Source organism: Bradyrhizobium australafricanum (genome assembly GCF_020329495.1).
Taxonomy (GTDB): domain Bacteria; phylum Pseudomonadota; class Alphaproteobacteria; order Rhizobiales; family Xanthobacteraceae; genus Bradyrhizobium; species Bradyrhizobium australafricanum.
Window position 1 is genome coordinate 1 of record NZ_JAGKJL010000059.1, and the last position, 54,740, is coordinate 54,740.

Here is a 54,740-nt window from a genome sequence, read left to right on the forward strand (position 1 = left end):
CCGCAACAGTGGCGAAGAATTGCCGGCTGAATTTGTCTTCACCGCAGAAGAGATCGAGACGCTCAGGGCCATCAACAAAACCATGAAAGGTCGCACCGAGCTTCAGAAAAACCACCATCGCCCCAACACTCTTGCTTGGGCGGCATGGATCATCGCAAAACTCGGCGGATGGACCGGCTACGCCTCCCACCGTCCACCTGGACCAATCACCTTCCACACCGGAATGGCCCGCTTCCAAATCCTCGCAAATGGCCCGACAAACGTGTAGATGCACTAGTGCGAACGCAGGGACCCATAACCACAGGGTTGGGTTGTTGAGAGCAGGCTGTGGCCCCAGCGTCGGGCAGCAATTTGCATTCGTGATAATGGGTCCCGGCCTTCGCCGGGACGACGCCGAGTGTGTGTCGCTTGTGAGTCAAGCATCCGCATTCTCGCGACATGAATTGCCCGAGCTTTGCTGTTCGTTTCACCCTCTGAAAGCAGAGGGCGCAGGGAAAGCCGGGTGCCGATCGCACCCATGGGCCCCGTGCAATAGGTAGAAAGCACGGGGGTAGGACCACAGGTGTAACCGGAAACAACCCGGCTTTCCCTGCGCGATGGGTTACGGCTTACTTCGTGCTCTCCCCGGCGAGACTGGGCTTGCTTGTCACCGTCTTCGCAACGCGCACCGCGCAATCGGAAAAGACACCTGCCGCTAGGGCGTCAGGACCACACGACTTCACCGTCCGCCTCATGCGCGTTCGTCAACTGCGCAATCGGCGTCCACCGCATCTCGACCCGCGTTCGTGACGACCGCGAAACGCCCCTCGATCGGGTGAGACGGAGGGATTAAACATCTGAGTTGGGGTCCACGTCAAGATAAAATTCTGAAAATACGAATATTTCCACCGCCCCCGCTACCTGGCGAAATCCGGCTGCCAGTGGCGCAGTTCGCGCGCGGCGTAGGTGACTGCGCCGATCGTCGTGAAGGATGCTGCCTCCAGCATCATGTTGCGGGCGAGCTTGAGGGCCCGCGCCTCGCAGATCGCGCGCTGCTTCTCGTCCGTGATCCACTCGAAATCGATGTTGTGCGCGAGGCCGAGAATACGGCGGATGGTCTTGGCTGCGGCGAAGCCGACGGTGTCCTGGAACAGCCGCGCCATGTAGGCCTGCCGTTCGGCCTCCAGCCGCGCGGCGCCGGCTTCGCCCGTGAACAGCGACACCGGATAGCCGTCGCCATCAGCCTCGCTGCGCCACAGCGCGAGAAATTTTCGCGAGAACCCGGCCCAGACGCCCTCGATGGTCTCGAGCAGCCACGCCTCGAAAGAGGCACGGTCGCCCGGCGCGCGCTCGTGGCCGGCGGAGGCGAGATAGGACATCAGCAGATTGCCGATGACCGCGCCGATGTCGAAGCCCATCGGGCCGAAGAAGGCGAATTCGGGATCGATCACCTTGGTTTCACTCTCGGTGACCATGATCGAGCCGGTGTGCAGGTCGCCATGCAGCAGCGCTTCCGGGCTCGCCATGAATTTCAGCTTCAGCCGGCTGATCGCGACATGCAGGTCAAGGTCTTCGCGGAACGCCGCGGCCGTGGCGTCGAGATACGGCGCGGTCCAGCGGTTCTGCTCGGCTGCGCGGTAGGGATCGGTGAAGATCAGGTCCTCGGTGATCTTGCAGAGCGCATGGTTGCCGGCGAAATCGGCGATCCCTTGCTTCTTCTCCGCGGCCGACAACGCAAGGTCGGACGTGAAGAACAGCGTTTGCGCCAGGAAGGTCGAAATATCCTCGACAAAGCGCGGATACCGCGTGGCCTCGATCAGGCCCTTGCGCATGATGATGTGCGGCTCGAGCAGCTCCATCGCGGTGAGCGCGAGCGGCGCATCATGATGCAGCACCGCCGGCACGAGCTTTGGTGCCAGCCGTGCCTGATGCACCAGCGCCATGTGCTCGTAATGCGCCCGTGACAGCGGCAGCGGCCAGCTCTCGCCGACGAGGCGCACATAGGGCAGCGCCTGCTTGACCGCGAGGCCGCCGCTTCCGCCCTTGACGATGAAGACGAGGTTGAGATTGCCGTCGCCGACCTCGCTGATCGACCAGTCCGCCGTCGCGCCGCCGAGTTGCGCGCCGATGGCGGGCAGCCCCGCGAGATAATCCCGCAGATCACCTTCCCGCAGGATTCGATATGCGCTCTGCCCGGAGCCCGGCTGGGACTGCAGGTTCATCGTGGTCGCCTCCTCCACATTGCCAGGGCGAGGTTGATCCCCGCTCCATTGGCATCAGTTTCTAAAACAGCATCCCCATCGGTACGTAGCCCGGGTGAGCCAACGGGTCGCGCGAACGCGCGCCCGATGACAGGCTCCGCGATACCCGGGAAAGTGATCCCGCATGTCGCTTCGATCATGCGGGCTACTTCTGATCCAACGAAAACTGCGTATCAGAACGGCATCCCCATCAGTTTCGACAGCCGCTCGATCGAGAGATAGCCGGAATGATAGGCCCACATCGCGATCGCGAAGATCACGGCCGAGATCAGCGTGGTCCACAACAGCTTGCGGCCCATCCGCGCCAGGATCGGCGCGCCGGGATCGGTGCCGGGCGCGCCGACGCCGTCCTCATGCTGGCTGCGTATGCCGAACGGCAGCGTCAGGAACAGCACGAGCCACCAAAGCACGAAGTAGATCGCTAGCCCTGTGGAGATCTGGTACGCCATATGGCCTCAGGCCTGTTCGATCTCGACCAACGCGCCGGAAAAGTCCTTCGGGTGGAAGAACAGCACCGGCTTGCCATGCGCGCCGATCTTCGGCTGGCCGTCGCCCAGCACCCGCGCACCCTCGGCGATCATGCGGTCACGGGCCGCGATGATGTCGGGCACGTCGTAACAGACATGGTGGATGCCGCCGTCGGCATTGCGCTCGACGAATTTCGCGATCGGCGAGGCCTCGCCGAGCGGCTCGATGAACTCGATCTTGGTGTTCGGCAGCGTCACGAACACGGTGATGACGCCGTGCTCCGGCAGCGGAACCGCATCGGAAATCTCGGCATTGAAGGCGGTGCCGTAGATCTTCGCGGCCTGCTTGGCGTCCTTGACCGCGATCGCGACGTGATTGAGCCGGCCCAGCATCTCATTCTCCCTTTAGTTGAGCATGATCCTTTCGGAAAACCGCTTCGCACTTTTCCGGATCATGCTTAGGCTCAAACCGTCAGAACGTGCACGACGCAGATCGGCTTCTTGCCCCATTGCTCGTTCAGCGCCGCCCGCACCGCGCGCCGCACCGATTCCCCCAGCGCGTCCGGATCGCGCCGTCGCGGCTTCGGCAGGCCCTCGATCGTCGATACCACCACATCGAACACGATGTCGTCGAGCAGTTCGCCTGCCGCATTGTTCTCCGGCATGCCGACCAGATCAACCTCGGGGTCGTCGACGAGCTCGCCCTGCGCGGTCATGGCGATGGCAACGAAGGCGCAGCCGGCAAAGCCCATCCGCCGCCGCTCCACCACGGCGCGCGACTTGGCGTCCTCCAGAATGGTTCCGTCCTTGTAGAGCCGGCCCGCCGGCACCTCGCCGATGATGCCGGGCTCGCCGGGCCCGAGCTTGACGAGGTCGCCGTTGCGGCAGGTCAGGACCTTGGGCACGCCGGCGGCGCGCGCCAGCTTGGCGTGCTCGGCGAGATGCAGCGCCTCGCCATGGACGGGGATCAAGAGCTGCGGCCGCACCCAGGAGATCATGTCGCGCAGCTCGTCGCGGCGCGGATGGCCGGAGACGTGCACCAGGTGCTCGCGGTCGGTGATGATCTCGACGCCCTGCATGACGAGGTTGTTGATGATCGAGCCGACCGCCTTCTCGTTGCCGGGAATGGTGCGGGAGGAGAAGATCACGGTGTCGCCCTTGTTCAGGGTGACCTGCGGATGGTCGTCATTGGCGATCCGCGCCAGCGCCGCGCGCGGCTCGCCCTGGCTGCCGGTGCACAGCGCCAGCACCTTGTCGGCCGGGAAATGGCCGTAATAGTCGGCGCTGCGGAATTTATGCGAGCCGTCGAGATAGCCGCATTCGCGCGCCACCTGCACCACGCGCTCCATGGCGCGGCCGACCACGACCACCTCGCGGTCGGCGGCGTTGGCGGCGTCCGCCACCGCCCGCACCCGGGCGACATTGGAGGCGAAGGTGGTGACCGCGACCCGGCCCTTGGCGGCCTTGACCAGCTTCTTGATCGTGGCGGCAACCTCGGTCTCCGACGGCGAACGCCCGTCACGCACCGCATTGGTGGAATCGCCGACCAGCGCCAGCACGCCTTCATCGCCGAGCTCGCGCAGCCGCCGCTCGTCGGTCGGCTGGCCGATGATCGGGGTCGGATCGATCTTCCAGTCGCCGGTGTGCAGCACGGTGCCGACATCGGTCTTGATCGCCAGCGCGTGCGATTCCGGAATCGAATGCGCGACCGGGATGAACTCGACATTGAACGGACCGATATCGACCCGCCCGCCCGACGGGATCACCGTGACCGGGATTTTTGGCGGGTTGCGCTCGGCGGCGCATTTGGCCTCGAACAGCGCGGCGCTGAATTGCGTCGCGTAGATCTTGCAGCCGAGCTTCGGCCAGAGATCGATGATCGCGCCGAAATGATCCTCATGGGCGTGCGTCAGCACGAGGCCCACCAGATTGTCGCGCTCCTTCTCGAGGAAGCGGACGTCGGGCATGATCAGGTCGATGCCCGGCAGATGCTCCTCGTCGCCGAAGGAGACGCCGAGATCGACCGCGAGGAAGGACCGCTGGTGGCGGTTGCCGAGGCCGTAGATCGACAGGTTCATGCCGATCTCGCCGACGCCGCCGAGCGGCGCAAAGGTGAGCTCGTCCGGACGCGCCATCAGATCGCCCTCACCGAGGCTGCGGTGCCGAAATAGACCTCGCCCGCCGTCACGGGCAGGCGCTCGCCATCAGCGGTGCGGACGATCAGGCAGCCGGTATCATCGATGGTGTCGAACGTGCCCTCAAGGGTCGCCGAGCCGGTCTGGACCGCGACCTTCTCGCCGAGCCCGGCCGCGCGCTCGAGCCACAGCCTGCGGATCTCGGGGAAGCCGCGGCCGTCGTCCCAGATGCCGCGAAACTCGACCCAGGCGTCCGACAGCGCGGCAAACAGCTCCTCCGCCCCGATCTGGATGCCGAGCGCCGCGAGCGATACGGCCGGCGTCGGCGTCCCCTCGGGTGCTGCGACGACATTGGTGCCGATGCCCACCACGACCGCCAGCCGGCTCGCGATCGCCTCGGCCTCCAGCAGGATGCCCGAGAGCTTCCTGCCGTTGGCCAGCACGTCGTTCGGCCATTTCAGGGTGAACTTCGGGCTGTCCGGCCCGAGCCGCAGCGCCGCCTCGATGCGGACCTTCCGCAGCGCGGCTTCGAGCGACAGCCCGGCGGCAAAGCCGAGGGTGGCGGCGACTGCCGGCTGAACGTCCGTCACCTCGAGGATCGTGCTGGCGAGATTGCCGCGCGGCGCGACCCAGACCCGCTGCCGCCTCCCGCGGCCCGCGGTCTGTTCGGGCGTCACGAACCACATCGGCCCCTGCTCGCCGCCGCGGGCGCGCAGCATCGCCTCGGCATTGGTCGAGCCGATCTGATCGAAGGCGGCGAGCCGGTAGCCCGCCGCTATGGCCCGGGGCCCGAGCGTGAAGGTCATGTCAGCGTTATGCGCATGATTGGTTCCGAAAGCCAGCATCCCGATTTCGGAACCGCACGCGTCAAAATAGCGATTTGGCCGCCGCCGTCGCCACGCTCACCAGCGGGCCCGGATAGGCGAAGTAGAAGATGTTGAAGATGCCGGCGACCGCCAGCACGGTGCGCAGCTCGACGCGAACCGGGTCGAGCTTGCCGAGCGGCTGGTCGAAATACATCACCTTGACGATCGACAGATAGTAGAACGCACCCACCACGCTGGTCAGCACGCCGATCACGGCGAGCGTGAACAGATTGGCCTTGATCGCGGCGACGAACACGTACCACTTGCCGAAGAACCCGGCGAGCGGCGGCACGCCGGCCAGCGAGAACAGCAGCATCGCGAAGATAAAGGCGAGCAGCGGGTTGGTGCGGGATAGCCCGGCGAAATCGCTGATCTGCTCCAGCGCCTGGCCGTTGCGCTTCATCGCCAGGATGATGCTGAAGGAACCGAGCGTCATCGCGACGTAGATCGTGATGTAGATCAGGACGCCCTGGGCGCCCTCGACCGTGCCGGAGGCGAGGCCGACCAGCGCAAAGCCCATATGGCCGATCGAGGAATAGGCCATCAGCCGCTTGATGTTGGTCTGGCCGATCGCCGCGAACGAGCCCAGCGCCATCGAGGCGATCGCCACGAACACCAGGATCTGCTGCCACTGGGTGACGATGCCCGGGAACGCGGTCAGCGTCGCGCGGGTGAACACCGCGAGCGCCGCGACCTTCGGGGCGGACGCGAAGAACGCCGTCACCGGCGTCGGCGCGCCCTCATAGACATCCGGCGTCCACATGTGGAACGGCACTGCCGAGACCTTGAAGCAGAGGCCGGCGAGCAGGAACACCAGGCCGAACACAATGCCGATGCTGCCGGTGGTTGCCGCGGCCGCGATGCCGGCGAAGCTGACCGTGCCGGTGAAGCCGTAGATCAGCGAGGCGCCGTAGAGCAGCATGCCCGACGACAGCGCGCCGAGCACGAAATACTTCAGGCCCGCCTCGCTCGACTTGGCATTGTCGCGCTGGCTGGCGGCAACGACGTAGAGCGCAAGGCTCATCAGCTCGAGGCCGAGATAGAGCGAGATCAAATCTCCGGCCGAGATCAGCACCATCATGCCGAGCGTCGACAGCAGCACCAGGATCGAGAACTCGAAGTTGCGGCTCGACGGCTGTGACAGGTACTCCGTCGACAGGATCAAGGTTGCCGCCGAGGCGATCAGCGCGAGGACCTTCAGGAAGCGGGCGAAATCATCGACGATGAAGCTGCCGCCGAAGGTCACGAGCTTGCCGGCCGGCAACCAGAGCTCCAGCACGCCGGTCAGCACCAGGAGACAGATCGCGAGCGCCGTCACGAGCCGCGTCGTCCCCTGCCCGCGATAGGCTCCGATCATCAACAGCACCATGGCGCCGACCGCGAGCACCAGCTCCGGCAGCACCGGCTGCAACTGATAACCTGCACTGGAAAAGCTCATGACGAGGGCCTTATTGCGTAACCAGCGCGGCTGCCTTCACGGCAGTCACGGCGGTCTGGTAATTATTGACGAGCTGCTGCACCGAGGCCGCCGACATGTCGAGCACCGGCTTCGGATAAACGCCGAACAGGATGGTCAGTGCGATCAGCGGGAACAGCGTCACGCATTCGCGGAAGGTGAGATCCTTGATCGACATCAGCGACGGTTTGACCAGCGCGCCGAACACCACCTTGCGGTAGAGCCAGAGCGCGTAGCAGGCCGACAGGATCACGCCGGTGGTGGCGAAGAACGCGGTCGGCAGCGAGATCTTGAAGGTGCCGAGCAGCGTCATGAACTCGCCGACGAATCCGCTCGTGCCCGGCAGACCGACATTGGCCATGGTGAAGACCATGAAGGTCAGCGCATAGAGCGGCATCCGGTTGACGAGGCCGCCATAGGCCGCGATCTCGCGGGTGTGCATGCGGTCGTAGACGACGCCGACGCAAAGGAACAGCGCGCCGGAGACGATGCCGTGCGAGACCATCTGGAACATGCCGCCGGCGACGCCCTGCGTGGTCACCGCGAAGATGCCCATGGTGACGAAGCCCATATGCGCGACGGAAGAATACGCGATCAGCTTCTTCATGTCCTCCTGCATCATCGCCACCAGCGAGGTGTAGATGATGGCAATGACGGACAGAACGAACACGAACGGCGCGAAGTCGTGCGAGGCCAGCGGGAACATCGGCAGCGAGAAGCGCAGGAAGCCGTAGCCGCCCATCTTCAGGAGGATCGCGGCCAGGATCACCGAGCCCGCCGTCGGCGCCTCGACGTGCGCGTCGGGCAGCCAGGTGTGCACCGGCCACATCGGCATCTTCACCGCGAACGAGGCGAAGAAGGCCAGCCATGCCCAGGTCTGCATCGACCGCGGCACCGCGGTGTGCATCAGGGTCGGGATGTCGGTCGTGCCGGCGTTCCAGTACAGCGCCATGATGGCGAGCAGCATCAGGACCGAGCCGAGGAAAGTGTAGAGGAAGAACTTGAACGACGCATAGACCCGGCGCGGGCCGCCCCAGACGCCGATGATCAGGAACATCGGGATCAGGCCGCCCTCAAAGAACAAATAGAACAGCACGAGGTCGAGCGCCGAGAAGGTGCCGACCATCAGCGTTTCCAGGATCAGGAACGCCATCATGTATTCGCCGACCCGCTGCGTCACCGACTTCCAGCTCGCGATGATGCAGAGCGGCATGATCGCGGTGGTCAGGATGATCAGCGGCAGCGAGATGCCGTCGACGCCCATGTGATAGGTGATGCCGGTGGCGAGCCAGGACGCCTTCTCGACGAACTGGAAGTCGGTCGAGGCCGGATCGAAGCGCGCCACCAGGATCAGCGAGATCGCGAAGGTGATCAGCGTGGTCCACAGCGCGATCCAGCGCGCCGTGCGGCTCGCGGTCTCGTCACCGCCCCGCGCCAGCAGATAGACCAGGATCGCACCGACCGCCGGCAGGAAGGTCGTGACCGAAAGGATGGGCCAGGTTGTCATTTACTGGCCTCCCAAGCCGAACATGAACCAGGTGATCAATCCGGCGGCCCCGATCAGCATCGCGAATGCGTAGTGATAGAGGTAGCCGGTCTGCAATTTCACGACGTTGCGGGTGACGTCGAGCACGCGGGCGGAGACGCCATCGGGGCCGAAGCCGTCGATGATGAAGCCGTCGCCCTTCTTCCACAGCGTGTAGCCGAGCCACTTCGCCGGGCGCACGAAGATCCAGTCGTACAGCTCGTCGAAGTACCATTTGTTGAGCAGGAACTGGTACAGCATCGGCTGCTGCTGCGCGAGCTCGACCGGCAGATACGGCCTGCGGATGTAGAACAGATACGAGATGAACAGGCCGAGCGCCATCATCACGGTGGGCAGCGGCGCGAGCCAGCCCGGCATGTGCTCCATGTCCTCGAGGATGTGCGGGTTCATCTTCACGGACTCGCGGAAGAACTCCTCGACGCCGTGCGGGTTGACGAACAGCTCCTTGAACGGCAGGCCGGCGAGGATCGAGCCGGCGGCGAGCACGCCGATCGGCACCAGCATCCACACCGGGCTCTCATGCGCCGCCTCGTAGTGCTTCTGGTCGTGCGGCTCGCCGAAGAACGTCTTGAAGATCAGACGCCAGGAGTAGAACGAGGTCAGGCCGGCGGCCACGATCGTCAGCAGATAGGCATAGGAAGCGAACGGATTATGGGCCGCATAGGCCGCCTCGATGATCGCGTCCTTGGAGAAGTAGCCGGCGAATAGCGGAAAGCCGGTCAGCGCCAGGGTACCGATGCACATCACCGCGAAAGTGTACGGAATCTTGCGCCACAGCCCGCCCATGTTGCGGATGTCCTGCTCGTGATGCATCGCGTAGATCACCGAGCCGGAGCCCAAGAACAGCAGCGCCTTGAAGAAGGCATGCGTGAACAGGTGGAACATGCCGACCGAATAGGCCCCCGCTCCCATCGCCACGAACATGTAGCCGAGCTGCGAACAGGTCGAATACGCGACGATGCGCTTGATGTCGTTCTGCACGAGGCCGATCGTGGCGGCGAAGAACGCCGTGGTCGCGCCGAAGAACATCACCACCGCCTGCGCGGTCGGCGACAGCTCGAACAGCGGCGATAGCCGCGCCACCATGAACACGCCGGCGGTGACCATGGTCGCGGCATGGATCAGCGCCGACACAGGGGTCGGACCTTCCATCGCGTCCGGCAACCAGGTGTGCAGCAGGAACTGGGCCGACTTGCCCATCGCGCCCATGAACAGCAACAGGCAGGTCAAGGTCAGCGCGTCGGCCTGCCAGCCGAAGAAGTTGATGGTCTTGCCGGTCAGACCGGGCGCGGCATGGAAGATGGTCTCGAAATCGGTCGAGCCGACCAGTGCGAAGATCGCGAAGATGCCGAGCGCGAAGCCGAAGTCGCCGACGCGGTTGACCACGAAGGCCTTGATCGCCGCGGCATTGGCCGACGGTTTCTGGTACCAGAACCCGATCAGCAGGTAGCTCGCGAGGCCGACGCCCTCCCAGCCGAAGAACAGCTGCACGAGGTTGTCTGACGTCACCAGCATCAGCATCGCGAAGGTGAACAGCGAGAGATAGCCGAAGAAGCGCGGCCGGTTCGGATCCTCGTCCATGTAGCCGATGGAGTAGAGGTGGACGAGCGCCGACACCGTGTTGACCACGACCAGCATCACCGCGGTCAACGTGTCGACCCGCAACGTCCAGGCCACCTGCAGGTCGCCCGAGTTGATCCAGGGCAGCAGCACGACACGCGCGTCATGGTGCATGAAGCCGACATCGACCAGGGTGAACCAGGACAGCGCCGCCGAGACGAACAGCAGGCCGGTGGTGATCAGCTCGGCAAGGCGCGAGCCGGCGGCCGCCGGCTCGGAGACATGGTGATCGTCATGGCCATGGTCGTCATGACCGTGATCGTCATGGGCGGCGGCGGCATGGGCGTCGCCATGCGCATCGTCGTGATGGTCGACGGTATCGCCGCTCGGGCAGCGCGCGTGGGCACCGACCAGCGAGATAATGCCTGCGAGGATGGCGCCCAGCAGAGGCAGGAATACGATTGCCTGAACCATAACTGCGCCTAGCCCTTCATCAGATTGACGTCTTCAACCGCGATCGAACCGCGGTTGCGGAAATACACCACCAGCACGGCGAGACCGATCGCAGCCTCGGCGGCGGCCACCGTCAGCACCAAGAGCGCGAACACCTGGCCGACGATGTCGCCGAGGAAGGTCGAGAACGCCACCAGATTGATGTTGACCGACAGCAGGATCAGCTCGATCGACATCAGGATGACGATGATGTTCTTGCGGTTGAGGAAGATGCCGAGGATCCCGAGCGTGAACAGGATCGCGGCGACCGCGAGATAGTGTCCGAGCCCGATCGTCATTTCACCCACTCCGCCGCGTCGGCATCCTGCAGGCCCTGCCCCGACGCCACCTTGCGCATCGCCATCGCCATCTCGGGCGTGCGCGCGTTCTGCACGTTGATGTTCTGCCGCTTGACCTTGGCCTTGTGGCGCAGCGTCAGCACGATGGCGCCGATCATCGCAACCAGCAGCACCATGCCGGCGAGCTGGAAGTAATGGATGTACTTCGTATAGAGCACGAGGCCGAGCGCTTCGGTGTTGCTGACATTGGTCGGGATCGCCGCGGTGATCGTCTTGGTCACGGCCGGGTTGATCACCCAGGCGCCGACCACGAGCAGCAGCTCGCACATGAAGATGCCGCCGATCACGATGCCAATCGGCAGATACTGGATGAAGCCCTCGCGCAGCTCGACGAAGTCGACGTCGAGCATCATGATCACGAACAGGAACAGCACCGCGACGGCGCCGACATAGACCACGATCAGCATCATCCCGAGGAACTCGGCGCCCATCAGGATGAACAGCCCGGCCGCGTTGACGAAGGCCAGGATCAGGAACAGCACGGAGTGCACGGGATTGCGCGAGACAATCACCATGACCGCCGAGGCCACGCAGGCCGCAGCAAACAGGTAGAAGAACAGCGCCGGAAGGATCATGCCCTCACCTCACCGGTACGGCGCGTCGAGCGCGATCGACTTCGCGATCTCGCGCTCCCAGCGGTCGCCATTGGCGAGCAGCTTGGCCTTGTCATAGTACAGTTCCTCGCGGGTCTCGGTCGCGAATTCGAAATTCGGTCCCTCGACGATGGCGTCCACCGGGCATGCCTCCTGGCACAGGCCGCAATAGATGCACTTCACCATGTCGATGTCGTAACGCACCGTGCGGCGGGTGCCGTCGTTGCGGCGCGGGCCGGCCTCGATCGTGATCGCCTGCGCCGGGCAGATCGCCTCGCACAGCTTGCAGGCGATGCAGCGTTCCTCGCCGTTCGGATAGCGGCGCAGCGCGTGCTCGCCGCGGAAGCGCGGCGAGATCGGGCCCTTCTCGAAGGGATAGTTCAGGGTCGGCTTCGGCTGGAAGAAATAGCGCATCGCCAGGAAGAACGCCGAGACGAATTCCGACAGCAGAAGCGAGCGGGCTGTTGCGTTGACATTGACACTCATGACGGCCTCACTTCGGCGCGATGCCGGCGAACTGCAGCACGCCGGCCACGATCACCACCATCGCCAGCGACAGCGGCAGGAACACCTTCCAGCCGAGCCGCATCAGTTGATCGTAGCGGTAGCGCGGCACGATCGCCTTCGCCATCGCGAACATGAAGAACATGAAGAACACCTTCAGGGCGAACCAGACGATGCCCGGAATCCAGGTGAACGGCGGCAGGTTGACCGGCGGCAGCCAGCCGCCCAGGAACAGGATCGACGCCAGCGCGCACATCGTGGTGATCGCGACATACTCGCCGAGCATGAACAGGAGATACGGGGTCGAGCCGTATTCGGTCATGAAGCCGGCGACCAGTTCGGATTCGGCTTCGACCAGGTCGAACGGCGGACGATTGGTTTCCGCCAGCGCCGAGACGTAGAACACCACGAACATCGGGAACAGCGGCCACACATACCAGTTCAGGATGGTGAGCTGCGGCAGGCCGATCAGGTGCGCGAGCCCGCGGGTGTTCTGCGCCTCGACCACCGCCGACAGGTTCAGCGAGCCGACGCAGAGCAGCACGGTGATGATGACGAAGCCGATCGAGACCTCGTAGGACACCATCTGCGCCGCCGAGCGCAGGGCGGCCAGGAACGGATACTTCGAGTTCGACGACCAGCCGGCCATGATGATGCCGTAGATCGACAGCGACGAGATAGCGAAGATGTAGAGAACGCCGACATTGATGTCGGAGATCACCCAGCCGAGATCGAACGGGATCACCGCCCAGGCGGCCAGCGCCAGGATGCACGACACCAGCGGCGCCAGCAGGAACACGCCCTTGTTGGAGCCGGACGGAATCACCGGCTCCTTCAGCACGAATTTCAGGAGGTCGGCGAAGGATTGCAGCAATCCGAACGGCCCGACCACGTTGGGGCCGCGGCGGATCTGCACCGCCGCCCAGATCTTGCGGTCGGCGAGCAGGATGTAGGCGATCGCGATCAGGAGCACGACCAGCAGCAACAGGCTCTCCGCGACCATGATGATCAGCGGCCAGAGGAAGCCGGTCCAGAACGAGCTTGCGAAGAATTCAGCCATCAGGTCACGCTCACTCCGCTGCCGTCAGCATTCGGCCCGACGCCAGCCGCGAGCACTCCGCCATCACGGCAGAGGCCCGCGCGATCGGGTTGGTCAGATAGAAGTCCTCGACGGTCGGCTTGAATGCCGCCTTGTCGACGCTGCCGCCCTTGCCTGCCAGCGCCTTGACGTCGTCGGGCTTGCCGGCCTCGATCTGGTCGAGCCGCATCAGATGCGGGTAGGCCTTGAACATAGCCTGACGCAGCGCCTGCAGCGAGTCGAACGGCAGCTTCTTGCCGAGCACGTCGGACAGCGCGCGGATGATCGCCCAGTCCTCGCGGGCCTCGCCCGGCGGGAACGCGGCGCGGTTGGCGATCTGCGGCCGGCCTTCGGTGTTGACGTAGATGCCGGACTTCTCGGTATAGGCCGCGCCCGGCAGGATGACGTCGGCGCGATGCGCGCCCTGGTCGCCATGGGTGCCGATATAGACCACGAAGGTGCCGTCCGGCGCCTTGATCTCGTCGGCGCCGAGCAGGAACAGCACGTCGAGCGTGCCGAAGGTCGTCATCTGCGCCGAGGTCAGCCCGCCCGCCGCCGGCGAGAAGCCGATATCGAGTGCACCGGCGCGCGAGGCGGTATCCTGCAGTACGGCAAAGCCGTTCCAGCCGTCCTTCAGCACACCGACGTCGACCGCGAGCTTGGCGGCCTGCGCCAGCACGGCCGCGCCGTCATGCCTGGTATAGGCGCCGGCGCCGACCAGGATGATCGGGTGCTGGGCCTTCTTCAAGACGTCGGCAAAGGAGTGCTTGCCCGCCACGAGATCGGCCAGCGTATCGGTGCCCGCGCCGAGATAGTCGTGGTCATAGGTGAAATCGGCCTTGGCGCCGATCATGCCGACCTTGAGCCCGCCGGTGCGCCAGCGCTTGCGGATCCGCGCGTTCAGCACGGCGGCTTCCTTGCGCGGATGCGAGCCGATGATCAGGATCGCGTCGGCCTGGTCGATGCCGGCAATGGTCGGATTGAAGATGTACGAGCCGCGGCCGGCCTTGGCGTCGAACGCATCGCCGCCCTGCACGGCGAGATTGACCGAGCCGAACTTCGCGAGCAGTTCCTTCAGCGCATACATTTCGTCGACCGCGGCGAGATCGCCGGCGATCGCGCCGATCCGCTTGCCGTCGCTGCGGCCGGCCCTGGCGGCGATCGCGGCGAAGGCTTCCTGCCAGGTCGCCGGCCGGAGCTGGCCGTTCTCGCGCACATAGGGCCGGTCGAGGCGCTGCGTGCGCAGGCCGTCGACGACGTGGCGGGTCTTGTCGGAGATCCACTCCTCGTTCACCGCCTCGTTGATGCGCGGCAGGATGCGCATCACCTCGCGGCCGCGGGTGTCGACGCGGATCGCAGATCCCACGCCGTCCATGACGTCGACCGACTGGGTCTTGCCGAGTTCCCAGGGCCGCGCCGCGAAGGCGTAAGGCTTTGAGGTCAGCGCGCCGACCGGGCAGATGTCGACCAGGTTGCCCTGCAGCTCCGAGCTCAGCGCCTGCTCGAGATAGGTGGTGATCTCCATGTCCTCGCCGCGGCCGGTCGCGCCCATTTCCGGCGCGCCGCAGACTTCGGCGGAGAAGCGGACGCAACGCGTGCACTGGATGCAGCGGTTCATCGAGGTCTTGACCAGCGCGCCGAGATACTTGTCCTCGACCGCGCGCTTGTTCTCGGCGAAACGGCTGGTGTCGACGCCGTAGCCCATCGCCTGGTCCTGCAGATCGCACTCGCCGCCCTGGTCACAGATCGGGCAGTCGAGCGGATGGTTGATCAGCAGGAACTCCATCACGCCTTCGCGCGCCTTCTTCACCATCGGCGAACGGGTCGATATCTCCGGCGGCTCGCCCTTCGGGCCCGGACGGCAGTCGCGCACGGCCCAGGCGCAGCTGGCGACCGGCTTCGGGCCGCCTTTCACCTCGACCAGGCACATCCGGCAATTGCCGGCGATCGACAGTCGCTCGTGATAGCAGAAGCGCGGAATCTCTGCGCCGGCCGCCTCGCACGCCTGCAGCAGCGTGTACTCCGGCGGCACATCGATCTCTTTGCCATCGACGATGATCTTGCTCATGTCTGTCTCAAGTCTTTCCGAGCTTGCAGTCGGGCGGTGCGACGCTCGCGGTTTTCAATGAGGTCTTCACCCATTGCTGGGTGTCGGCGCCGTAGGTCGCGAGATAGGCAGGCTGCGCCTGATTCTTCTCGCAGAGGAACGGCAGATGCGGTTTCAGGTCGTAGTCACACGATGCCTGCCATTCGCGCTTGTCCGCGAATGCGGCAAAGGTCTCCTCGCAGGCATAGAGGAAGTACGAGACAAAACTCTCATATTGGGACCGCTCTTCGCGGCCGGCGGCCTTGATGGCCTCGTAATCGGGCTGAGCGAATTTCGGATTCTGGAATGCGAGATCGGTGTAGCCGAGAAACGCCGATCGCGCGCTGGAAGCGCGGTTCGAGGTGCGGATTTCGTTGATCTGCAGCAGGATTGCAACAAAGCCGAGCAGCGCCACGGTCGCCTGCGCCATCTGCGCAAGCGTCCCGTATTTCTGCCACCATGCGGCCTGTTGCGTCATCGCCAGCATTACTCCGCGGCTACCATGTGCATGGGATCGCGCACGCCCTGATCGTCGAGATCGGCCTTGTGCGAATACTGGTCGATGCGCTCTTCGATCTCGTGACGGAAATGTGCGATCAGGCCCTGGATCGGCCAGGCCGCGGCGTCGCCGAGCGCGCAGATGGTGTGGCCCTCGACCTGCTTGGTGACCTCGAGCAGCATGTCGATCTCACGCTTGTGGGCGCGGCCCTCGGCCATGCGGGTCAAGACGCGCCACATCCAGCCGGTTCCCTCGCGACACGGCGTGCACTGGCCGCAGCTCTCATGCTTGTAGAAATAGGAGATGCGCGCGATCGCGCGGATCAGGTCGGTCGACTTGTCCATCACGATCACGGCCGCGGTGCCGAGGCCGGAGCGCAGCTTGCTCAGGCTGTCGAAATCCATCGGCGTGTCGATGATCTGCTCGGCCGGCACCATGCGCACCGACGAACCGCCGGGGATCACGGCCTTCAGATTGCCCCAGCCGCCGCGGATGCCGCCGCAATGCTTCTCGATCAGCTCGCGGAACGGAATCCCCATCGCCTCTTCGACGTTGCAGGGCCGCTCGACGTGGCCGGAGATGCAGAACAGCTTGGTGCCGACATTGTTCGGCCGGCCGATGCCGGCGAACCAGGCGGCGCCGCGGCGCAGGATGTCCGGTGCGACCGCGATCGACTCGACGTTGTTGACGGTGGTCGGGCAGCCATAGAGGCCGACATTGGCCGGGAACGGCGGCTTCAGCCGCGGCTGCCCCTTCTTGCCCTCAAGGCTCTCGAGCAGCGCGGTCTCCTCGCCGCAGATATAGGCGCCGGCGCCGTGCGCGACATAGATGTCGAACGGCCAGCCGTTGATATTGTCCTTGCCGACCAGCTTGGCCTCATAGGCCTGGTCGATCGCCGCCTGCAGCCGCTCGCGCTCGCGGATGAACTCGCCACGGATATAGACGTAGCAGGCATGCGCGCCCATCGCGAAGCTCGCGAGCAGGCAGCCCTCGACCAAAAGATGCGGATCGTGCCGCATGATCTCGCGGTCCTTGCAGGTGCCGGGCTCCGACTCGTCGGCGTTGACGACGAGGTAGCTCGGACGGCCGTCCTTGGATTCCTTCGGCATGAAGGACCACTTCATGCCGGTCGGGAAGCCGGCGCCGCCGCGGCCACGCAGGCCCGACGCCTTCATCTCGTTGATGATCCAGTCGCGACCCTTGTCGATGATCCCCTTGGTGCCATCCCAGGCGCCTCTGCGGCGCGCGCCCTCGAGGCCCCAATCATGCAGGCCGTAGAGGTTCTTGAAGATGCGGTCCTTGTCGTCGAGCATGCTCAAAACTTTCCGAACATCACCGATTGGCTTGCGAATAAGCGAGCCCGGCGGCGCAGCCGCCGAACACGATGGCCCACAACAGGCTGGATTCCAGCGTGGCGCTCAGGCCGTAGCGTTGCAGCAGGAACATGAAGCCGGCCGCGACAGCGGTATGCAGCGCGATCGTGCGCCAGGCCTTCATCGCAGCGCCCCTTCCTGCCTTGTTTTCCTGCCCGTTTGCCAGCACCTGAAAGCTCCGCATCAGGTGGTTTCCTTCAGCGTCGTCGGCCCGCCCGCGGGTGCCGAGAACTGACGGTCGATCTGCGGGCCCGGCTTCGGCGGATTGCCGGCGGCAAAGCCGTCGAGCACCTTGCCGAAGCTTTCCTTGGTCAGATCCTCATAGGTGTCCTTCCAGATCAGTACCATCGGCGCGTTCACGCAGGCCCCTAGGCACTCGACTTCTTCCCAGGAGAAGTTGCCGTCCTTCGACAGCTGGAAGGGATCGTGATGGATGCGATGCTGGCAGACCTCGATCAGGTCGGCGGCGCCGCGCAGCCGGCACGGCGTGGTGCCGCACACCTGCACATGCGCCTTCTTGCCGACCGGCGAGAGCTGGAACATGGTGTAGAAGGTCGCGATCTCCAGCATGCGGATATGCGGCATCTCGAGCAGGTCGGCGACGGCGCGGATCGCGGCTTCCGAAACCCAGCCGTCATGCTGCTCCTGCACGCGCCAAAGGATCGCGATCGCGGCCGAGGCCTGACGGCCCGGCGGATATTTCTCGATCTGCTTCTTGGCCCAGGCAAGATTCTCGTCCGTGAACGTGAAGCTCGCGGGCTGCAATTCCTTCGGGGCAAGGCGGCGGACGGACATCGATCAAACTCTCATTGCGCGCGGTTCGGATGCGGACATCGTCACCGGTCGACTTCGCCGAACACGATGTCCAGCGAGCCCAGGATGGCGGAAACGTCGGCCAGCAGATGGCCCCTGCAGATGTGATCCATCGCCTGCAGATGGGCGAAGCCCGGCGCGCGGATCTTGCACTTGTAGGGCTTGTTGGTGCCGTCGGCGACGAGGTAGACGCCGAACTCGCCCTTCGGCGCCTCGACCGCGGCATAGATTTCGCCGGCCGGCACATGCACGCCTTCGGTGTAGAGCTTGAAGTGATGGATCAGCGCTTCCATCGAGCGCTTCATCTCACCGCGGCGCGGCGGCGCGATCTTGTTGTCCTCGACCACGACCGGGCCCTGCCCGTCGGATGCCTTGAGCTTCTGGATGCACTGCTTCATGATGCGCACCGACTGGCGCATCTCTTCCATGCGGATCAGATAGCGGTCGTAGCAGTCGCCGTTCTTGCCGATCGGAATGTCGAAATCCATCTCGGCGTAGCACTCGTAGGGCTGCGACTTGCGCAGGTCCCAGGCCGCGCCCGAGCCACGCACCATCACGCCGGAGAAGCCCCACTCCCAGGCTTCCTTGAGCGGCACCACGCCGATATCGACGTTGCGCTGCTTGAAGATGCGGTTGCCGGTGAGCAGCCGATCGAGGTCGTCGACCACCTTGAGGAACGGATCGCACCACGCCTCGATGTCGTCGATCAGCTTCGGCGGCAGGTCCTGATGCACGCCGCCGACGCGGAAGAACGCCGCGTGCATGCGCGAGCCCGAGGCGCGCTCGTAGAACACCATCAGCTTCTCGCGCTCTTCGAAGCCCCACAGCGGCGGGGTCAGCGCGCCGACGTCCATCGCCTGCGTGGTGACGTTGAGCAGATGCGACAGGATGCGGCCGATCTCGCAATACAGCACGCGGATCAACTGGCCGCGGCGCGGCACCGTGATGCCGAGCAGCTTTTCGGCCGCGAGGCAGAACGCATGCTCCTGGTTCATCGGCGCGACATAGTCGAGCCGGTCGAAATAGGGAATCGCCTGCAGATAGGTCTTGTGCTCGATCAGCTTCTCGGTGCCGCGGTGAAGCAGGCCGATATGCGGATCGACGCGTTCGACGACTTCGCCGTCGAGCTCCAGCACAAGACGCAGCACGCCGTGCGCCGCCGGATGCTGCGGCCCAAAGTTGATGGTGAAGTTACGAAGGTTTTGCGGCTGTTCATTCATGGCTTCGGCTCCGCCTTGGCCTTCTCATCGCCGGGCAGCGGATAGTCCGCGCCTTCCCAGGGCGAAAGGAAATCGAACTTGCGGAATTCCTGGTTGAGCCTGACCGGCTCATACAGCACCCGCTTCTCCTGGTCGTCGTAGCGGACCTCGACGAAGCCGGTGAGCGGGAAATCCTTGCGCAGCGGATGGCCGTCGAAGCCGTAGTCCGTCAGCAGGCGGCGCATGTCGGGATGGCCGGTGAAGATCACGCCATAGAGGTCGTAGGTCTCGCGCTCGAACCAGTCGGCGCCCGGGAAGACGCCGATGATCGACGGCACCTGCGTGGTCTCGTCGGCCTGCCCGCGCAAACGGACGCGCGCGTTCAGCGTCGGCGACAGCAGATGGTAGACGACGTCGAAGCGCTTCTCGCGGCTCGGATAGTCGACCGCGGTCACGTCGGTGACGTTGACGAAACGGCAGCCGGGATCGTCACGCAGAAACCTGGCGACCTCCACGATTCTGCCAATCTCGACGTCGATAGTGAGCTGATTGAACGCGACCGAGTGCGCCGTGGCCGCGCCCGGAAGCGCGCTCACGATCGTCTGCCCAAGGGCGTCGAGCTTGCCGTCGTCCATACCTGAAACCTTAGCGTTCAATAGTGCCGATACGGCGGATCTTCTTCTGCAGCAGCAGCACGCCGTAGAGCAGTGCCTCCGCCGTAGGCGGGCAGCCCGGCACGTAGATGTCGATCGGCACGATGCGATCGCAGCCACGCACCACCGAATAGGAGTAGTGGTAGTAGCCGCCGCCATTGGCGCAGGAGCCCATCGAGATGACGTAGCGCGGCTCCGGCATCTGGTCGTAGACCTTGCGCAGCGCCGGCGCCATCTTGTTGGTCAGGGTGCCCGCGACGATCATCACGTCAGACTGCCGCGGCGAGGCACGCGGCGCGAAGCCGAAGCGCTCGACGTCGTAGCGTGGCATCGAGACCTGCATCATCTCGACCGCGCAGCAGGCCAGACCGAAGGTCATCCACATCAGGGAGCCGGTGCGCGCCCAGGTGATGAGGTCATCGGCCGCGGCGACGAAGAAGCCCTTGTCGGACAGCTCGTGATTGACCTCGAGGAAAAACGGATCGTTGGCGCCGACCGGCTTGCCGGTCGACGGATCAAGAATACCCTTCGGAGCCATGGCGATCTCAGATTTGGCAATCGCCGGCTGGGAGGTTGCGGCGGTGGGGCTCAATCCCATTCGAGCGCGCCTTTCTTCCATTCATACGCAAACCCGACCGTCAGCACGGCCAGGAACACCATCATCGACCAGAACCCGGTGGCGCCGAGCTTTCCGAACGCCACGGCCCAGGGGAACAGGAACGCCACTTCGAGGTCGAAGATGATGAAGAGGATCGCCACCAGATAGAACCGGACGTCGAACTTCATGCGGGCGTCGTCAAAAGCGTTGAATCCGCATTCATAGGCGGACAGCTTTTCCGGGTCCGGCGATTGGAACGCGACCAGGAACGGTGCGATCAGAAGCGCCAGACCGATCAGGCTCGCAACTCCGATAAAGACCACAAGTGGGAGATAATTCTGCAGGATGCCGGTCATCGGCGAGGCCTTCTTGCTGCGGTTTCGGACGTGCCGCAGATTCGTTGATTGGAATTGTTCTTGAGGCTTTAGCGCAGCGCAACAGAGGGCGCAAGACAAGCTATTTTGACGCTTTTACCGTCCTTCCCGCGGGCTCTTGGCCTCATCAGGCGGATGCGCTTGCCTCCATGGGCAACGCCGCGGCGGCCATCCGGTGCCCTGCGCTCTCCCCATATCAGCCCAGCCCCCGTTCGGCAGCGAGCATCTCGGCGGCGGTCAGGGTGAGCCGATCGATGTGTCCAAGCAGCAGCTCGAGATCCCCCGGCGCAAGCTGTTCCAGCAGGCGCCGGTTTCGTTCCTGGGCGCCGGCCACGATGGCATCATGGGCGGCCAGGCCGGCCTTGGTAAGAGAGACCAAAGTCTCCCGGTTGTCGCGCGGGTTGGCCGCCTTCGCCACGAGCTTGCGCGCCACGAGCTCGGCGAGCGCCCGGCTGATCTGCCCCTTGTCCATGCCGACGGCCTCGGCGAGCCGCACCACACTCATCGGCGGCCGCCGGCCGAGCGAGGCGACCAGACCGAACTCGACCGAGGACAGGCCGGTCAGGCGCTTGTAGCGCAGCATCGCGCCGCGCCTGAGCAGGTTCGCCAGCACCATCAGCCGCGACGACATCATCGCGGTGATCGGCGCCAGTTCGGAATCGACAACGGCCTCCGGCGGCAAGGCCCTCTCAGTCCTGAGCTTCTCGGTCATCACCAACCTCTGCCAACAAAGCCGCGCGCTGCCAAGCTCAACGATATCGTTGACATTGTCATCGATCTATCGTTGACTTGGTCAACGATAGATCAGCCGCCGGCGTCCGACCAGCGGCGGGGAGGACAACATGACGATCACCCAGCGCGACCGCGATCTCGGCACGGCCTATGCGATGAAGCCGTCCAGCACCCGGACCGAGCTCACCTCGGTCGGCCACGGCACGCCGATGGGCGAGCTGCTGCGCCGGTATTGGCACCCGGTCGGCCTCACCGGTGACGCCACCGATATCCCCAGAAAAGTCCGCGCGCTTGGCGAAGACCTGATCCTGTTCCGCGACCGGCATGGCCGGGCCGGCCTGCTACATGCGCGCTGCTGCCACCGCGGCACCACGCTCTATTACGGCAAGGTCGAGGAAGACGGCATCCGCTGCTGCTATCACGGCTGGAAATTCGACACCGAGGGCCGCTGCCTCGAACAACCCTGCGAGCCCGACGGCGGCCTGTTCAAGGACAAGGTGCGCCAGCCCTGGTATCCGGTGCAGGAACGCTACGGCCTGATCTTCGCCTATATGGGGCCGGCCGAGAAAAGGCCGGTGCTGCCGCGCTACGAGTGCCTGGAAAACATGGACGACGGCGAGTTCGTCGAGGCCGACGACTCCTCGATCGGCGGCGGCGGCCCTGCCGTGATCCCCTGCAACTGGCTGCAGCATTTCGAGAACGTCGCCGACCCCTACCATGTGCCGGTGCTGCACGGCTCATTCAGCGGCCCGCAGTTCACCAACATGATGGCCTCGATGCCCGAAGTGAAGTTCGAGATGTCGCCGCGCGGCGTCGCGGTGCGTTCGATCCGCAGGCAGGACGACGGCAAGGTGTTCTATCGCGTCACCGAGGCCGCCCTCCCCACACTGCGCGTCGTGCCCAATCCGCGCGTCGCGCAGTTCGCGCGCGTCGAATCGATCGGCTGGACCTTGCCGATCGACGACACCTCGTTTCGCATCTACGTCGCCGGCCGGGTCAAGAACGCGGGCGATATCGGGCGGATGCGCTCGAAGTTCAACGGCAAGTTCTGGTGGGACATGACCGAGGCCGAGCACCAGCAATTTCCCGGCGACTACGAAGCCCAGGTCGGCCAGGGAGCGGTGACGATCCATTCCGAAGAGCATTTTGGCCAGAGCGACCGCGGCATCCTGATGATCCGCCGGATGCTCGCTGACCAGCTCGAGGCCATGGCCACCGGCCGCGACCCGATCGGGGTGTCGTTCGACGCCGACACGAGGCTGGTCGAATTCGAGGCAGGGAATTACGTCCGCGAGGCGTAAGGCCCGCGCGCAAGCAACAACAACAAAGAAGATCGGGGGAGGAAGTCATGGTCGATGTCGCACCGCAGGCGGCCGCGCCAACCCAAGCTGCGGCCGCGCCCTCGGCGCACCGCTACTACGTCCTCGCCTTGCTCACGATCATCTACGCCCTCAACTTCCTCGACCGCACCATCTTCAACGTGCTGATCGAACCGATCAAGAAGGAGTTCACGCTCAGCGACACCACGATGGGCCTGCTCGCCGGGTTCGGCTTCGTGCTGTTCTATTCGCTGCTCGGCATTCCCATCGCGCGGATGGCCGATCGCCTCAACCGCCGCAACATCGTCGCGGTCGCCTTCGCGTTCTGGAGCGCGATGACCTATCTCTGCGGCCTCGCCTCCAGCGTCACGACGCTGGCATTGGCCCGGGTCGGCGTCGGCATCGGGGAGTCGGCGGGCACGCCGGCCTCGCAATCGATGATCGCCGATCTCTTCGACAAGAACGAACGACCGCGCGCGCTCGGCATCTACGCGATCGGCACCTATCTCGGCGTCTTCCTCGGCTATTTCATCGGCGGCTATGTCAACCAGCACTATGGCTGGCGAATGGCCTTCTTCACCGCGGGCCTGCCCGGCATCGCGCTCGCCGCCGTGCTGTGGCTGACGATCACTGAGCCGAAGCGCGGCGCAATGGCCGAGAGCTTCAAGGCCGAGCCGATCGGGCCGACATTGCGTTTCCTAGTATCGCAGCCGAGCTTCGTCATCGTGCTGGTCGGCTTTTGTCTGACGACCTACACCAACTACGCCACCGCGGTGTGGATCCCGCCGTTCCTTGCGCGCATCCATCACCTCACCAGCGCCGAGATCGGCACCTATGCCGGCACCTTCAAGGGTCTCGCCGGCATGGCGGGCACGCTGATAGGTGGCCTCGTGGTGGCGCAGATCGGCCGTCGCGACGACCGCTGGAAGCTGTGGGCGCCCGCGATCATGTCCGGCCTCGCCGGCCCGGTGTTCGCGCTGTCCATGCTGACGCAAAGCTTCACGCTGATGGTCGCGACCCTGGCGCTGACCTCGTTCATGGTCGGCTTCCATCTCGGCCCGATCTTCGCGATCGCTCAGACCGTGGCAAAACCCAGCATGCGCGCACTGGCTTCGGCGATCGTACTGCTGACCGCCACCTGCTTCGGCCAGGGCGTCGGCCCCCTCGCCGTCGGCATGATCAACGACGCGCTGAAAGGCACCTACGGCGTCGATGCGGTTCGCTACTCGCTGCTGTCGGCCGCGCTCACGACGACCCTCGGTGCCCTGCTGTTCGTGTTGGCGGCACGCGCGATCCGCGCCGACATCGCGCGCGCGAGCTAGCACCCGTCTCAGCCGAGCCGGCGCGTGATGTCAGGCTGCGCTCACGTCAGCTTGCCGGTGTATTTCTCCAGCGCCGCCCAGGCGTCCGCGCCGTAGGTCTTCTGCCACTGCGTGTAGAAGCCGGCCTTCACCAACGCGGCCCTGAACTGCACGGGATCGGGCTTGTTGAATGTCATGCCCTTCTCGGTCAGCTCGGCCTGCAGCGAGCGATCCATCTCGACCAGATCGGCGCGCTCCTTCACCGCCGCGGCGTCGAACGCGGCATTGATAAGCTCGAGCAGATCGGGCGGCAGGGCCGCCATCGCGCGGCGGTTGCCGAGAATCCAGTAACCGCTCCAGCAATGGTTCGAGAGCGCGCAGAATTTCTGCACCTCGTAGAGTTTTCCGGTCGAGACCTGCGCCAGCGGATTCTCCTGCCCCTCGACGATGTGGGTCTGCAGCGCCGAATAGAGCTCGCTGTAGGAGATGCTCGACGGCAATGCGCCGAGCCCTGAGAACAGCGACGTCAGCAATGCCGTCACCGGCACGCGGATCTTGAAACCCTTGAGATCGTCGACGCTGTTGAGCTGCCGGCTCGACGACGAGGTGATCTGACGGAAGCCGTTGTCCCAGACCTTCTTCAGCGGCACGACGCCGGTCTTCGTGATCGCCTCGCGCACGAGGTCGCCGACGCCGCCGTCCATCGCCGCCCAGACCTGGTCGTAGGACTGAAAGGCGAAACCGATGCTGGGCAGCCCCGACAGCGGCACCAGCGTCGACAGCGTCATGCTGGGCGCCGCCAGCAGCTCGATCCCGCCGGCGCGGACCTGGGACAGCATCTCCGGATCGCCGCCGAGCTGGCTGTTGGCGAACACCGTGATGTTGACCCGGCCGGACGACTGGGCGCCGACCGCCTTGGCGGCCTCAGTCAGGCGGATTGTTAGCGGATGGGTTTCCGGAGTGTTGACACCGAGCTTGAAGTCGAACTCGGCGGCCGCAACGGCGCGCTTACCAAACACCGTGGCGGCGAGTGCCGCGGAGCCGGTTCCAAGCACCCGGCGCCGGGTTAGTCTCATTGTTTTCATTATTGTTTTTCTCCCAAGCGCAGTTCCGCGCCTGGGGCAGTTTTAGCCGGCCGGCAGTGTGACGCAAGGCACGGTGAAACCAATCCGCCCGTGGCACGAAACCATTTCCCGGAACTCACGAAACGATCCGGAAACAGATGGGCCTTACCAGTACCTGCCATAGACGGCGCACAGACGCCCGGAGGCGACCATGAACCACTCGATCCATTCAGCTGACCGCGCGACCCATCTCAAGATTGTGGTGGTTGCCCTTATTGCGGGGATCGGGATCGCGGCGCTCGGTATTTCGGCCCGGAACAACGCGGATTTCACCCAGACTGCCCAGACCACCCAGGTCATCAAGGCCGGCAAACCGGTGGCGATCACCTCGTCGGGCACCTCCACGGTCCGCTAAAGATTTTTGCTGGCTTCGACAGGTAAGACGGCCGCCCTCGGGCGGCCTTTTTTGTTGGTCCTGGTCGTCTCAAGCTCGGACCAGCACGGTGTGGCCTTTGCGAGCAAGTTCGGGTACGGCGATTGCCGGACCACCGAGACCGGAGTGCACGCGATCGACGTGTGCAAGGTCGCAACCCGGCTGAGTGCCGCGAATGACTGAGCCTCGCCTCGCCGGCGACGACACTGCGAAGCCGCAGGATGCTTCCCGCACCGACGGGGCGCCCTTGCTCGGTCTTCCGGCATCGCTGCCGCTGGTGCTCGACCTCGACGGCACGCTGATCACGGGCGACCTGCTCTATCTGAGCTTCTTCTCGATCCTGCGCCGCAATCCGCTGATCGCCGTGTCATGCGCCGCCTGGCTGACGCGCGGCCGCGCGGCGCTGAAGCGCCGGCTCGCACAGCACCAGCGCATCGACTGGAGCCGGATCGAACTGCACCAGGACGTCGTCGCATTGGCCGAGCGCGAGAACGCGGCCGGCCGCCGCATCGTGCTGGCAACCGCGGCCGACGCGCTGCTCGCACAGAAGCTGGCGTCGCGTCTGCCATGGATCGACCAGGTGCTTGCCTCCGACGGCGAACATAATCTCAAGGGCGCCAACAAGGCCGACCTGTTGCGGAAGACATTCCCCGGGGGCTTCATCTACGCCGGCGACAGCGCCTCCGACCTCGCGGTCTGGGCCCACGCCGCCGGCATCATCACGGTCAATGCCCGCGATGCCGTGCGCGCCGCCGCGGCCGGGCTCGGCAGGCCGACGCTGCATCTGCAGGGCCGCGCGGCCGCGGCGAAATCTTAACCTCGTCCTAACGCGGTCGTTCGATTGCAAACCGCTCCGCGACCCCAGTCTTAAAAGTTGCTCGGCTAAGGTCAGCGTCAACAAAGGCGCAGGCCACAATGAATTTGCAGCAGCAAGTAATTTCAACCGGCTTCAAGATCATCTGCACGGATTGCGGCAGCCTGGCGATCAAGGTCGCCGATCCGGCGCACGCATCCGGCGACACCATCATCGAATGCCGCCGCTGCAACGCGGTGCGCGGCACGGTCGCGGACCTGCACAATTTGGCGCGGCGCGGCCGCGACCTGTTCGAATTCTAACCGCGGCCCCGCCAATGCTGTCAGACCCGAAGGCGACCACGCAGAGCGACGTTCCCTTGGACACGGTCTGGTCGATCCTCGAGGCCGCCAACGAATTGGGCGATACTCACACGGTTGACGCCTGTCGCCGCATCATCGACGCCAATTTGCGCGGCGATGCGCCGGGACAATCCGACCTCAACGCGGTCGCCGCATTCTTTGCCTGATCAAGGCAAGGTGTTGCCGTTGTGTGAATTCAATAGGGCATCGCGGTGACGAATGGCCAGGCAGAAACATAACAACACAGACCGAGATATTGCTTAACTTGCTTCGTCCAGGGCCGACCGGCTAGCTGCCTGGCAGCTTTCGGATTCGGACGGACCGATGACATTGACGCGCGATGACCTGGTTGTCGGGATCACGATCCCCGGGTTCTTCGTCCTCAGCGTCGCCTCGATGATCGCCTGCGGGCACGCATTCCCGGCGATGCATGTCTGGCGATCCGGCATCACCGCGCAGGCCGTCCTCGGCACCGCCATCATGGTCGCGTTCGTCCCGGCGTTCGTCGCGGCACGATTCAGCTTCGGTTATCTGATCGGCTTCTCGCTGCTGTCAGCCGTGTTCGGCTTCGTCTGGCTCAGCTTCTTCAGCGCGTTCGACTATCCGCACGCCGTCGCCCGCTGGGCCATGATCGCCGCGCTGGCCGCCGCGATGATCCCCCTGATGTTGCAGAATATCCCGGTTTGGCGGCCCGATTTGTCCGAGGCGGCCGTCAAGCGCATCGCGATTCTGCTGCTGGCGTCGTGCTTCGCCGTGCTGGTGGCCGACATCTCCTACGGGGCCAATCTTGGCAATCCCTATGGCGCAGCCCGCACCGCCGTCGTGCGCCCGGCGCTGTTGAACTATCTCACCGGAATCATGACCGGCGCGGTCCTGCCCTACCTGTTCGCGCATTTCGCATCGCGCAGCCGATGGATGCCGGCAGCCGGGGTGCTGCTGCTTGCGCTTTGCTTCTATCCCCTCGTCAACAACAAGACCGTCCTGTTGCTGCCGATCTGGCTGCCGTTTCTGTTCTGGCTGTACGGCCGGTTCGACCCACGGCTGGCCACGGTGCTCGCATTTCTGATCCCGATGATCGTCGGCCTTTCGGCTTTCGTCATTCTCGCCGCCGACAAGACCTACATCGTGTTCAGCACCATCAATCTGCGCTTCGTCGCGATCCCGTCGCTCGCGCTCGATCAATACGCCGACTTCTTTGCGCACCGCGAACTCACCCGGTTCTGCCAGATCACCGTCCTGCGATACATGGCCGCCTGCCCGTACGGCGAGCTCGGCCCGACCCTCGGAGCGATTTATCAGGACGGCAATTTCAACGCGTCCTTCCTCGCCACCGAGGGCATCGCATCGGTCGGTCTTGCGCTCGCTCCGGTGTCGGCTTTCGTCTGCGGGCTGATCCTGTCGGTGGGATCGATGGTCTCAAAGCACCTGTCGCCGCGCTTCATCGCGGTTTCGTCGGGCATCGCAGTTCAGGCGATCATGAACGTGCCGCTCACGACAGGCCTGCTGTCGAACGGGATAGCACTGCTGTTCCTGCTGTGGTGGCTGACGCCCGAACAGCGCGTGGCATTATCAGTCAGGCCCGAGCAGGCCGCTCAACCGGTCAGCGTTGTCGGCCTCGCGGCGTCCTGAGCTGTCGCGGCAGTTCGCCAGGTGCAGTGAACAGGAGGGCAGGCAACTCGTTACGGCATCGGTCCAGAAGGACCAATGGTTTCGGGCCAAACACGCTGCTAAGTCATTGAAATGAATGGCGCGAGAGACGGGACTCGAACCCGCGGCCTCCGCCGTGACAGGGCGGCGCTCTAACCAACTGAGCTACTCCCGCGGATGCCGATCATCGGATTGATCCGCGCAGGACCGAGGGCATAAAGGCCCGCATCCGGTTAGTCAAGGAGGTTGCGGATCCCTGCACAGCGTCGGCATTTTCGCGGCATGTACGCGGGTTGTCGCCTGTTTTCAGGGGAAACGGCGTAGTCAGCGAAGCCCCGAATCAAATAAGGCCTGATACGTCTGGGTTTCCTGTGGCCGGCCCGGCGCTGCCCGTTCCCGGAACCGGCGGTTTTCAGGACTTGTCCGGACGCATTTTCCCGACGCGAACGGCGCGCCATTCGCGTGAAAAGCAGCAATCCAGCCATTCAGCAACGAGGAGGGCCAGACATGGCGAAGAAAGCAGCGACACCGGCGACGATCACGCTGAAGCATTTGGCGGCGGCCATCGCCGAGGAGCAGGAGCTGTCCAAGAAGCAGGCCGAGGCGATCCTGACCGACATGGTCACAAGGATCACCAAGCACCTCAAGAAGGGCGAGCGCATCAGGATCGTCGGCCTCGGCATCCTCCAGGTCCGCAAGCGCGCCGCCCGCATGGGCCGCAACCCCGCGACTGGCGAACAGATCCACATCAAGGCCAGCAAGAAGGTCGCCTTCCGCGCCGCCAAGGAGCTGAAGGAAGCCGTCTAGCGCCTTCTCTCTCCGTTAAGGCAAAGCGCCATTCCGGCTCGTGACGCGGCCCCGGAGTGGCGCTTTTCTGTTATAGGATTGTCCTTCGAAACTCGCCTTGACGCGGTTTGCTTGCGCGAACCAACTTCGCCAAAGCGCATTGTTCCTTTCTCCAGTTTTTTGCGCGGTTTTCATGCTGGCACCGGCTCTCGACTTCAAGCACACCGTCACCGAGCGCTTCCTGCGCTATGTCGTGATCGATACCCAGTCCGACCCGGATTCACCCACCACGCCTTCCACCGAGAAGCAGAAGAATCTCGGGCGCCTGCTGGTCGCCGAGCTGCAGGCGATGGGGATATCCGACGCGCATCTTGACCCGCACGGATACGTCTACGCGACGATCCCGGCCAACACCGACAAGACGGTGCCGGTGATCTGCTTCTGCTCGCACATGGACACCTCTCCCGACTGCACCGGCAAGAACGTCAAGCCGCAGGTCGTGAAGAACTATCGGGGCGGCGACATCGTGCTTCCCGCCGATGCCTCGCAGGTGATCCGCCCCGCCGAGCACGAAGCGCTGGCCGACCAGATCGGCAACGACATCATCACCACCGACGGCACCACCCTGCTCGGCGCCGACAACAAGGCGGGCCTTGCCGAGATCATGGATGCCGCGCATTTCCTGATCACCAATCCGCAGGTCAAGCACGGCACCATCAAGATCCTGTTCACGCCGGACGAGGAGATCGGCCGCGGCGTCGACAAGGTCGACATCAAGAAGCTGGGGGCCGATTTCGGCTACACCATGGATGGCGAGACCGCCGGCCATATCGAGGACGAGACCTTCTCGGCCGATGGCGCCAGCATCATCATCGAAGGCGTCGCGACCCATCCGGGCTTCGCCAAGGGCAAGATGGAGCACGCCATCAAGATCGCCGCCGCGATCGTCGATCGCCTGCCGAAGGACACCTGCTCGCCCGAGACCACCGAGGGCAAGGAAGGCTTCCTGCATCCGGTCGCGATCTCCGGCGCGCTGGAGAACGCGCGGATCGACTTCATCGTGCGCGATTTCACCGAGGCCGGTCTGAAGCAGAAGGAAGCGCTGCTGGAAGACATCGTGAAGGACGTCATGAAGCGATATCCGCGCTCGACCTACCGCATGGAGGTCAAGCAGCAGTACCGCAACATGAAAGACGTGATCGATCGCCATCCCCAGATCGTCGCCTATGCGATCGAGGCGATCGAGCGCGCCGGCCTGACGCCGGTGAGGACCTCGATCCGCGGCGGCACGGACGGCTCGCGGCTGTCCTTCATGGGACTGCCCTGCCCGAACATCTTCGCCGGCGAGCACGCGTTCCATTCGCGGCTCGAATGGGTCAGCCGGCAGGACATGGAGAAGGCCGTGCAGACCATCGTGCACCTTGCGATGATCTGGGAAGAGAAGGCCTGATCAGGCCCGCGCGGTCACGATCCAGATCGCGCCGGGCAGCAGCACGGCATCGCCCTTCACGAAAGGCGCCAGCGCCTCGCGCATCGAGGCGATCGCAGCAGCGCGCACGTCATCCGGGTGCCCTTCCAGCGCGCGGCTGGCCGGCCCGATCTCGAGCGCGCCCTGGATCGCGGCATCGATGCCGCGCCCGGTCGCGACATCGAGCTCGACCCGGCACGGCTCCATGGCAATGCCGGAGAAGCCGGCTTCGCCCAGGATCCGCTTCACCCTCGCCTCGGAGGCGAACGCGAACGGGCCGGGATCCTCGGGCCCGAGCGGCGGCAGTTTCGGTACGTGCTTGTAGACGGCAGCAAGCGGCGTCATGAAGAACGGATTTTCGCGCGGCTCCTGCCAGCAGGCGAAGGCGAGACGGCCCGTCGGCTTCATCGCCTTGTGCAGATTGGCGAACGACACCACGGGATCGGCAAAGAACATCACGCCAAAGCGCGAGGCCAACAGATCGAAGCTCTCGCCGACAAAGGGATAGACGGTCGCATCGGCCAGCGCGAACTCGACCGGCAAACCCTGCGGCGCGCTCTGCCGCGCCCGCGTCAGCATCGGCTCCGAGACATCGACGCCGAGCACGTGACCTGCGGGCGCGACCTTGGCCGCCAGCGCGAAGCTCGAGGCGCCGCTGCCACAGCCGACATCGACGACGCGTTCGCCGGCTTTCGGCGCGGCGCGATCGATCAAGAGGTCGAGCACCGGCTGCAGCACGATATCCTGCGCGGCCTGACGTGTGGCCCAGCGCTGACCGCCCGGCCCGTTCCAATAAGCAATCTGGTCGGCGTTCTGCGGATGGCCAGCGTTCATGCGATCGAAACCTTGTGAGGAAGCTTCTGTTGTCTCATGTTTGGGCATGATCTTTTTCGGAAAACCACTTCGCACTTTTTCCGGATCATGCCCTAGCAGCTCTCGCGCGTCGCGGCGCGCAGCATCGGCATCAGCTGATAGGTGAATCCGGCATCCGCCTTGGTGACGGGATCGTTGGCGACGATCTCCTGCGGATCGGCATCGTCAGGCAGTTGCAGCACGCCGAGGCCCCAGACGCCGGCGGGATCGGCGACCGGTCCGAACACCAGCGCCTTGCCGGCCTGCAGCAGTTCGCCGCAATAGGCGACGTGCGCCTGCATGATGGCGGCTTCCTGCGGCGTCATATCCTGAGGAAAGGTCGGGCGCGGTCCGGTCAATTTGCAGACGTAGTATTTCATCGACCTGATCCGCGCTCGGAGCTCTATTTGGCGGCTGCGCTCGTGGGCTTGGCCGGTTTCGGCTTCGCGGCATTCGCCTTGGGCGCGCCCTGCCCGTCGCTGCGCGCGATGCCCCAGGGATCGGTCGGCTTCTGATCCGGCACACCGCTGAGCGCACGCTGATAGGCGCGCTGCTGGCGCGCCTCGTTGGCCGCATCGGCCGGCGACTTCTCGACCTCTTCGCGATAGCGCTGAACGTGATCCGACTGTGCGAATGCGGGTCCGGCAATCATGGTGAGAAGAAAAATCGCGGCGAGTTTGCGCATGCATCAAGTTCCCGGTTAGGCGGACAGAATAGCATCGCTGCAGCGTCGGCATCAAATCTGAGCGCGTGACTTTCGGCACCTTTCGCACCATCGGGGATCGAATGACATTCGGCACGCCAGCGCGGAGCAAGCGCGGTCCCGGCCATCCCCATGAGACTACTCCACGGCCGGGATCGCGCCCTCTCCGCGCGTTCACCGAGAGCCGTGCAATGGCCTTACTCCGTAGGGCTCATCAACCAGAGGCGGCTTTGCAGCTCGTGAAACACCGCGCCACCGTCATCCTGCGCGAGCATGTGCAAGCGGAGGCCGAGCTGGTCGGACGAGCCGCGGTTCTCACCGATGGAACCGCAGGGACCGTCGAGGGCGTGTTTCTGGACGAATCTCATGGGTTGCGCATCTCGATCAAGGGCCACATCGGGAAGTGGCCGATCGCGACCATCAGGATGCTGCAACCATAGGGCTGGATCCAGCGCCTTTGCCTCAACGGGCAAGGGCCGATGCAATCTCCCAATCATCGGGAGAAGCATGCCCGCGCGTCCGGACGGCTGGCCCGCTCGATAGGCTTCGCCTGAGGGTCGCGAATGGTGGGCGGTGAGAGGATCGAACTCCCGACCAATGGTGTGTAAAACCAGTGCTCTACCGCTGAGCTAACCGCCCTTGCCAGCGCGCCTCTTTAGCCTCGCCAGCCCTCAGGGCGCAAGGTCGCAAACGCCTCAATCCGTCAGCTCCAATCCTTGGGGCGCGCTGGCAATTCCTTGAGATCATTGATCCATGGCGCGGCGGAGCGGCACCAGACCTGGCGTCGCGGGGTCAATTGGCCGCGCTGGCGAATGCTGCCCCAGCGGATGCCCCAATCGTCGGGCCCGCCGTCCTCGCCGCTCGTGAACAGCGGCGAACCGCAATCGCCGCAAAAGTGCTGAAAGCGGATTCGGCCGTTATCGCCCCGCTTGCTGTAGAGCTTCGGCGCACCTGCGGTCAGCCGCACCTGTTCGGCGCTACAGATCACCGTGACGCGGTAGGGCGAGCCGGTCAGCGCCTGGCAGTCCGTGCAATGGCAGATCGACACCCGTTCGGGATCGATCTCGGCCTGATAGGTGATAGCCCCGCAATGGCATTGCCCGTCTATACGCATGTGGCGCTCTCCAATTCCGTCAAACAAAGCAACCGCCGTGGGCGCGGTTCCATCGTCCAGGGGCCTGGCTCTCGGTCCACCTCCCTTAACGGAGTAACGTCGGTATCCCATAGCTCCCTTGTTTGGGATACCAAATCGGGATACGAAACCCGCCAGACCGAGATTCTGTGCCCGCTAAGGCGGCCAAAGGACGGCGCCATGTCGCAGATGCTTCAGATCCATGACCAGCTCCGGGAGATGATCCTGTCGCTCGACCTTGGCCCCGGCGAGCGGCTGACCGAGCGCTGGCTGGAGAGCCGGTTCGAGGGATCGCGCACGCCGATCCGTGCCGCGCTGGTCCGGCTCGAAGGCGAAGAGCTGGTGCGCCGCGACGGCCGCAACTGGATTGTCGCACCGATCGACCTCGGTGAGCTGGAGGCGCTTGCCGAGTTCCGGATTCCGCTGGAGACGACGGCGGTGCGCCTCGCCTGCGCGCGGGCGAGCGCAGCCGATATCGCCGGCGTCGAGGAGATGCTGGATGCCTGCCAGTCCGGCGCGCCGCGCGAGGAATGGCATCGGGTCGGCACCGATTTCCATGTCGAGATCGCGCGGCTCTCCGGCAATCCCTTCATCGTCAAGGCGATCGCTGGCGCCATGACGAGGCTGTCGCGGGCGCGCTGGCTGGAAGTGTGGACCGAGCCGTCGCGCGAGCAGGCCTGGCGCGAGCACCGGCGCATCCTCGGCTTCATCAAGGCCAACGATCGCGATGCCGCCGCGCGCGAGGCCGCCGACCACATCACCGATACCCGTGATCGTCTGCTGCGTTCGCTGAACGAGGATCGCCGCGGCCTGCGGGCGCGCGGCTTCGCCGTGATCGGGCTGCGCTGACATGAACATCGAAGTCGATCGCGAAGCCCTGCTCGACGCGGGCCCCTGGAAACGCAATTTGATCGTCTGCGTGTTCGGCTCCTTCACGACAATCGTGGGGATGACGCTGCTGCTGCCGTTCCTGCCGCTCTATGTCGAGCAACTCGGCGTGACCGATCATGCCGCGATCGTGCAATGGTCGGGCGTCGCCTATGGCGCGACCTTCTTCAGCGCGGCGCTGACGGCGCCGTTGTGGGGACGGCTCGCCGATCGCTACGGCCGCAAGCTGATGCTGATCCGCGCCAGCCTCGGCATGGCGATCGCGATGTCGCTGATCGGCATGGCGCACAACGTCTATGAGCTGGTCGGCCTGCGGCTGCTGACCGGCCTGCTCGGCGGCTACGCGTCGGGTTCGACCGTGCTGGTCGCGGCACAGACGCCGAAAGCGCGATCGGGCTGGGCGATCGGCGTGCTGTCGGCCGGCATCATGGCCGGCAGCCTGGTCGGTCCCTTGATCGGCGGCGTGCTGCCGGGGCTGATCGGCATCCGCGCGACCTTCTTCCTGATCGGCGGCGTCATCTTCTTCACCTTCCTCGGCACGACGTTCCTGATCCGCGAGGAAGCACGTCCGAAGACCGCGAAAGGCGGCAAGGCGCGCGGCGGCTGGTCGCTGGTCCCGGACAAGCGCCCTGTCGTCGCGATGTGGGGAACCGGCCTGCTGCTGATGGTCGCCAACATGTCGATCGAGCCGATCATCACGGTCTATGTCGCGCAATTGGTCGAGGCACCGCAGGTGACGTTCGTCGCCGGCCTCGTGATGTCGGCGGCGGCGTTCGGCAGCCTGCTGTCGTCCTCGCATCTCGGCAAGCTGGCCGATCGGGTCGGCCACTGGCGGATCATCACCATCTGCCTTGCTGTCTCCGCGCTGCTGTTGATCCCGCAGGCCTTCGTGGTCAGCGGCTGGCAGTTGATCCTGCTCCGCTTCCTGATGGGGCTCGCACTCGGCGGCCTCCTGCCCTGCATCGCGAGCGTGATCCGGCACAACGTGCCCGATGCGGTCACCGGCAGCATGCTCGGCTATTCGATCTCGGCGCAATATGCCGGCCAGGTGATCGGCCCGCTCGCCGGCGGCTTCATCGGCGGCCATATCGGCATGCCCGCGGTGTTCCTCGGCACCAGCGTGCTGATGGCACTCGGCGCGATCGGCAATTTCGTCGTCGAGAGGAAAGACTAGTTCCGGCGCCGGCGTACCCACGTCGGCAACTCGATCGTTCCGTACCGCAACGACGAAAAAGCCCGTCGGGGTGTCGGAACGCGCGCCATTCGTTCGTCCTTTTGCCTGTGAAGCCAGCAAATGGAGATACCCAATGGCCGACCTGACGCTGACCACCTTCGATTGGGTTCCGGAGATGCCGCGGGGATTTGTGCGCGACCTCCGCGTGCGCTGGGCACTGGAAGAGGCGCGCTTGCCGTATCGCGTTGCGAGCGTGCCATTTCGCGATCGGAGCGCCGAGCACTTCGCGCACCAGCCGTTCGGCCAGGTGCCGTGGCTGACCGACGGCGACATCTCGATCTTCGAGAGCGGCGCGATCCTGCTGCATCTCGGCGAGCGCAGCGACGCGCTGCTGCCGACCGATCCGCACCAACGCAACGAGGCTTTGAAATGGCTGTTCGCAGCGCTCAACTCGGTCGAGATGGCGAGCCTGCCCTGGTCGCTCCTGGTATTCTCGGGCGAGAGCGGCGGCACGTCGGCATGGACACGCTTCGACGGCTTCCTGCAATCCCGGCTCAGGCACATGGAGCCGGTGCTGACGGGCCGCAAATGGCTGGCCGGGCCGTTCTCCGTCGCCGACGTTCTCATGGCGGATGTGCTGCGCCTGGTCGACCGCTTCGACGGACTGGCGGAATATCCCGCGTGTCGCGACTACGTCGCGCGCGCCACGGCCCGGCCGGCTTTCGCAAAAGCGCATGCCGATCAGATGGCGCACTTTGCCGCCGCGGACAGAGCCGCAGCCTTCCCGACCTGATCGCGAACAGCGAAAACAAAAACGGCGCCCGAAGGCGCCGTTTTCTTATGTCGATCTGAGCTCGCTCAGTGCGCCGTCAGGCCGCCGGACGCTTCATCGGAAGCATCGGGCTTGACGTCGACTTTGCTGGTCTCCTCTTCCCAGACGATCGGCGCGGGCACGCGGACCAGCGCCTTGGCGACGACCTCATCCAGCCGCGAGACCGGAATGATGTCCATGCCGCCCTTGATCGCATCGGAAATCTCCGTGAGATCCTTGGCGTTGTCCTCCGGGATCAGCACCGTCTTGATGCCGCCGCGGGCGGCAGCCAGGAGCTTCTCCTTCAGACCGCCGATCGGCAGCACGCGACCACGCAGCGTGATCTCGCCGGTCATCGCGACATCGTGGCGGACCGGGATGCCGGTCATGACCGAGATAATCGCGGTGGCCATCGCCACACCGGCGGACGGACCGTCCTTCGGCGTCGCGCCCTCCGGCACGTGAACGTGGATGTCGCGGCGGTCGAACATCGGCGGTTCGATGCCGTAGACGATCGCACGCGAGCGGACGTAGGACGCCGCCGCCGAGATCGACTCCTTCATCACATCGCGCAGATTGCCCGTGACGGTCATCTTGCCCTTGCCGGGCATCATGACGCCTTCAATGGTGAGCAACTCGCCGCCGACATCGGTCCAGGCCAGACCGGTGACGATACCGACCTGATCCTCGTCGTCGATCTCGCCGAAGCGATACTTCGGAACGCCGAGGAACTCTTCGATGTTCGCCTCGGTGACCTTCACCGACTTCTTCTTGGAGATCATCAGCTCCTTCACCGCCTTGCGGGCGAGTGTGGAGAGCTCACGCTCCAGGTTACGCACGCCCGCTTCGCGGGTGTAGCGGCGGATCATCAAGAGCAAGGCCGCGTCGTCGATCGACCATTCCTTGGAGTCCAGACCGTGCTTGGAGAGCGCGCTCGGGATCAGATGCTTGCGCGCGATCTCGACCTTCTCGTTCTCCGTGTAGCCGGCGATCCGGATGATCTCCATGCGGTCCATCAGCGGGCCGGGAATATTCAGCGTATTCGCGGTCGTGATGAACATCACGTTGGACAGGTCGTAGTCGACCTCCAGGTAGTGGTCGTTGAAGGTCGAGTTCTGCTCGGGGTCCAAGACCTCAAGCAGCGCCGACGACGGATCGCCGCGGAAATCGGCGCCCATCTTGTCGATCTCGTCCAGCAGGAACAGCGGGTTCGAGGTCTTCGCCTTGCGCATCGACTGGATGATCTTGCCGGGCATCGAGCCGATATAGGTGCGGCGGTGACCGCGGATCTCGGCCTCGTCACGCACGCCGCCGAGCGACACGCGCACGAATTCGCGCCCCGTGGCCTTCGCGATCGACTTGCCGAGCGAGGTCTTGCCGACGCCGGGAGGCCCGACCAGGCACAGGATCGGTCCGGTCAGCTTGTTGGCGCGCGACTGCACCGCGAGATACTCGACGATACGGTCCTTGACCTTCTCGAGTCCGTAGTGATCGGAGTCCAGCACCGCTTGCGCGGCCTCGAGGTCCTTCTTGACCTTGGACTTCTTGCCCCACGGGATCGACAGCAGCCAATCCAGGTAGTTGCGCACGACGGTCGCTTCCGCCGACATCGGCGACATCTGGCGCAGCTTCTTCAGCTCGTGCTGGGCCTTCTCGCGTGCTTCCTTGGACAGCTTGGTCTTGGAGATCTTCTCCTCCAGATCGGCCAACTCGTCACGACCTTCGTCGTCGCCGAGCTCCTTCTGGATCGCCTTCATCTGCTCGTTCAGGTAATACTCGCGCTGGGTCTTCTCCATCTGGCGCTTGACACGCGAGCGGATGCGCTTCTCGACCTGCAACACCGAGATCTCGCTTTCCATCAGGCCCAGCACCTTCTCCAGGCGCTGCGTGACGGACAACGTCTCCAGGATCGCTTGCCGATCGGCAATCTTGACCGCGAGATGCGAGGCAACGGTATCGCCGAGCTTGGCGAAATCGGTGATCGCCTGAACCACGCCGACGACTTCGGCGGAGATCTTCTTGTTCAGCTTCACATAGCTTTCGAAGTCGGACACGACCGACCGCGCCAACGCCTCGGCTTCGACCGAGTTGGCGTCAGTGTCGGCGAGCGCGACCGCGGTCGCCTCGTAATATTCGCTGCGGTCGGAATACTTCTCGACCCGCGCGCGCTCGAGGCCCTCGACCAGCACCTTGACGGTGCCGTCGGGCAGTTTCAGGAGCTGCAGGACGCTGGCGAGCGTACCGGTCTCGTAAATTGAATCGGGTGCCGGATCGTCATCGGACGCGTTCTTCTGCGTCGCGAGCATGATCAGCGCGTCGTTCTTCATCACCTCTTCGAGCGCGCGGATCGATTTCTCGCGGCCGACGAACAGCGGCACGATCATGTGCGGGAAGACGACGATGTCGCGGAGCGGCAGCACCGGATAGGAGTGGCTTTCGCCGTGGACGATCGTTGGCCGGGGTTTTGAGGTCGTCATGGCCTAATCCTTTTGTTGTGCCCCCTTGCACGCAGTCCGCCTGCTTGCGCAACCGCCACAAGGTGCCTTGGTGATGCGGAATGAGAATGCCTTCGGCAGCCGCTTATTCCGCATCGTGAAGCGACGAATCTCAACGGATGAGATCCCTCACCGATAGCATTAGGTGGCTATCAGGCGGGGGGGTGTCAAGTCTCAGAAGTGTCGGGAAATATAGGCTAAACAAGCATTTGCTGCTACGCCGCAGGGCGCCGCCGCTGCGCCACGGCGGCCGCCGGAGCGTCCGGCAGCCGTGCATTTTTGGCGGGTCGAGACGAGCGCCGTTTAGGCGCTCGCGCTGCTCTCGACGGCGCGGTCGGAACGATCCGCGTAGATGTAGAGCGGACGCGCCGTTCCCTCGACGACCTCGCGCGAGATCACGACTTCCTCGACGCCTTCCAGGCCCGGGAGATCGAACATGGTTTCGAGCAGGATGCTCTCCAGGATCGACCGCAGCCCGCGCGCGCCGGTCTTGCGCTCGATCGCCTTGCGGGCGACCGCGCCAAGAGCCTCGTCGGCGAAGGTCAGCTCGATGTTCTCCATCTCGAACAGCCGCTGGTACTGCTTCACCAGCGCGTTCTTCGGATCGGTCAGGATCTTCTTCAGCGAGGTCTCGTCGAGGTCCTCCAGCGTCGCAACGACGGGCAGACGGCCGACGAATTCAGGGATCAGGCCGTACTTCAGCAGGTCTTCCGGTTCGACGTGACGGAATATCTCGCCGGTGCGGCGATCCTCCGGCGCGAGCACCTGCGCCGCGAAGCCGATCGAGGTCGAACGGCCGCGCGCGGAGATGATCTTCTCGAGGCCCGAGAACGCACCGCCGCAGATGAACAGGATGTTGGTGGTATCCACCTGCAGGAACTCCTGCTGCGGATGCTTGCGGCCGCCCTGCGGCGGGACCGAGGCCACGGTGCCTTCCATGATCTTCAGCAGCGCCTGCTGGACGCCCTCGCCCGACACATCGCGGGTGATCGAGGGATTGTCCGACTTACGGCTGATCTTGTCGATTTCGTCGATATAGACGATGCCGCGCTGCGCACGCTCGACGTTGTAGTCGGCGGCCTGCAGCAGCTTCAGGATGATGTTCTCGACGTCCTCGCCGACATAGCCGGCTTCGGTCAGCGTCGTCGCGTCGGCCATGGTGAAGGGCACGTCGAGGATGCGGGCCAGCGTCTGCGCGAGCAGCGTCTTGCCCGAACCGGTCGGACCGATCAGCAGGATGTTCGACTTCGCCAGCTCGACGTCGTTGTGCTTGGTCTGATGGTTAAGCCGCTTGTAGTGGTTGTGGACGGCGACCGACAGCACCTTCTTGGCATGGCTCTGGCCGATCACGTAGTCGTCCAGCACCTTGCAGATTTCCTTCGGCGTCGGGATGCCGTCGCGCGACTTCACCAGCGAGGACTTGTTCTCCTCGCGAATGATGTCCATGCACAGTTCGACACACTCGTCGCAAATGAAGACAGTCGGTCCGGCAATCAGCTTGCGAACTTCATGCTGGCTCTTGCCGCAGAACGAGCAATATAGCGTGTTCTTGGCGTCGCTCGTGCCGACCTTACTCATTCATTATCTCCGTCCGCCGTTCGATCTCGTTTGCCAGATCGACCCAATCCGGCACACAACCGGGCTGTTGGGTAGATAGAGCAAATTCCGTACCAAAAAAGACCCTACGCAATACTGACCGTGTGGATCACGGTTTATTCGAATCTCCGCGATCATAGCCGATGCATCACAGCCAACCATGCTGGCACCCGACTATCAAGAATTCGCTAATCGGATGGCCGGCTCAAGACCGTGACAATACCGTGATTTTCAACGATCGCACGTGGAATACGCGTCGAAATCCACGGAACGTTGCGGGATTACCACGTCGGTATATGAGCACGAAAGCGGAACTTTCCGCCTGTGCGCATGCACCCGCCGGCGGGTCCAGCACCCTGCTTTTGCCGGTTATGTGAGGCGTCAATGTGGAGATCACACCGACGCCTCGAGATGCCTGCCCGGATCAGGCCGCCTTCGCGGCTGCCGGATCGTCCGGACGCTTGTCGATGACCTTGTCGACGAGGCCGAATGCCTTGGCGTCCTCGGCGGTGAGGAACTTGTCGCGCTCCAGCGCGTCCTCGATCGCCTTGTAGGTCTGACCGGTATGCTTCACGTAGATCTCGTTGAGGCGCTTCTTGAGATTCAGGATCTCCTGCGCGTGCAGCATGATGTCGGTGGCCTGGCCCTGGAAGCCGCCGGACGGCTGGTGCACCATGATGCGGGAATTCGGCAGCGTGAAGCGCATGTCCTTCTCGCCGGCGGCCAGCAGCAGCGAGCCCATCGAGGCCGCCTGCCCCGTGCACAGCGTCGATACCGGCGGACGGATGAACTGCATCGTGTCGTAGATCGCAAGGCCCGACGTCACCACGCCACCCGGCGAGTTGATGTACATCGAGATTTCCTTCTTCGGATTCTCGGCCTCGAGGAACAGCAGCTGCGCGACGATCAGCGTCGACATGCCGTCTTCCACCGGACCGGTGACAAAGATGATGCGCTCTTTCAGCAGGCGCGAGAAAATGTCGTAGGCGCGTTCGCCGCGATTAGTCTGCTCGACGACCATCGGCACGAGGTTCATGTAGGTTTCAACGGGATCGCGCATGAAAGAACCCAAGGGTTAGGGGTGATGCAGAACTTTGCTCAAGACTACTTGGCTCAAGACTACTGCCTCAAGGCTTAACCCAGATATGGGCCAATTTCCGGCCGACAAGGCCGTCAACTCGCCGCACTAGCCACCTGGGCAGGTCGCAGACCTTCAAGCTGATTCGCGTCTTCGCGCCTAGCGACGGGGACCCTCGCCAGGCGCGCTTTCGCGGTTCATCATTAACGCGAGGTGCCGAAATTAAGCGGCAGTTTTCTCGGCGTCTTCATCCTTGAACAGCTCCTCCTTGGTGACCTTCTTCTCGGTCACATTGGCGAGCTCCAGGACGAAGTCGACAACCTTGTCCTCGTAGATCGGGGCGCGGAGCTGGGCCAGCGCCTGGGCGTTGCTGCGGTAGTAGTCCCAGACTTCCTTTTCGCGGCCGGGCATCTGGCGCGCACGCTCGATCACGGCGCGCGACACCTCGTCGTCGGTCACGGTGATCTTGTTCTTCTCGCCGATCTCCGACAGCACGAGGCCGAGCCGGACGCGGCGGTCGGCGATCTTGTGGTACTCCTCCTTTGCCGCTTCCTCGGTGGTGTTCTCGTCGGCGAAGGTCTTGCCGGACGAGTCCATCTCAGCCTTGATCGAGTTCCACATCAGATTGAACTCTTCGGCGACAAGCGACGGCGGCGCCTCAAATTTGTGGCTCTCGTCGAGCCGGTCGAGCAGCGCGCGCTTGACCTTCTGGCGGGTGGCGCCGGCGAACTCGGCCGTCAGGCGCTCGCGGGCGGCCTCCTTCAGCTTGTCGAGCGATTCCAGGCCAAGCGTCTTGGCGAACTCGTCGTCGATCGTGGTCTCACCGGGCGCCTCGATCAGCGTCGCGGTGGTCTCGAACTCGGCCGGCTGGCCGGCGAGCTTCTCGTTCAGATAGTTCTTCGGGAACGAGACCTTCAGCGTGCGGGTCTCATTGGTGCCGATGCCGATCAGCTGCTCCTCGAAGCCTGGGATGAACTGGCCGGCGCCGATCACGACCTGGATGCCCTCGCCGGTGCCGCCGTCGAAGGCTTCACCGTTGATGGTGCCCTTGAAGCTGATGGTGACGCGGTCGCCCTTCTCCGCCACGCCCTCGGTCTTGGCATTGTACGGGCGGCTGCCTTCCGCGATCCGCTTGATGGCATCGTCGACATCGGCGTCGGAGACGTCGACCACCGGCTTCTCGACCGAGAACGACTTGAAATCGGCGAGCTGGATCGGCGGCACGACCTCGATCGCGACGGTGTAGGTCAGGTCGGTCTTGCCCGACAGCAATTCCTCGACCTGGTCCTTCTCGGTCGGCATCGTGATCTTCGGCTCGCCGGCGAGGCGGAAGCCGCGATCCTCGAAGATCTGCCGGTTGGTGTCGCTGATGGTCTGGTCGATGGTCTCGGCCATCACCGAGCGGCCGTAGATCTTCTTGAGATGCGCCACCGGCACCTTGCCGGGACGGAAGCCGTTGAGACGGACCTTGTCCTTGAGGTCGACCAGCTTGGCGTCCGCCTTGGCATCGAGATCGGATGCCGGGACGCTGATCTTGAATTCGTGCTTCAATCCCTCGTTGAGGGTCTCGGTGACCTGCATGGTATCAATCTTCTTCCGCTTTTGCCGCGGCCCGAGCGGCCGTGGCAGTGTTCAATCTGTTCGACGATGGGCCTTGCGGCCTAACGTCTGTGGGTTCGGCGAACCCTCACCCCATCGGGGCCAAAGGTTCTCCAAGAATTCGTCATGCAAACGCTGTAAGCGCTTGGTGCGGGCGGAGGGACTCGAACCCCCACAACTTTCGTCACTGGAACCTAAATCCAGCGCGTCTACCAGTTCCGCCACGCCCGCGCGAAAAGCATCCCAGTCCGGCCGCGATGCCGCGGGCGGCCGGGCTTATAACATGCGCCCACCGGTTCGCAGCAAAAAAATGGCCGCTGTTGAGCCCGCCCTGCGACCGATCGCGACTGGACAGGTACACTTGAAAATGGTCCGCATCGGCCGGATGGCAAGTCCTCCCGCAAGTCCCGAATTTTCACTCACCCGGCGCGATCTGATCGCCGCCCTTGGCGCCGCGGCGCTTTGCCCCGCTCTGCCGGCCACCGGCGCGGCACAGGGCCGGACCGCGGTCGCGCTCCAGGCCAAACCCGACCGCATCTCGCTTCGTCCGGGCGGACCGGAGACATCGGTCTGGTCACTCGGCGGCGGCGACCTCCGCTTCAAGCGCGGCGAGGTCCTTGACGTCACCTTTGGCAATGACCTGCCGGTCGCGGCCGCGCTGGATTGCCGCGGGCTCGACGGCGTCGCGGCGGCGGAGCCACTGGCCTCCCGGGCGCTGCTTGCCACCGGGGCGAAGGATAGCTTCCAGCTGCCGCTCCGGCATGCCGGCACCTTTCTGTGCGAGCCGCTGTTCGGTGATGGCGGCACGGCGCCGGTACGGCCGCGGCCGCTGATCGTGACCGGCACCTCGCCGGTCGCGGTCGATCGCGACGAGGTCCTGCTGATCGAGGAGTGGCGCTTGCGGCCGGACGGAAGCGCAATCCCGGCCGGCAATGATCCAAAAGATTCGACGCAAATTCATACGATTAACGGCAAAACCTCATACGATATCTCCGCACCGGCCAATGCCCGCCTCCGACTCCGCTTTATCAACGGCAGCCAACGCAGCGTGCTGGCGATCAAGCTGGAGAACCTCGATGTCCGTGTGATGGCCATCGACGGCCAGCCGGCCGAACCGTTTCCGGCCCGCAACGGTGCCCTCGTCCTCGCTCCCGGCAGCCGCACCGATGTCTTCATCGACGCGGCCGGACCGGCCGGAACCAGCTTTCCGATCCTGCTGCACGACGGCAAGCAGGCTCGCCCGGTCGGCAAGCTGGCCGTCTCGAACGACCCGCCGGTCCGCTCGGCGCCGTTCCCGCCGGCACCGCCGCTGCCCGGCAACGACATGCCCGCCCAGCTCGATCTCAAGAGCGTCGCAAGGTTCGAGCTAACCCTCGGCACGCCGACCGAATGGTTCCGGCCGGCGGACTTCAAGCCATCATCCGCGCCGGCCTTTCAGGCCAAAGCCGGCCGGCCGGTTGTGCTCGCGCTGACCAACCGCGGCCCGATCGCCAGCATCTTCCATCTGCACGGCCATCACTTCCGTCTGCTCGACCGGCTCGACGACGGCTGGAAGCCGTTCTGGCTCGACACGCTCGCGATTGAGCCGGGCCAGACCCAGCGCATCGCCTTCCTCGCTGAATATCCGGGCCGCTATCTGATCGAGCAGCTCGCGACCGACTGGGCCGCGCCGCGGCTCGTCCGATGGTACAGTGTCCAATAACAACAAGAGGAAACGTCCATGAGCCAGACAGTTGCAGCGATCCGCGCAGTCAAGGCGCGAAGCGTCGTGGTGCCGATCAAGCGCCCTGTGAAGAACGCCTTCGGCGTGATCGATTCCGGCCCGCTGGTTCTGATCGATGTCGAGACCGACCAAGGCGTTACCGGCCGCACCTACATCTTCGCCTACAGCAAGCTCACGCTTAAACCTCTTGCCTATCTGATCGAGGAGATCGGCCGCGAGCTCATCGGCAAGCCGGTCGCCCCGTTCGAACTCATGAAGGCGATGGACGCGAAGTTCCGGCTGCTCGGCTGGCAGGGCCTGGTCGGCATGGCGGTATCCGGTCTCGACATGGCGTACTGGGATGTACTCGGCCAGCTCGCCTGCCGGCCGCTGGTCGAACTGCTCGGCAGCTCGGTGAAGCCGATCAAGGCCTATGACAGCTACGGCGTGGTCGATCCCGTTGCCGACGAGCGCGCGCTGCGCCGCTCGCTCGACCAGGGCTTCAAGGGAATCAAGATCAAGGGCGGCGACGGTGATGCCGCCAATGACGAGCGCGTCGTGAAGGGCGTGCGCGCCCTGCTCGGCCCCGATATTGCGTTGATGATCGACTTCAACCAGTCGCTCGATCCGGCGGAGGCGACCCGCCGCATCGCCCGGCTTGCGCCCTACGATTTGCACTGGATCGAGGAGCCGGTGCCGCAGGAGAGCCTGTCCGGCCACGCCAAGGTCCGCGAGACCTCGCCGACGCCGATCCAGGCCGGCGAGAACTGGTGGTTTCCGCGCGGTTTCGCCGAGGCGATCGCCGCCGGCGCATCCGACTTCATCATGCCCGACGTCATGAAGGTCGGCGGCGTCACCGGCTGGATGCAGGTCGCGGGACAAGCAGACGCCGCATCGATTCCGATGTCGAGCCATTTGTTCGCGGAGGTCAGCGCGCATCTGCTCGCGGTGACGCCGACCGCGCACTGGCTCGAATTCCTCGACTTCGCCGGCGCGATCCTCACAAAGCCCGCCGAGATCGTCGACGGCGCCGTGACCGCCCGCGGTCCCGGGCTCGGCATCGAGTGGAACGAGCCGGCGGTCGCGAAGTATCTCGTGAGCTAGCGGCGATCCTGGCTGCTGAGCGCGCGCTTCACCTTTGCGTCGCATTCATGTAGGTCGATCCGAAATCGGAGCGCCCAATGTCGACCAACAACAAGCTGACGCTCAAATTCCGTTGTCCGACGGAGCTTGACGGACTGATACCGGCCCCCATACCGGCGGCGCAGGGCGTTCCCGACTGGCTCAAGGCCATGCCGGCGACGGCGTTCTCCTCGATCAACCTGCACGACGAGGACACCATCAAGCGCTGCCCGCCGTTCGTGGATGCGATGACCTGCGGGTTCTTGCTGCCGCTGGTTTGCGATCTCAAGGTCGAGGACGGCGAAATCACCTGGGACCAGGACCTGCCGCCGGGAGGCACGCCGGAATTTCCACGCTCACCGATCGGCTTCCACGACGCGGGTCAGGTCACCGGCACCCCGCTGTTTGAAGAGGGCCGCTTCTTTCTCAAATTCCACAATTTGTGGACCGTCGAAGCCCCGGAAGGCTACGCGATCTACTTCACCCATCCCGTCAACCGCTTCGATCTGCCATTCACCACACTCAGCGGCCTGGTCAATTCCGACCTCTATGCCGACAATTGGGTGCACTTTCCGGCCTACTGGCACGACAGGAATTTCAGAGGCGTCCTCCCCAAGGGGACCCCGATCGCGCAATGTATTCCCGTCAAGCGAGACGACTGGACCGCGCAGGCATCGCCGTTCACCGCGGAAGACGCCAAGCGGGTCGGCGAACTCCGCACCGAGCTCAGACGGCAGCCGAACCTCTACCGGAGAAACTTCAGGGCGTAAGGCGATGCCGTCCGCCGCGCTCAGTCTCACTCCCCGCCGAGGAACTTCGCGGCGGCGCTCTGGGAGAAGAAGAAGCGGCCATGAGACCCCGAGGCCATGACGAATGCCGCGCGTCCAAACAGCTGGGGCTGACCGCGCATCACCGAGCGCAGCGCTGCCTCGGCAGCATCGCGCTCACCCTGCTCGAAAAGGCACGTGGCGAGATGGGCGCGGGTCGAGCGATCATCCGGGTATTGCGCGAGCACGCGGCGGAACGCATCCGCGGCTGCGGCGTAGTCGCCAAGCAGGATCAGGACCCGCCCGAGTTGGTTGAGAACGTCGGGGCGTCCCGGCGCAGCATCACGTGCCGCCGTCAGAACGCTTGCAGCCCGCGCGATGTCATTGGTCTCCTGCAACAGGCGCCCGAGATCGAGCTTCAGGTCGACGCTCTCAGGGGCGAGCGCGAGACCGGCCTCGATCGTGCTGATCGCCTCGTCATGTTGACCGGCCTTGGCAAGCCGCCCGGCGAGTTCCTGAAAGGACGGAAAATATGGCGGGCGGCGTGCCGCCGTGCGCCGAAGCTGTGCGATGCCGTCGGTGACGCGGCCCGCGCCGCACAGCAGCGCGCCGAGCAAAGTCTCGACCTCTCCATCGTCGGCGCGACGCGCAACCCGCTCGAGCGCGGCGATCGCCTCGCCGCCCCGGTTCTGCGCCATCAGGGCATGCGCCAAAAGAAGCGCGGCGTGTCTGTCCGTGCGGTTTGATTTCAGGACGTTCGTCGCAATCTGCTCGGCCTGAGCAAACTGCTGCGCCCGCAACGCCAAGGCGCCTTGTTGCAGCGCCTGAGCGAGGAAATTGTTCTGCCTGCCACTCACGAGAGGTTTCTGGAGGATCCGAGAGAATGTTGAGGGCCCTAGCCCCGCCATCGCGGGGCGTCCAGCAACAGTCTCGTGAAAACGCGACATAAGGTCAACAGCAGCGCCCCGCCCACCTTCTGGCCTACCCAACGGCCTGATGTCGTCGAGCCCATGGCGATCACATCAATTCGCATCGAAATCGCGAAACGGAACCTGTCAATTCGGGACAAGCGTCGGATAAATCCTGTAGTGTCGGAGTTGATCGGCGTGCCGCCGAGCGAATCTGACACCATGTGGCTCAGATCGGAGAAAAGGGATGGCACAGTGTATCGTCGTCGTTCAATTCGACCTTCCGAAACGAACTGAAGAACAGGCCATCAGGGGTGGCATGGGCACCGCCCCCATTTACCGAAAGCTCGCAACAAAGGGGCTGATCCGCAAAGACTATCTCAATGGAGAGGCCGGTACCGGCGGCGTCTATCTCTGGGAGAGCCGAGAGGCGGCCGAGGCATGGTTTACCGAGGCCAAGATCGTCGAGCTCACCGGACGGTTCGGAGTCCGGCCGCGGCTGACCTGGTACGACACACACGTCACCGTCGACAATCTCAAGGGCGAGACGCGGGTGAGCCAAACCGCGCTGATTTCCGCAGCGGAATGAAATCGACCTGAGGTCAGCGTCGAGCGCTCGCATCTGAGCACAGTGCGGGCGCTGTAACGCGGCCGTTTTCGACCGGGGCCTTTGGCCCGACGCCTACTCCCCGCCTCCGGCGATCCCGCCGGGGCTTGGTTGCAGCTTGCCGCGCACCTCCGCGGATGACGCTTCGCTGTCCATCGCCTCCGGCCGCAATGCCTCCAGCGGACGTTTGCGGGTCTCGATGCCGAGCACCGCAACCGCGATCGCCTGCACCACCAGGAGCCCGGCCACCACCGAGACAACGCCGGTGACGCCGAACCTTGTGAACAGCTCGACCACGATGAACGGCGTCACGATCGACATCAGGCGACCGGCGGTGTTGCAGATGCCGGATCCGCGCATCCTGAGCTCGGTCGGGAACAGTTCGGGGATGTAGAGCCCCCAGGCCAGCGCCAGCATCACCGCCACCGTGAAGACCAGGAGGAAGCCGATCACGACGAAGGCGACCGGGTTGATGAACATCGGATAGATCAGCCCGAGCCCGGCCGCGGCGAGCGACAGCACGATCAGCGACGGCTTGCGGTCGATCTTCTCGCCGATCCACATGCCCGACAGCGTGCCGAGCGGGCTGCCGAGCGTCATCAGCATGGTGTAGCCGAGCGATGACGACAGGTTGATGCCCTGCTTGACGAAGAAGGTCGGAATCCAGGCGATGAAGCCGTAGACCGCGGTGTTGAGCCCGATCAGGATCAGGCAGCCGACGATGGTCCGCGCGATCAATGCGCGCGAGAACAGGCGCGTGAAGCGAACGTCCGGCTGCACCGGGGCCGGCTGATAGGCCGGGGTCGGCAGGGTCCTTCCCTTGCCGACCTCCTGCTCGATCGCAGTTAGCACGGCCTCCGCCTCGGCGCTCTTGCCCTGCGTCTCGAGCCAGCGTGGCGATTCCGGCAGCGAGCGCCGCAGGAACCAGACGATCATCGCGCCGATGCCGCACAGCGCGAACATCCAGCGCCAGCCGAGATGCGGAATGACGACCCAGCCGACCAGGGTCGCGACGAACAGCGCACCGTTGGTGCAGGTCGCGAGCGCCGCGCCCCAGCGGCCGCGTTGCTGCGGCGGGATGAATTCGCTGAGCACGACATAGCCGACGACGATCTCGGCGCCGAGCCCGAGGCCCATCACAAAGCGGGCCCCGATCAGCCAGTTCATCGACGGCGCGAGTGTTGCCGCCAGCGCGCTGAGGCCGAAGATCAGGAGGTTGGCCTGGTAGGCAAACTTGCGGCCGAAGCGGTCGCCGGCGACGCCCGCCAGCCAGGCACCGATCAGCATCCCGACAAAGGTCGCCGAGATGAAGCGTGCATTCTGGGCGAGGTCCGAATAGCCGGACTGAACCAGTGCGCCGAGAATGCTGCCGGCGAGGAAGATCTCGAAGCCGTCGACGAACAGTCCGGCTCCGATCAGCGCGAATATCCGGTAGTGAAATCCGGCGATCGGCAATCTGTCGAGCCGGCCCCCCGCGTTAACGCCCTTGGTCACTTCAGCCTCCCTGATTTTGATTTTGTTTTGATCGTTGTCTGCGCCGGCATTCTGTCCCGGCGTCATCCGGTCGAGACGCGCGCCTCCTCGTCTGCGCTTGCATGCACGGCTTGCGGCCGCGGCAGGCCGAGATTCTCGCGCAATGTGTCGCCCTGATACTCGCGCTGGAACAGGCCGCGGCGTTGCAGCTCGGGCACCACGAGGCGCACGAAGTCCTGGTAGGTGCCGGGCACATGGGTGGCCGCCACGACAAAGCCGTCGCAGCCGCCTTCACAGAACCAGCGCTCCATCTGATCGGCGACCGCCTTGGGCGAGCCGACGAAGGTCGGCAGTTCGGCGAGCGTTCCGCGCCCGCTGAACTGCACGAAGTCCCGCGGCGTCGGATTGGGCTTGCCGCAGAGGTTCATCACGCGGTCGCGGATCGCCTGCAGCCCGCTGATCGAAGCCAGCTCATCCGACGTGAACGGCTCGTCCATCGGCTTGGCCGCGAAATCGTAGTTCAACACCTCCGACAACAGCGTCAGCGCATCGATCGGCTTGGCGAGCCGGTTGATCGCCGCGAACTTGTCCTCGGCCTCGGCCTGGGTCTCGGCGACGACTGGATAGACCGCCGGCGCGATGCTGATGTCCCTGCCCGTCTTGGCGAGCGTCCCCTTCAAGTCCGCATACTGCTTCTTCGCGATGTCGAGATTGGGATAGATCACGAAGATCAATTCGCCCCAGCGCGCCGCGAAGGTCTTGCCGCGGCCGCTCTGGCCGGCCTGAATGATCACCGGATGGCCCTGCGGCGAGCGCGGCACCGTGAACGGGCCCCGCGAGCGGAAAAACTGGCCGTGATGGTCGAGCCGGTGCACCTTGGCCGGGTCGGCGAACAGCCCGCTCTCGCGGTCGAAGCTGACGGCGCCGTCCTCCCAGCTGTTCCAGTGGCCGAGCACGACCTCCATGAACTCGTCGGCCCGGTCGTAGCGCAGATCATGGCTGAGGTGCTGCGAGGCGCCGAAATTCGCCGCCTCGGAGTCGTTCAGCGAGGTCACCACGTTCCAGGCGGCGCGGCCGTTCAGCAGCAGGTCCATCGTCGCGAACACCCGCGCGACGTGGAACGGCTCGTAATAGGTGGTCGAATAGGTCACGCCGATGCCAAGCCGCTCGGTCGCCAATCCCATCGTGAGCGCAACCGAGACCGGATCGAGCTTCGCCGCGCGCACGCCGTGGCGGATGGTCTCGCGGAAATCGTCGCCGAAGCGATCGGGGATCGCGAGCCGGTCGTCGAAGAAGGCGAGATGGAACTTGCCGTGCTCCAGCGTGCGCCCGATCTCCTGGTAATAGTCGCGCGAGAACCAGTTCGGCTTCGAGTCGGGATGGCGCCAGGAGGCGGGATAGTTCGAGCAATTCTGGGCCTGCAGGAAGCCGATCAATTTCATCTGCCTGGTCATGGCGTGGTTCCTTCGTGGCCGCGGGAGAATTGGGGCATGTCAGATCACCCCGTCGCTGCGCAGCGCGGCGAGCGCCGCCGCGGTTGCGCCGGCAAGTGAGGTCAGGACTTCGTCGGTGTGCGCGCCGAGCGCGACGCCGGCATGCTTGAACTGCGGCGGCGTGCGCGACATTTTTGGGATCGCGCTCGGCACCGCAATCGGCCCGGCGCGCGAGGGCACCTCGGCGATGTTGCCGCGGGCGCGGTATTGCGGGTCGGCGAAGATGTCACTGATGCTGTAGATCGGCCCGCAGGGCACGTCGTAGCGCTCGCACTCGGCAAGCGCCGTCTCCAGCGGCTTGGAGCCGATCCAGTCGGCGACCATCCCGTTGACCTCCTCGCGCCGCGCCAGGCGGCCGGCCATGGCCGCATAGCGCGGGTCGGTCGCGAGTTCGGGGCGCTGCATCGCCTGCGCCAGGCGCTCGAACATCTTGTCGCTCGAACAGGCCAGCGCCACCCATTTTCCGTCGGCGGTCTGGTAATGGCTGTGCGGCACGACATTGACGGTGTCGGCACCGAGGCGTTCGCGGACGAAGCCGGTCTTGGCGAACACGGTCGCCATCTCGTCGAGCAGCCGAAACACCGATTCATAAAGCCCGATATCGACCACCTGCCCGTGTCCGGTGGCTTCGGCATGGCGCAGCGCCAGCAGCACGCCGAGCGCACCCCATAGCCCGGAGATATAATCGGCGAGCGAGGTCGATCCCGGCATCACCGGCGCCCGCCCCGCCTCGCCGGCAAGATAAGCGAGCCCGCTGAAGCCGTGCGCGATCCGGGCGAATCCGGGCTTGTCGCGCAGCGGGCCGTCCTGCCCATAGGCGCTGATGCGCAGCATCACGAGTTTTGGGTTGATCTCGCGCAGCGCCTCGAAGCCGAGCCCCCATTTTTCCAGCGTGCCCGGCCGGAAATTCTCCAGCACCACGTCGGATTGGCGGACCAGCTCGCGAAACAGCGCGGCACCTTGCTCGGTGCGCAGATCGAGCGTCACCGACTTCTTGTTGCGGGCCTCGCTGAGCCAGACATAGGTGTCGCCGCAGTCGCTCGGGGTGCCGAACCGGCGCAAGGGATCGCCTGTGCCCGGCTGCTCGATCTTGATCACCTCGGCGCCGAAATCGGACAGCACCGTCCCGCAGAACGGCGCCGCCACGAAGGTCGCGATGTCGAGCACGCGAATTCCGGAGAGCGGTGGCTCATGCGACATCCCGCACTCCTTGTCTGCCTGCCGCCTGAATTGCGTCATGGCGCTCGATGATCGCCTGCGCGCGCTTGAGCACCGCAAGATCGATCAGCACGCCGTCCTGCCCGAAGGCGCCGTCGCCGCCGGCGCTGGCGGACTGGATCTTGGCCGTGATCTCGCGCGCCCAGCCGATCTCGCGTGCGGTCGGCGAGAACACCTCGTTGGCGGTCTCGAGCTGCGAGGGATGGATCGCCCATTTGCCCTCGAAGCCGAGCGCGGCCGCCCGCGCCGCACTAGCGCGAAAACCTGCGGCATCGCCGAAATTGGCAAAGGGGCCGTCGATGGCACGCAGGCCGTGGGCGCGGCAGGCATTGGCGATGCGGGCGAGCGCGAAGTGCCACTGGTCGTTCCAGTGCATGCGGCGCGCGCCGCCCTCGTCCGCATCGGTGAGCACGGCATAGCGCGGATCGGAGGCGCCGATGATCTCGCCGCAGGTACGCAGGTCGATCGAGTAATCGCCGATGCCGAAGATGACCGCTTCCAGCCGTTCCGACGCCTGCACGATGTCCTCGACATTGGCGAGCCCAAGCGTGGTCTCGATCAGGATCTCGATGCCCAGCGGCCTTGCGCGCGGGAACTCGCGCTCGAGCCCCGCCAGCAGCGCGTCGACGAAACGGACGTCGAACGCGGTGCCAACCTTCGGCACCATGACGAGGTCGAGGCGCGGCGCGCGGCTGACGATCTCGATGACGTCGCGATGCGCCCATTCGGTGTCGAGCCCGTTGATCCGCACCGCCAGCGTCTTGTTGCCCCAGTCGATCCGGTTCAGCGCCTCGATCGCGATCTCGCGCGCCTCGGGTTTTCGCGGCGGCGCAACCGCGTCCTCCAGATCCAGGAAGATGAAATCGGCCGCGCTACTCGCTGCGCGTTCGAAGAAATGGGTCGAGGTCGCGGGAACCGCGAGTTCGGAACGCTGGACGCGGCGCGTGCGCGGCTTGGTGACGGTGAAGGACATCGGAGCGTCTTTTCTGGAGCATCTTTTCTGCATCACGCCGCAGGATCGTCTCCCGCGGCCAACAACAATCATGCTAGATGTCCGACACTGATCTTTCTAACGAGATTATCTTAAGAACTGTTCAGTTCTTCGGGACAATCCCTGCAGGGCAAAAACGATGTCGCAGATCAATTTCAAGCTGCTGCACATGTTCATCGCGGTCGCCGAGAACAAGAGCTTTCGCCAGGCCTCCGAGCACCTCAACCGCTCGCAATCCGCGGTCAGCATGCAGATCAAGCTGCTGGAGGATCAGGTCGGCGCCGCGCTGTTTCATCGCACGACGCGACGCGTCGAGCTGACCGCGGAGGGACTGCAACTGCTGACGCATGCGCGGCGCGCGCTCGGCGAATGGGAGAACGGCCTGCGCGAGATCCGCGAGGTCATCGACATCCAGCGCGGCACGCTGTCGCTGGCCTGCGTTCCGACCATTGCCGCGACCATCCTGCCGCAGGCGTTGCACGCCTTCCAGGCGAGCTATCCCGGCATCAACATCAATCTGCGCGAGCTTGCGGCCGAAGACATGCTGGACTGCCTGCGCCGGCGCGAGGCGGATTTCGGCATCGGGCCGGAGACGGACGGCTCGACCGAGTTTCAGTTCGCGCCGCTGTTCAACGACCCGATCTATGCGTTGGCGACAAGAGCGTTTCCGTTTCGCAAGCGCAGCGCTGTCGACCTCACCGAACTGTCCGCCTATCCGATCCTGCTGAACTCAAAATCGGCGGCGCTGCGCTCGATGCTGGAGCGCGCGCTCGCCACGCGCAATCTGCAGATGAAGATCAAGTTCGAGGTCGAGCACAGCTACACGCTGGCCGCGCTGGCCGGCGCCGGTCTCGGCGTCGGCATCCTGCCGAAGGTCGCCTTGCCGCGGCCGGTCAGGAAGACGATGCAGGCGCTACCGATCGTCAATCCTGTGCTGGAGCGCACGGTCTGCATCGTCTCGTTGCGCGGACAATCGTTCTCGCCGGCTGCCGGCGCGCTGACATCAGTGATTCACAAATTCCTCAAGCCGCGCCCTTAGAGCCTGACTGAAAAATGGGTAAGTGATCTCAGTGGGGTGTGATTCCATCGGATTTGCAAAGATTCGAGGGAGAGCACGATGCCCTGGACCAAGATCACTCGGGAGCAATATCGGCGGGACGATCTGCGTTATGCAAGCGATATGACCGATGCGGAGTGGGCGCTGATCAGACGCCTGTTGCCGCGAGCGAACCGGCGCGGCCGGCCGCGTAAGACGGAGCTGCGTCGTGTGATCGAAGCGATCCTCTATATCGTTTCGACCGGCTGCCAGTGGCGGGCGTTGCCGCAGGAGTTCCC

At 64.6% G+C, this 54,740-nt stretch carries 55 protein-coding genes, 3 tRNA genes and 1 pseudogene; 20 read left to right on the plus strand and 39 right to left on the minus strand.

The window, feature by feature from the left end; all coding sequences use genetic code 11:
• A pseudogene (locus tag J6525_RS35985) lies at positions 1-268 on the plus strand (IS4 family transposase); the annotation flags it as partial.
• A gap of 628 nt (positions 269-896) precedes the next feature.
• Here J6525_RS35985 and mtnK read toward each other — a convergent pair.
• The 22 genes from mtnK to J6525_RS36095 all read right to left on the minus strand — a co-directional run bounded on the left by mtnK (position 897) and on the right by J6525_RS36095 (position 21,603).
• Positions 897-2,201: an S-methyl-5-thioribose kinase gene (gene mtnK, locus J6525_RS35990; RefSeq protein WP_225648195.1), complete on the minus strand. Its 1,305-nt coding sequence runs from the start codon at positions 2,199-2,201 to the stop codon at positions 897-899.
• Positions 2,202-2,413: 212 nt separating this feature from the next.
• A complete protein-coding gene (locus J6525_RS35995; protein WP_028340120.1) occupies positions 2,414-2,689 on the minus strand; it encodes a DUF1467 family protein in 276 nt (91 codons plus the stop codon).
• A gap of 6 nt (positions 2,690-2,695) precedes the next feature.
• On the minus strand, positions 2,696-3,100 hold the full coding sequence (mce, locus tag J6525_RS36000) for a methylmalonyl-CoA epimerase (protein WP_016841811.1): 405 nt from the start codon (positions 3,098-3,100) through the stop codon (positions 2,696-2,698).
• Between the two features lie 71 nt (positions 3,101-3,171).
• Positions 3,172-4,842 carry a ribonuclease J gene (locus tag J6525_RS36005; protein WP_225648196.1) on the minus strand — a complete coding sequence of 557 codons (1,671 nt, stop codon included), beginning with the start codon at positions 4,840-4,842 and terminating at the stop codon, positions 3,172-3,174.
• On the minus strand, positions 4,842-5,648 hold the full coding sequence (locus tag J6525_RS36010; protein ID WP_225648217.1) for a biotin--[acetyl-CoA-carboxylase] ligase: 807 nt from the start codon (positions 5,646-5,648) through the stop codon (positions 4,842-4,844). The genes J6525_RS36005 and J6525_RS36010 overlap by 1 nt, the downstream gene beginning before the upstream one ends.
• Positions 5,649-5,709: 61 nt before the next feature.
• The gene (nuoN, locus tag J6525_RS36015; RefSeq protein ID WP_057016475.1) at positions 5,710-7,146 is read right to left on the minus strand and encodes an NADH-quinone oxidoreductase subunit NuoN; all 1,437 of its coding nucleotides are present in this window, start codon (positions 7,144-7,146) and stop codon (positions 5,710-5,712) included.
• Between the two features lie 10 nt (positions 7,147-7,156).
• Positions 7,157-8,671, minus strand: coding sequence for an NADH-quinone oxidoreductase subunit M (locus tag J6525_RS36020; RefSeq protein ID WP_225648197.1), 1,515 nt, complete (start codon positions 8,669-8,671; stop codon positions 7,157-7,159).
• Positions 8,672-10,744, minus strand: a complete 2,073-nt coding sequence (gene nuoL / locus J6525_RS36025) for an NADH-quinone oxidoreductase subunit L (protein ID WP_092077500.1) — start codon at positions 10,742-10,744, stop codon at positions 8,672-8,674.
• 8 nt (positions 10,745-10,752) lie between these two features.
• On the minus strand, positions 10,753-11,061 hold the full coding sequence (nuoK, locus tag J6525_RS36030; RefSeq protein WP_016841823.1) for an NADH-quinone oxidoreductase subunit NuoK: 309 nt from the start codon (positions 11,059-11,061) through the stop codon (positions 10,753-10,755).
• Complete coding sequence (locus tag J6525_RS36035; protein WP_225648198.1) at positions 11,058-11,696, minus strand: NADH-quinone oxidoreductase subunit J; 639 nt, start codon at positions 11,694-11,696, stop codon at positions 11,058-11,060. Before J6525_RS36035 ends, nuoK begins: the two co-directional genes overlap by 4 nt.
• A gap of 9 nt (positions 11,697-11,705) precedes the next feature.
• Positions 11,706-12,200: an NADH-quinone oxidoreductase subunit NuoI gene (gene nuoI, locus J6525_RS36040; protein ID WP_018271854.1), complete on the minus strand. Its 495-nt coding sequence runs from the start codon at positions 12,198-12,200 to the stop codon at positions 11,706-11,708.
• Positions 12,201-12,207: 7 nt separating this feature from the next.
• Positions 12,208-13,278: an NADH-quinone oxidoreductase subunit NuoH gene (gene nuoH, locus J6525_RS36045; protein WP_018271855.1), complete on the minus strand. Its 1,071-nt coding sequence runs from the start codon at positions 13,276-13,278 to the stop codon at positions 12,208-12,210.
• A gap of 10 nt (positions 13,279-13,288) precedes the next feature.
• Positions 13,289-15,364: an NADH-quinone oxidoreductase subunit NuoG gene (nuoG, locus tag J6525_RS36050; RefSeq protein ID WP_225648199.1), complete on the minus strand. Its 2,076-nt coding sequence runs from the start codon at positions 15,362-15,364 to the stop codon at positions 13,289-13,291.
• 7 nt (positions 15,365-15,371) lie between these two features.
• The gene (locus tag J6525_RS36055; protein ID WP_137477838.1) at positions 15,372-15,860 is read right to left on the minus strand and encodes a hypothetical protein; all 489 of its coding nucleotides are present in this window, start codon (positions 15,858-15,860) and stop codon (positions 15,372-15,374) included.
• 8 nt (positions 15,861-15,868) lie between these two features.
• Positions 15,869-17,194 carry an NADH-quinone oxidoreductase subunit NuoF gene (nuoF, locus tag J6525_RS36060; RefSeq protein ID WP_069276819.1) on the minus strand — a complete coding sequence of 442 codons (1,326 nt, stop codon included), beginning with the start codon at positions 17,192-17,194 and terminating at the stop codon, positions 15,869-15,871.
• A 19-nt stretch (positions 17,195-17,213) separates the two neighbouring features.
• Positions 17,214-17,438 (minus strand): hypothetical protein, encoded by a 225-nt coding sequence (locus J6525_RS36065; RefSeq protein WP_050384881.1) that lies wholly within the window; start codon positions 17,436-17,438, stop codon positions 17,214-17,216.
• Positions 17,438-18,049, minus strand: coding sequence for an NADH-quinone oxidoreductase subunit NuoE (gene nuoE / locus J6525_RS36070; protein ID WP_016847752.1), 612 nt, complete (start codon positions 18,047-18,049; stop codon positions 17,438-17,440). Before nuoE ends, J6525_RS36065 begins: the two co-directional genes overlap by 1 nt.
• Before the next feature lie 41 nt (positions 18,050-18,090).
• Complete coding sequence (locus J6525_RS36075; protein WP_225648200.1) at positions 18,091-19,287, minus strand: NADH-quinone oxidoreductase subunit D; 1,197 nt, start codon at positions 19,285-19,287, stop codon at positions 18,091-18,093.
• The gene (locus J6525_RS36080) at positions 19,284-19,901 is read right to left on the minus strand and encodes an NADH-quinone oxidoreductase subunit C (protein WP_076825355.1); all 618 of its coding nucleotides are present in this window, start codon (positions 19,899-19,901) and stop codon (positions 19,284-19,286) included. The genes J6525_RS36075 and J6525_RS36080 overlap by 4 nt, the downstream gene beginning before the upstream one ends.
• A 10-nt stretch (positions 19,902-19,911) precedes the next feature.
• Positions 19,912-20,457: a NuoB/complex I 20 kDa subunit family protein gene (locus J6525_RS36085; RefSeq protein ID WP_018271859.1), complete on the minus strand. Its 546-nt coding sequence runs from the start codon at positions 20,455-20,457 to the stop codon at positions 19,912-19,914.
• A gap of 50 nt (positions 20,458-20,507) precedes the next feature.
• On the minus strand, positions 20,508-20,873 hold the full coding sequence (locus tag J6525_RS36090; protein WP_018271860.1) for an NADH-quinone oxidoreductase subunit A: 366 nt from the start codon (positions 20,871-20,873) through the stop codon (positions 20,508-20,510).
• Between the two features lie 214 nt (positions 20,874-21,087).
• Positions 21,088-21,603 carry a MarR family winged helix-turn-helix transcriptional regulator gene (locus tag J6525_RS36095; RefSeq protein ID WP_050384956.1) on the minus strand — a complete coding sequence of 172 codons (516 nt, stop codon included), beginning with the start codon at positions 21,601-21,603 and terminating at the stop codon, positions 21,088-21,090.
• 130 nt (positions 21,604-21,733) lie between these two features.
• On the opposite strand from J6525_RS36095, the gene J6525_RS36100 reads away from it, so the two are divergent.
• Both J6525_RS36100 and J6525_RS36105 read left to right on the plus strand, forming a co-directional pair.
• Entirely contained in the window at positions 21,734-22,924 is a 1,191-nt protein-coding gene (locus J6525_RS36100; RefSeq protein ID WP_225648201.1) for an aromatic ring-hydroxylating dioxygenase subunit alpha, read from the plus strand.
• Between the two features lie 47 nt (positions 22,925-22,971).
• Complete coding sequence (locus J6525_RS36105; RefSeq protein WP_225648202.1) at positions 22,972-24,264, plus strand: spinster family MFS transporter; 1,293 nt, start codon at positions 22,972-22,974, stop codon at positions 24,262-24,264.
• A 41-nt stretch (positions 24,265-24,305) separates the two neighbouring features.
• On the opposite strand, the gene J6525_RS36110 is transcribed toward J6525_RS36105, so the two are convergent.
• Positions 24,306-25,319 (minus strand): TRAP transporter substrate-binding protein, encoded by a 1,014-nt coding sequence (locus J6525_RS36110; protein ID WP_225648218.1) that lies wholly within the window; start codon positions 25,317-25,319, stop codon positions 24,306-24,308.
• Between the two features lie 199 nt (positions 25,320-25,518).
• Here J6525_RS36110 and J6525_RS36115 point away from each other — a divergent pair, with 199 nt between their 5' ends.
• The 5 genes from J6525_RS36115 to J6525_RS36135 all read left to right on the plus strand — a co-directional run bounded on the left by J6525_RS36115 (position 25,519) and on the right by J6525_RS36135 (position 28,524).
• Positions 25,519-25,722: a hypothetical protein gene (locus J6525_RS36115; RefSeq protein WP_092077524.1), complete on the plus strand. Its 204-nt coding sequence runs from the start codon at positions 25,519-25,521 to the stop codon at positions 25,720-25,722.
• 193 nt (positions 25,723-25,915) lie between these two features.
• A complete protein-coding gene (locus J6525_RS36120) occupies positions 25,916-26,557 on the plus strand; it encodes a haloacid dehalogenase-like hydrolase (protein ID WP_225648203.1) in 642 nt (213 codons plus the stop codon).
• A 98-nt stretch (positions 26,558-26,655) separates the two neighbouring features.
• Entirely contained in the window at positions 26,656-26,856 is a 201-nt protein-coding gene (locus J6525_RS36125; protein WP_028333962.1) for a hypothetical protein, read from the plus strand.
• 14 nt (positions 26,857-26,870) lie between these two features.
• The gene (locus tag J6525_RS36130; protein ID WP_076825345.1) at positions 26,871-27,062 is read left to right on the plus strand and encodes a hypothetical protein; all 192 of its coding nucleotides are present in this window, start codon (positions 26,871-26,873) and stop codon (positions 27,060-27,062) included.
• A 157-nt stretch (positions 27,063-27,219) separates the two neighbouring features.
• Positions 27,220-28,524 carry a hypothetical protein gene (locus tag J6525_RS36135; RefSeq protein WP_225648204.1) on the plus strand — a complete coding sequence of 435 codons (1,305 nt, stop codon included), beginning with the start codon at positions 27,220-27,222 and terminating at the stop codon, positions 28,522-28,524.
• A gap of 116 nt (positions 28,525-28,640) precedes the next feature.
• Here J6525_RS36135 and J6525_RS36140 read toward each other — a convergent pair.
• Positions 28,641-28,717 (minus strand) — tRNA-Asp (locus J6525_RS36140).
• A gap of 308 nt (positions 28,718-29,025) precedes the next feature.
• On the opposite strand from J6525_RS36140, the gene J6525_RS36145 reads away from it, so the two are divergent.
• Both J6525_RS36145 and pepT read left to right on the plus strand, forming a co-directional pair.
• Entirely contained in the window at positions 29,026-29,349 is a 324-nt protein-coding gene (locus J6525_RS36145) for an HU family DNA-binding protein (RefSeq protein ID WP_259171327.1), read from the plus strand.
• A gap of 172 nt (positions 29,350-29,521) precedes the next feature.
• Positions 29,522-30,778: a peptidase T gene (gene pepT, locus J6525_RS36150; RefSeq protein ID WP_225648205.1), complete on the plus strand. Its 1,257-nt coding sequence runs from the start codon at positions 29,522-29,524 to the stop codon at positions 30,776-30,778.
• Here the strand turns inward: pepT and J6525_RS36155 are convergent, their stop codons facing one another.
• The 3 genes from J6525_RS36155 to J6525_RS36165 form a co-directional block, all read right to left on the minus strand.
• Positions 30,779-31,630: a class I SAM-dependent methyltransferase gene (locus J6525_RS36155; protein ID WP_225648206.1), complete on the minus strand. Its 852-nt coding sequence runs from the start codon at positions 31,628-31,630 to the stop codon at positions 30,779-30,781. It abuts the gene before it with no gap.
• A gap of 92 nt (positions 31,631-31,722) precedes the next feature.
• Positions 31,723-32,028, minus strand: coding sequence for a YciI family protein (locus J6525_RS36160; RefSeq protein WP_092077809.1), 306 nt, complete (start codon positions 32,026-32,028; stop codon positions 31,723-31,725).
• 23 nt (positions 32,029-32,051) lie between these two features.
• Positions 32,052-32,333, minus strand: a complete 282-nt coding sequence (locus J6525_RS36165; protein WP_038385060.1) for a hypothetical protein — start codon at positions 32,331-32,333, stop codon at positions 32,052-32,054.
• Positions 32,334-32,581: 248 nt separating this feature from the next.
• On the opposite strand from J6525_RS36165, the gene J6525_RS36170 reads away from it, so the two are divergent.
• Entirely contained in the window at positions 32,582-32,791 is a 210-nt protein-coding gene (locus J6525_RS36170) for a hypothetical protein (RefSeq protein WP_016847733.1), read from the plus strand.
• Positions 32,792-32,915: 124 nt separating this feature from the next.
• Here J6525_RS36170 and J6525_RS36175 read toward each other — a convergent pair.
• Together J6525_RS36175 and J6525_RS36180 are read right to left on the minus strand one after the other, a co-directional pair.
• Positions 32,916-32,990, minus strand: a tRNA-Val gene (locus J6525_RS36175).
• A 64-nt stretch (positions 32,991-33,054) separates the two neighbouring features.
• Entirely contained in the window at positions 33,055-33,465 is a 411-nt protein-coding gene (locus tag J6525_RS36180; RefSeq protein WP_225648207.1) for a GFA family protein, read from the minus strand.
• A gap of 198 nt (positions 33,466-33,663) precedes the next feature.
• Here J6525_RS36180 and J6525_RS36185 point away from each other — a divergent pair, with 198 nt between their 5' ends.
• From J6525_RS36185 to J6525_RS36195, 3 genes are all read left to right on the plus strand, one after another.
• Positions 33,664-34,332: a GntR family transcriptional regulator gene (locus J6525_RS36185; RefSeq protein ID WP_225648208.1), complete on the plus strand. Its 669-nt coding sequence runs from the start codon at positions 33,664-33,666 to the stop codon at positions 34,330-34,332.
• A gap of 1 nt (position 34,333) precedes the next feature.
• On the plus strand, positions 34,334-35,545 hold the full coding sequence (locus J6525_RS36190; RefSeq protein WP_092077821.1) for an MFS transporter: 1,212 nt from the start codon (positions 34,334-34,336) through the stop codon (positions 35,543-35,545).
• 133 nt (positions 35,546-35,678) lie between these two features.
• The gene (locus J6525_RS36195) at positions 35,679-36,338 is read left to right on the plus strand and encodes a glutathione S-transferase family protein (RefSeq protein WP_225648209.1); all 660 of its coding nucleotides are present in this window, start codon (positions 35,679-35,681) and stop codon (positions 36,336-36,338) included.
• Positions 36,339-36,403: 65 nt separating this feature from the next.
• On the opposite strand, the gene lon is transcribed toward J6525_RS36195, so the two are convergent.
• From lon to J6525_RS36220, 5 genes are all read right to left on the minus strand, one after another.
• Positions 36,404-38,833, minus strand: a complete 2,430-nt coding sequence (lon, locus tag J6525_RS36200; RefSeq protein WP_028333951.1) for an endopeptidase La — start codon at positions 38,831-38,833, stop codon at positions 36,404-36,406.
• A 321-nt stretch (positions 38,834-39,154) separates the two neighbouring features.
• Positions 39,155-40,429, minus strand: a complete 1,275-nt coding sequence (gene clpX, locus J6525_RS36205; protein WP_018271869.1) for an ATP-dependent Clp protease ATP-binding subunit ClpX — start codon at positions 40,427-40,429, stop codon at positions 39,155-39,157.
• A gap of 442 nt (positions 40,430-40,871) precedes the next feature.
• Positions 40,872-41,507, minus strand: a complete 636-nt coding sequence (locus tag J6525_RS36210; protein ID WP_016847729.1) for an ATP-dependent Clp protease proteolytic subunit — start codon at positions 41,505-41,507, stop codon at positions 40,872-40,874.
• A 240-nt stretch (positions 41,508-41,747) separates the two neighbouring features.
• On the minus strand, positions 41,748-43,106 hold the full coding sequence (tig, locus tag J6525_RS36215; RefSeq protein WP_225648210.1) for a trigger factor: 1,359 nt from the start codon (positions 43,104-43,106) through the stop codon (positions 41,748-41,750).
• Positions 43,107-43,270: 164 nt separating this feature from the next.
• A tRNA-Leu gene (locus J6525_RS36220) sits at positions 43,271-43,355 on the minus strand.
• 136 nt (positions 43,356-43,491) lie between these two features.
• Between J6525_RS36220 and J6525_RS36225 the strand changes: the two genes are divergently transcribed.
• From J6525_RS36225 to J6525_RS36235, 3 genes are all read left to right on the plus strand, one after another.
• On the plus strand, positions 43,492-44,826 hold the full coding sequence (locus J6525_RS36225) for a multicopper oxidase family protein (protein ID WP_225648219.1): 1,335 nt from the start codon (positions 43,492-43,494) through the stop codon (positions 44,824-44,826).
• Between the two features lie 18 nt (positions 44,827-44,844).
• On the plus strand, positions 44,845-45,930 hold the full coding sequence (locus tag J6525_RS36230; RefSeq protein WP_225648211.1) for an enolase C-terminal domain-like protein: 1,086 nt from the start codon (positions 44,845-44,847) through the stop codon (positions 45,928-45,930).
• A 77-nt stretch (positions 45,931-46,007) separates the two neighbouring features.
• On the plus strand, positions 46,008-46,718 hold the full coding sequence (locus J6525_RS36235; RefSeq protein WP_225648212.1) for a hypothetical protein: 711 nt from the start codon (positions 46,008-46,010) through the stop codon (positions 46,716-46,718).
• Between the two features lie 26 nt (positions 46,719-46,744).
• Here the strand turns inward: J6525_RS36235 and J6525_RS36240 are convergent, their stop codons facing one another.
• On the minus strand, positions 46,745-47,521 hold the full coding sequence (locus J6525_RS36240; protein ID WP_225648220.1) for a tetratricopeptide repeat protein: 777 nt from the start codon (positions 47,519-47,521) through the stop codon (positions 46,745-46,747).
• Positions 47,522-47,870: 349 nt separating this feature from the next.
• On the opposite strand from J6525_RS36240, the gene J6525_RS36245 reads away from it, so the two are divergent.
• Positions 47,871-48,212, plus strand: coding sequence for a hypothetical protein (locus J6525_RS36245; RefSeq protein ID WP_063790074.1), 342 nt, complete (start codon positions 47,871-47,873; stop codon positions 48,210-48,212).
• Positions 48,213-48,305: 93 nt separating this feature from the next.
• Here the strand turns inward: J6525_RS36245 and J6525_RS36250 are convergent, their stop codons facing one another.
• The 4 genes from J6525_RS36250 to J6525_RS36265 all read right to left on the minus strand — a co-directional run bounded on the left by J6525_RS36250 (position 48,306) and on the right by J6525_RS36265 (position 53,387).
• Positions 48,306-49,724: an MFS transporter gene (locus tag J6525_RS36250; protein ID WP_225648213.1), complete on the minus strand. Its 1,419-nt coding sequence runs from the start codon at positions 49,722-49,724 to the stop codon at positions 48,306-48,308.
• A 62-nt stretch (positions 49,725-49,786) separates the two neighbouring features.
• The gene (locus J6525_RS36255) at positions 49,787-51,157 is read right to left on the minus strand and encodes an LLM class flavin-dependent oxidoreductase (protein WP_225648214.1); all 1,371 of its coding nucleotides are present in this window, start codon (positions 51,155-51,157) and stop codon (positions 49,787-49,789) included.
• Positions 51,158-51,196: 39 nt separating this feature from the next.
• Entirely contained in the window at positions 51,197-52,396 is a 1,200-nt protein-coding gene (locus J6525_RS36260; RefSeq protein ID WP_225648215.1) for a CaiB/BaiF CoA transferase family protein, read from the minus strand.
• Positions 52,386-53,387 carry an HpcH/HpaI aldolase/citrate lyase family protein gene (locus tag J6525_RS36265; protein ID WP_092077852.1) on the minus strand — a complete coding sequence of 334 codons (1,002 nt, stop codon included), beginning with the start codon at positions 53,385-53,387 and terminating at the stop codon, positions 52,386-52,388. Before J6525_RS36265 ends, J6525_RS36260 begins: the two co-directional genes overlap by 11 nt.
• Before the next feature lie 157 nt (positions 53,388-53,544).
• Here J6525_RS36265 and J6525_RS36270 point away from each other — a divergent pair, with 157 nt between their 5' ends.
• Together J6525_RS36270 and J6525_RS36275 are read left to right on the plus strand one after the other, a co-directional pair.
• Positions 53,545-54,444: a LysR family transcriptional regulator gene (locus tag J6525_RS36270; protein ID WP_225648216.1), complete on the plus strand. Its 900-nt coding sequence runs from the start codon at positions 53,545-53,547 to the stop codon at positions 54,442-54,444.
• A 78-nt stretch (positions 54,445-54,522) separates the two neighbouring features.
• On the plus strand, positions 54,523-54,740 hold a 218-nt coding region (locus J6525_RS36275), incomplete at its 3' end, for a transposase (RefSeq protein ID WP_225642577.1).

What these genes read in the sequence shown, in the direction of transcription:
- J6525_RS36065 (WP_050384881.1), bottom strand. Translation starts at nt 17,438, where the DNA reads ATGCGGAGCTTTCAGGTGCTGGCAAACGGGCAGGAAAACAAGGCAGGA.
- J6525_RS36160 (WP_092077809.1), bottom strand. Translation starts at nt 32,028, where the DNA reads ATGAAATACTACGTCTGCAAATTGACCGGACCGCGCCCGACCTTTCCT.
- J6525_RS36255 (WP_225648214.1), bottom strand. Translation starts at nt 51,157, where the DNA reads ATGACCAGGCAGATGAAATTGATCGGCTTCCTGCAGGCCCAGAATTGC.
- J6525_RS36035 (WP_225648198.1), bottom strand. Translation starts at nt 11,696, where the DNA reads ATGATCCTTCCGGCGCTGTTCTTCTACCTGTTTGCTGCGGCCTGCGTG.
- J6525_RS36095 (WP_050384956.1), bottom strand. Translation starts at nt 21,603, where the DNA reads ATGACCGAGAAGCTCAGGACTGAGAGGGCCTTGCCGCCGGAGGCCGTT.
- J6525_RS36100 (WP_225648201.1), top strand. Translation starts at nt 21,734, where the DNA reads ATGACGATCACCCAGCGCGACCGCGATCTCGGCACGGCCTATGCGATG.
- nuoK (WP_016841823.1), bottom strand. Translation starts at nt 11,061, where the DNA reads ATGACGATCGGGCTCGGACACTATCTCGCGGTCGCCGCGATCCTGTTC.
- J6525_RS36120 (WP_225648203.1), top strand. Translation starts at nt 25,916, where the DNA reads ATGACTGAGCCTCGCCTCGCCGGCGACGACACTGCGAAGCCGCAGGAT.
- J6525_RS36270 (WP_225648216.1), top strand. Translation starts at nt 53,545, where the DNA reads ATGTCGCAGATCAATTTCAAGCTGCTGCACATGTTCATCGCGGTCGCC.
- J6525_RS36080 (WP_076825355.1), bottom strand. Translation starts at nt 19,901, where the DNA reads ATGGACGACGGCAAGCTCGACGCCCTTGGGCAGACGATCGTGAGCGCG.
- J6525_RS36155 (WP_225648206.1), bottom strand. Translation starts at nt 31,630, where the DNA reads ATGAACGCTGGCCATCCGCAGAACGCCGACCAGATTGCTTATTGGAAC.
- tig (WP_225648210.1), bottom strand. Translation starts at nt 43,106, where the DNA reads ATGCAGGTCACCGAGACCCTCAACGAGGGATTGAAGCACGAATTCAAG.
- J6525_RS36180 (WP_225648207.1), bottom strand. Translation starts at nt 33,465, where the DNA reads ATGCGTATAGACGGGCAATGCCATTGCGGGGCTATCACCTATCAGGCC.
- J6525_RS36010 (WP_225648217.1), bottom strand. Translation starts at nt 5,648, where the DNA reads ATGACCTTCACGCTCGGGCCCCGGGCCATAGCGGCGGGCTACCGGCTC.
- J6525_RS36235 (WP_225648212.1), top strand. Translation starts at nt 46,008, where the DNA reads ATGTCGACCAACAACAAGCTGACGCTCAAATTCCGTTGTCCGACGGAG.
- J6525_RS36210 (WP_016847729.1), bottom strand. Translation starts at nt 41,507, where the DNA reads ATGCGCGATCCCGTTGAAACCTACATGAACCTCGTGCCGATGGTCGTC.
- mtnK (WP_225648195.1), bottom strand. Translation starts at nt 2,201, where the DNA reads ATGAACCTGCAGTCCCAGCCGGGCTCCGGGCAGAGCGCATATCGAATC.
- J6525_RS36185 (WP_225648208.1), top strand. Translation starts at nt 33,664, where the DNA reads ATGTCGCAGATGCTTCAGATCCATGACCAGCTCCGGGAGATGATCCTG.
- J6525_RS36125 (WP_028333962.1), top strand. Translation starts at nt 26,656, where the DNA reads ATGAATTTGCAGCAGCAAGTAATTTCAACCGGCTTCAAGATCATCTGC.
- J6525_RS36230 (WP_225648211.1), top strand. Translation starts at nt 44,845, where the DNA reads ATGAGCCAGACAGTTGCAGCGATCCGCGCAGTCAAGGCGCGAAGCGTC.
- J6525_RS35995 (WP_028340120.1), bottom strand. Translation starts at nt 2,689, where the DNA reads ATGGCGTACCAGATCTCCACAGGGCTAGCGATCTACTTCGTGCTTTGG.
- J6525_RS36260 (WP_225648215.1), bottom strand. Translation starts at nt 52,396, where the DNA reads ATGTCGCATGAGCCACCGCTCTCCGGAATTCGCGTGCTCGACATCGCG.
- pepT (WP_225648205.1), top strand. Translation starts at nt 29,522, where the DNA reads ATGCTGGCACCGGCTCTCGACTTCAAGCACACCGTCACCGAGCGCTTC.
- nuoF (WP_069276819.1), bottom strand. Translation starts at nt 17,194, where the DNA reads ATGCTCGACGACAAGGACCGCATCTTCAAGAACCTCTACGGCCTGCAT.
- lon (WP_028333951.1), bottom strand. Translation starts at nt 38,833, where the DNA reads ATGACGACCTCAAAACCCCGGCCAACGATCGTCCACGGCGAAAGCCAC.
- J6525_RS36115 (WP_092077524.1), top strand. Translation starts at nt 25,519, where the DNA reads ATGAACCACTCGATCCATTCAGCTGACCGCGCGACCCATCTCAAGATT.
- nuoN (WP_057016475.1), bottom strand. Translation starts at nt 7,146, where the DNA reads ATGAGCTTTTCCAGTGCAGGTTATCAGTTGCAGCCGGTGCTGCCGGAG.
- nuoG (WP_225648199.1), bottom strand. Translation starts at nt 15,364, where the DNA reads ATGAGCAAGATCATCGTCGATGGCAAAGAGATCGATGTGCCGCCGGAG.
- J6525_RS36110 (WP_225648218.1), bottom strand. Translation starts at nt 25,319, where the DNA reads ATGAGACTAACCCGGCGCCGGGTGCTTGGAACCGGCTCCGCGGCACTC.
- J6525_RS36085 (WP_018271859.1), bottom strand. Translation starts at nt 20,457, where the DNA reads ATGGCTCCGAAGGGTATTCTTGATCCGTCGACCGGCAAGCCGGTCGGC.
- mce (WP_016841811.1), bottom strand. Translation starts at nt 3,100, where the DNA reads ATGCTGGGCCGGCTCAATCACGTCGCGATCGCGGTCAAGGACGCCAAG.
- J6525_RS36225 (WP_225648219.1), top strand. Translation starts at nt 43,492, where the DNA reads ATGGTCCGCATCGGCCGGATGGCAAGTCCTCCCGCAAGTCCCGAATTT.
- clpX (WP_018271869.1), bottom strand. Translation starts at nt 40,429, where the DNA reads ATGAGTAAGGTCGGCACGAGCGACGCCAAGAACACGCTATATTGCTCG.
- J6525_RS36005 (WP_225648196.1), bottom strand. Translation starts at nt 4,842, where the DNA reads ATGGCGCGTCCGGACGAGCTCACCTTTGCGCCGCTCGGCGGCGTCGGC.
- J6525_RS36130 (WP_076825345.1), top strand. Translation starts at nt 26,871, where the DNA reads ATGCTGTCAGACCCGAAGGCGACCACGCAGAGCGACGTTCCCTTGGAC.
- J6525_RS36265 (WP_092077852.1), bottom strand. Translation starts at nt 53,387, where the DNA reads ATGTCCTTCACCGTCACCAAGCCGCGCACGCGCCGCGTCCAGCGTTCC.
- J6525_RS36135 (WP_225648204.1), top strand. Translation starts at nt 27,220, where the DNA reads ATGACATTGACGCGCGATGACCTGGTTGTCGGGATCACGATCCCCGGG.
- J6525_RS36190 (WP_092077821.1), top strand. Translation starts at nt 34,334, where the DNA reads ATGAACATCGAAGTCGATCGCGAAGCCCTGCTCGACGCGGGCCCCTGG.
- J6525_RS36245 (WP_063790074.1), top strand. Translation starts at nt 47,871, where the DNA reads ATGGCACAGTGTATCGTCGTCGTTCAATTCGACCTTCCGAAACGAACT.
- J6525_RS36195 (WP_225648209.1), top strand. Translation starts at nt 35,679, where the DNA reads ATGGCCGACCTGACGCTGACCACCTTCGATTGGGTTCCGGAGATGCCG.
- J6525_RS36075 (WP_225648200.1), bottom strand. Translation starts at nt 19,287, where the DNA reads ATGAATGAACAGCCGCAAAACCTTCGTAACTTCACCATCAACTTTGGG.
- nuoL (WP_092077500.1), bottom strand. Translation starts at nt 10,744, where the DNA reads ATGGTTCAGGCAATCGTATTCCTGCCTCTGCTGGGCGCCATCCTCGCA.
- nuoI (WP_018271854.1), bottom strand. Translation starts at nt 12,200, where the DNA reads ATGAGTGTCAATGTCAACGCAACAGCCCGCTCGCTTCTGCTGTCGGAA.
- nuoE (WP_016847752.1), bottom strand. Translation starts at nt 18,049, where the DNA reads ATGTCCGTCCGCCGCCTTGCCCCGAAGGAATTGCAGCCCGCGAGCTTC.
- J6525_RS36020 (WP_225648197.1), bottom strand. Translation starts at nt 8,671, where the DNA reads ATGACAACCTGGCCCATCCTTTCGGTCACGACCTTCCTGCCGGCGGTC.
- J6525_RS36105 (WP_225648202.1), top strand. Translation starts at nt 22,972, where the DNA reads ATGGTCGATGTCGCACCGCAGGCGGCCGCGCCAACCCAAGCTGCGGCC.
- J6525_RS36165 (WP_038385060.1), bottom strand. Translation starts at nt 32,333, where the DNA reads ATGCGCAAACTCGCCGCGATTTTTCTTCTCACCATGATTGCCGGACCC.
- J6525_RS36055 (WP_137477838.1), bottom strand. Translation starts at nt 15,860, where the DNA reads ATGACGCAACAGGCCGCATGGTGGCAGAAATACGGGACGCTTGCGCAG.
- nuoH (WP_018271855.1), bottom strand. Translation starts at nt 13,278, where the DNA reads ATGGCTGAATTCTTCGCAAGCTCGTTCTGGACCGGCTTCCTCTGGCCG.
- J6525_RS36090 (WP_018271860.1), bottom strand. Translation starts at nt 20,873, where the DNA reads ATGACCGGCATCCTGCAGAATTATCTCCCACTTGTGGTCTTTATCGGA.